At 74.5% G+C, this 57,671-nt stretch carries 30 protein-coding genes (2 of these 30 running past the window's edge); 27 read left to right on the forward strand and 3 right to left on the reverse strand.

Annotation, left to right across the window (positions count from 1 at the left end; translation table 11 throughout):
- Positions 1–237, reverse strand: the 5' end (the start) of a protein-coding gene (locus ACIQUQ_RS17455) for a tryptophan halogenase family protein (RefSeq protein WP_403976532.1). It extends 1,371 nt beyond the left edge of the window; the window shows 237 of its 1,608 coding nt (coding positions 1–237); its start codon is at positions 235–237; the stop codon falls past the left edge of the window.
- Positions 238–418: 181 nt separating this feature from the next.
- Between ACIQUQ_RS17455 and ACIQUQ_RS17460 the strand changes: the two genes are divergently transcribed.
- The 13 genes from ACIQUQ_RS17460 to ACIQUQ_RS17520 all read left to right on the forward strand — a co-directional run bounded on the left by ACIQUQ_RS17460 (position 419) and on the right by ACIQUQ_RS17520 (position 16,025).
- Entirely contained in the window at positions 419–550 is a 132-nt protein-coding gene (locus ACIQUQ_RS17460) for a hypothetical protein (protein WP_403976534.1), read from the forward strand.
- Between the two features lie 91 nt (positions 551–641).
- Positions 642–1,721 (forward strand): 2,3-diaminopropionate biosynthesis protein SbnA, encoded by a 1,080-nt coding sequence (gene sbnA / locus ACIQUQ_RS17465; RefSeq protein ID WP_403976536.1) that lies wholly within the window; start codon positions 642–644, stop codon positions 1,719–1,721.
- On the forward strand, positions 1,715–2,743 hold the full coding sequence (gene sbnB / locus ACIQUQ_RS17470; protein ID WP_403976538.1) for a 2,3-diaminopropionate biosynthesis protein SbnB: 1,029 nt from the start codon (positions 1,715–1,717) through the stop codon (positions 2,741–2,743). Before sbnA ends, sbnB begins: the two co-directional genes overlap by 7 nt.
- A 36-nt stretch (positions 2,744–2,779) precedes the next feature.
- On the forward strand, positions 2,780–5,275 hold the full coding sequence (locus ACIQUQ_RS17475; RefSeq protein WP_403976540.1) for an FtsX-like permease family protein: 2,496 nt from the start codon (positions 2,780–2,782) through the stop codon (positions 5,273–5,275).
- Between the two features lie 181 nt (positions 5,276–5,456).
- Complete coding sequence (locus ACIQUQ_RS17480) at positions 5,457–5,720, forward strand: acyl carrier protein (RefSeq protein WP_403667582.1); 264 nt, start codon at positions 5,457–5,459, stop codon at positions 5,718–5,720.
- A complete protein-coding gene (locus ACIQUQ_RS17485) occupies positions 5,717–7,117 on the forward strand; it encodes a beta-ketoacyl-[acyl-carrier-protein] synthase family protein (RefSeq protein WP_403976542.1) in 1,401 nt (466 codons plus the stop codon). The genes ACIQUQ_RS17480 and ACIQUQ_RS17485 overlap by 4 nt, the downstream gene beginning before the upstream one ends.
- Positions 7,118–7,129: 12 nt before the next feature.
- A complete protein-coding gene (locus ACIQUQ_RS17490; protein WP_403976544.1) occupies positions 7,130–8,314 on the forward strand; it encodes a beta-ketoacyl synthase N-terminal-like domain-containing protein in 1,185 nt (394 codons plus the stop codon).
- A gap of 100 nt (positions 8,315–8,414) precedes the next feature.
- Positions 8,415–9,176 carry a 3-oxoacyl-[acyl-carrier-protein] reductase gene (fabG, locus tag ACIQUQ_RS17495; RefSeq protein ID WP_399950453.1) on the forward strand — a complete coding sequence of 254 codons (762 nt, stop codon included), beginning with the start codon at positions 8,415–8,417 and terminating at the stop codon, positions 9,174–9,176.
- A gap of 180 nt (positions 9,177–9,356) precedes the next feature.
- On the forward strand, positions 9,357–10,097 hold the full coding sequence (locus tag ACIQUQ_RS17500) for a 2-hydroxychromene-2-carboxylate isomerase (protein WP_403976546.1): 741 nt from the start codon (positions 9,357–9,359) through the stop codon (positions 10,095–10,097).
- Entirely contained in the window at positions 10,094–11,521 is a 1,428-nt protein-coding gene (locus tag ACIQUQ_RS17505; RefSeq protein WP_403976548.1) for a condensation domain-containing protein, read from the forward strand. The genes ACIQUQ_RS17500 and ACIQUQ_RS17505 overlap by 4 nt, the downstream gene beginning before the upstream one ends.
- Positions 11,518–11,817, forward strand: coding sequence for a Dabb family protein (locus ACIQUQ_RS17510; protein WP_399950462.1), 300 nt, complete (start codon positions 11,518–11,520; stop codon positions 11,815–11,817). Before ACIQUQ_RS17505 ends, ACIQUQ_RS17510 begins: the two co-directional genes overlap by 4 nt.
- Before the next feature lie 1,665 nt (positions 11,818–13,482).
- Positions 13,483–14,922 (forward strand): phenylacetate--CoA ligase family protein, encoded by a 1,440-nt coding sequence (locus tag ACIQUQ_RS17515; protein ID WP_403976550.1) that lies wholly within the window; start codon positions 13,483–13,485, stop codon positions 14,920–14,922.
- Positions 14,922–16,025: a branched-chain amino acid transaminase gene (locus tag ACIQUQ_RS17520; RefSeq protein ID WP_403976552.1), complete on the forward strand. Its 1,104-nt coding sequence runs from the start codon at positions 14,922–14,924 to the stop codon at positions 16,023–16,025. The genes ACIQUQ_RS17515 and ACIQUQ_RS17520 overlap by 1 nt, the downstream gene beginning before the upstream one ends.
- A 13-nt stretch (positions 16,026–16,038) precedes the next feature.
- On the opposite strand, the gene ACIQUQ_RS17525 is transcribed toward ACIQUQ_RS17520, so the two are convergent.
- Positions 16,039–17,283 carry an RNA-guided endonuclease InsQ/TnpB family protein gene (locus tag ACIQUQ_RS17525; RefSeq protein WP_403976554.1) on the reverse strand — a complete coding sequence of 415 codons (1,245 nt, stop codon included), beginning with the start codon at positions 17,281–17,283 and terminating at the stop codon, positions 16,039–16,041.
- Between the two features lie 130 nt (positions 17,284–17,413).
- Here ACIQUQ_RS17525 and ACIQUQ_RS17530 point away from each other — a divergent pair, with 130 nt between their 5' ends.
- The 14 genes from ACIQUQ_RS17530 (at position 17,414) to ACIQUQ_RS17595 (ending at position 57,523) form a co-directional block, all read left to right on the forward strand.
- On the forward strand, positions 17,414–18,037 hold the full coding sequence (locus ACIQUQ_RS17530; RefSeq protein ID WP_403976556.1) for a hypothetical protein: 624 nt from the start codon (positions 17,414–17,416) through the stop codon (positions 18,035–18,037).
- Between the two features lies 1 nt (position 18,038).
- A complete protein-coding gene (locus ACIQUQ_RS17535) occupies positions 18,039–19,025 on the forward strand; it encodes an ornithine cyclodeaminase family protein (RefSeq protein WP_403976558.1) in 987 nt (328 codons plus the stop codon).
- Between the two features lie 37 nt (positions 19,026–19,062).
- Positions 19,063–20,160, forward strand: coding sequence for a hypothetical protein (locus tag ACIQUQ_RS17540; protein ID WP_403976560.1), 1,098 nt, complete (start codon positions 19,063–19,065; stop codon positions 20,158–20,160).
- Between the two features lie 37 nt (positions 20,161–20,197).
- Positions 20,198–21,304, forward strand: a complete 1,107-nt coding sequence (locus ACIQUQ_RS17545) for a hypothetical protein (RefSeq protein ID WP_403976562.1) — start codon at positions 20,198–20,200, stop codon at positions 21,302–21,304.
- Between the two features lie 237 nt (positions 21,305–21,541).
- A complete protein-coding gene (locus ACIQUQ_RS17550; RefSeq protein ID WP_403976564.1) occupies positions 21,542–22,609 on the forward strand; it encodes a MupA/Atu3671 family FMN-dependent luciferase-like monooxygenase in 1,068 nt (355 codons plus the stop codon).
- Between the two features lie 55 nt (positions 22,610–22,664).
- Entirely contained in the window at positions 22,665–22,907 is a 243-nt protein-coding gene (locus ACIQUQ_RS17555) for an MbtH family protein (RefSeq protein ID WP_399950486.1), read from the forward strand.
- A 221-nt stretch (positions 22,908–23,128) separates the two neighbouring features.
- Positions 23,129–28,159: an amino acid adenylation domain-containing protein gene (locus ACIQUQ_RS17560; RefSeq protein ID WP_403976566.1), complete on the forward strand. Its 5,031-nt coding sequence runs from the start codon at positions 23,129–23,131 to the stop codon at positions 28,157–28,159.
- The gene (locus tag ACIQUQ_RS17565) at positions 28,156–51,765 is read left to right on the forward strand and encodes a non-ribosomal peptide synthase/polyketide synthase (protein WP_403976568.1); all 23,610 of its coding nucleotides are present in this window, start codon (positions 28,156–28,158) and stop codon (positions 51,763–51,765) included. The genes ACIQUQ_RS17560 and ACIQUQ_RS17565 overlap by 4 nt, the downstream gene beginning before the upstream one ends.
- 76 nt (positions 51,766–51,841) lie before the next feature.
- On the forward strand, positions 51,842–52,816 hold the full coding sequence (locus tag ACIQUQ_RS17570) for an ornithine carbamoyltransferase (RefSeq protein ID WP_403976569.1): 975 nt from the start codon (positions 51,842–51,844) through the stop codon (positions 52,814–52,816).
- Positions 52,813–54,225 carry an MFS transporter gene (locus tag ACIQUQ_RS17575; protein ID WP_403976571.1) on the forward strand — a complete coding sequence of 471 codons (1,413 nt, stop codon included), beginning with the start codon at positions 52,813–52,815 and terminating at the stop codon, positions 54,223–54,225. Before ACIQUQ_RS17570 ends, ACIQUQ_RS17575 begins: the two co-directional genes overlap by 4 nt.
- Entirely contained in the window at positions 54,222–55,166 is a 945-nt protein-coding gene (locus ACIQUQ_RS17580) for a TauD/TfdA family dioxygenase (RefSeq protein ID WP_403976573.1), read from the forward strand. Before ACIQUQ_RS17575 ends, ACIQUQ_RS17580 begins: the two co-directional genes overlap by 4 nt.
- A gap of 43 nt (positions 55,167–55,209) precedes the next feature.
- Positions 55,210–56,007, forward strand: a complete 798-nt coding sequence (locus tag ACIQUQ_RS17585; protein WP_403976575.1) for a thioesterase II family protein — start codon at positions 55,210–55,212, stop codon at positions 56,005–56,007.
- Between the two features lie 79 nt (positions 56,008–56,086).
- Positions 56,087–56,884 (forward strand): 4'-phosphopantetheinyl transferase family protein, encoded by a 798-nt coding sequence (locus ACIQUQ_RS17590; protein ID WP_403976576.1) that lies wholly within the window; start codon positions 56,087–56,089, stop codon positions 56,882–56,884.
- Between the two features lie 144 nt (positions 56,885–57,028).
- The gene (locus ACIQUQ_RS17595) at positions 57,029–57,523 is read left to right on the forward strand and encodes a hypothetical protein (RefSeq protein WP_403976578.1); all 495 of its coding nucleotides are present in this window, start codon (positions 57,029–57,031) and stop codon (positions 57,521–57,523) included.
- A gap of 68 nt (positions 57,524–57,591) precedes the next feature.
- On the opposite strand, the gene ACIQUQ_RS17600 is transcribed toward ACIQUQ_RS17595, so the two are convergent.
- On the reverse strand, positions 57,592–57,671 hold the 3' portion of the coding sequence (locus ACIQUQ_RS17600) for a DUF4097 family beta strand repeat-containing protein (protein ID WP_403976580.1). It continues 631 nt past the right edge of the window; 80 of the gene's 711 nt are visible here — the last part of the coding sequence; its start codon lies off the right edge, out of view — the gene reads right to left on this strand; its stop codon occupies positions 57,592–57,594.

Here is a 57,671-nt window from a genome sequence, read left to right on the forward strand (position 1 = left end):
GCACTCCCGCATCCACTCGTCCTCGTTGATGCCGAGGAAATCGAAGAAGGCGCGGTGCAGGTTGGGGACCGTGGCCTCGCCGACGCCGATGCGCGGGATCGCGGGCGCCTCCAGCACCGTGATGTCCACGGTGCCCTGGAGGGCCTTGCCGAGGTAGGACGCGGTCATCCAGCCGGCCGTACCTCCTCCGAGGATCACGACTTTCTGGATGCGGTGGTCGGTGCCGGTGCCGGTCATGTCAGCTCTCAGCTCTCTTCCGGGGCGAGGGTGGTGAGTCGATGCGGCCCAGAGTGAGCGGCGGGGCTATAGCGCAGCTACGCGGCGCCTGGCGGGGACGTATGGGGCGGATATAGCCGCCGGCCGGAGTCTGGGACCGCTGAACAGGACGCTCAGCACCCGTCCCCCGGAAGGAACCCGCGTGAACAACAACCTCAACAACAACCTGAACAACAACAACAACGCCAACAACGGCAACAACAACAACCTGAACAACAACAACATCAACAACAACGTGAACAACAACCTGAACAACAACGGCAACAACGCCTGACCCGTGCCGGACACCGTCTTCGTGCCCCTGCCGCTCCGGCGGCAGGGGCCGGGGGCCGTCCCGCCACACGAGCAGAGGATGGCTGCATCACATGCCGTATGACGAAGGGAAAACCACCACGTCCGGCCGCCCGGCCTACGCCCCGGGGCTCAAGGGGATCCTCTCGGCGGTGGGAGGAACCCCGCTCGTCGAACTGGACCGGGTCGTCCCCGGGTTCACCTCCCGGGTGTTCGCCAAGATCGAGCGGTTCAACCCCGGCGGCAGCATCAAGGACCGTGCCGCGCTGAGCATGGTCCTCGGCCGGATCAGAACCGGTGAGCTCATCCCCGGCCGCTCCACGGTCGTCGAGTCCAGCTCGGGGAACCTGGCCATCGGGCTCGCCCAGCTCTGCGCCTACTTCGACCTGCGCCTGATCGTCGTGGTCGACGCCAGGACGACCGACCAGAACATCGGGATCCTGCACGCCTACGGGGCCGAGGTCGAGGTCGTCACCGAACCCGACCCCGTCACCGGAGAGCTGCTGCCCATGCGCCTGCGCCGCGTGGCCGAACTCCTCTCCACCATCCCCCACGCCTTCTGGCCCGACCAGTACGCCAACCCGCGCAACCGGCTCGCCCACGAGACCACCATGCGGGAGATCGCCGAGTCGCTCGACGGCCGCGTCGACCAGCTCATCCTCGCCGCCGGCACCAGCGGCACCCTGGGCGGCTGCGCCGAGTACATCCGCAGGACCGGGATGACCACCACCGTCAACGCCGTCGACGCGGTGGGCAGCGTGCTCTTCGACTCGCCCGTCGCCTGCACCCGCCTCATCCCCGGGCACGGCGCCTCCGTCCGCCCGCCCCTGCTCCGCCGCGGCGACGCGGACCGCGTCGTGCACGTCACCGACCTCGACTGCGTGGTCGGCTGCCGTCGTCTCGTACGCCGCGAGGCGATCCTCGCCGGAGGCTCCTCCGGCGGTGTCGTCGCGGCCCTGGAACGGCTCGCACCGGCCATCGAGCCCGGCTCGAACGTCGTCCTCGTGCTGCCCGACGGCGGCGACCGCTACCTCGACACCATCTACAACGACAGCTGGGTGCGCGGGCACTTCGGCGAGGTCTCCCACCTGTGGAAGGACCCCGCCCGCGGTGCGTACGCCGGCGAGACCCTGAAGGAGACCGTGCTGTGCTGATCATCGGCCACCGCGAGGTGCGCGACATACTCAAGGGGAAGGAGCCGGAGATCCTCGACCTCGTCGCGGACGCCTACCGGCTGCACGACGAGGGCCGCACCTCGCTGCCCCACTCCGTCTTCCTGCGCTTCCCCCAGGACGACCGCAACCGCATCATCGGCCTGCCGGCGCACATCGGCGGCGCCGCGCCGGCCGCCGGGATGAAGTGGATCGCCAGCTTCCCCGGCAACGTCGCCCTCGGCAAGGAGCGCGCCACCGCCAGCATCGTCCTCAACTCGATGGCCGACGGCAGCCCCGAGGCCTTCATCGAGGCCTCCCTGATCTCCGCGAAGCGCACCGGCGCCTCCGCCGCCCTCGCCGCGGGACTCCTCACCACCGAGGCCGAGCCGCGCGGCATCTCCCTCATCGGCCTGGGTCCGATCAACCTGGAAGTGCTGCGGTTCGCCAAGGCCCGCCTCCCCGAGCTGATCGAGATCGCCCTGTACGACCTCGACGCCGAGCGCGCCGTCCACTTCGCCCGCGAGGCCCGGAAGATCGTCCCGGGCGCGTCCGTCACCTACTGCGAGACCCCGCAGGAGGCGCTGGCCGCCCACAAGCTGGTCTCCCTCGCCACCACCGCCGGCACCCCCCACCTCGACCTGGCGGCGGCCCGCCCCGGCACCACCGTGCTCCACGTCTCGCTGCGCGACCTGACCGTCGACGCGATCCTGGGCGCCCGGAACGTCGTCGACGACGCCGACCACGTCTGCCGCGAGCGCACCTCCCTGCACCTCGCCGAACAGGCCACCGGCGGCCGGGACTTCATCGAGGCCCCGATCGGCGCCCTGCTGCGCGACCCCGCCCGGTACGCGCCCGACCCCGAACGCGTCACCGTCTACTCGCCGTTCGGCCTCGGCGTCCTCGACCTCGCCCTCGCGCGCTGGGTCAAGGACCAGGCGGAACAGTGGGTTCTCGGCGTGCAGATCGACGACTTCCTGCCAGCCGCCCTGCACCGGCCGGAACCTGTGACAGCGTCGGTCTGAGGACCGGCGGCCCAACCCCCCACGGGAGAAACACACATGCTGAACATCGCCTGGCTCACCCTGCGCAGCAGGTGGGCCGCATTCGGCGGGACCTTCCTGGCGCTGGCCCTGGGAGTCGCGCTGATGTCCTCCCTGGGGCTGGTGCTGGTCGCCACGACCAGCGGCCCCGACCGGGGCCCCGGCAGATTCGCCGAGGCCCCGGTCGTGGTGCGCGCCCACCAAGACCTGACCGTGCCGGCCGACTGGGGCACCACGTACAGCCTGCCCCTGGAAGAGCCGCGCGGACTCGATCCCGCCCTGGTGCCCAAGGCCGCCGGCGCCGGCAAGGCGGTCGTCGACCGCAGCTTCTACGCCCAGGTCGCCGACGGCCCCGGCAGCCAGGTCGGCCACCCCTGGACCTCCGCCGCCTTCGGCGGCTACCGGCTGACCGCCGGCACCGCGCCCGCCGCCGACGACCAGGTCGTCACCCCGGCGGGCACGGCGAAGCCGGGCGACCAGGTCACCGTCCAGACCGCCCAGGGCCAGAAGCGCTACACCGTCTCCGGCACCGTCGGGGAACTCCCCTTCGAGCAGCCGGTGTTCTTCACCCCCGCCGAGGCCGAGCGGATCTCCCCGCGCGTCGACGCCGTCGTCGTCACCGGCGACGCCGAGGCCGTCCGCCAGGCCGTCGGCAGCGCCGCCGAGGTGCTCACCGGCGAGGAGCGCGGCGAGGCCGACCCCCAGTACCGGGACGACTCCGCCGCCCTGGTCGGCGTCAGCACCATGCTCGGCATGGCCGCCGGTGTGGGCGGCTTCGTCTCCGTCTTCGTCGTCGGCTCCACCTTCGCCTTCTCCGTGACCCAGCGCCGCCGCGAACTGGCCCTCTTCCGGGTCTCCGGCGCCACACCGCAGCAGGTGCGCCGCCTCGTCCTCGCGGAGGCCGCCGGGGTCGGGGCCGTCGCCGGTGCCGCCGGAGCCCTCGCCGGACTCGCCGCCGGGCCCTGGTTCGCCCGAAAGCTCGCCGAGGAGGGCCTCGCACCCGAGTGGTTCCGGGTCGAGATCGGCGCCGCCTCGGTGGTCGTCCTGCTCCTCGTCGCCCTCCTCGGGGTGCTCCTCGCCCTGGTCGGCGCCGGCGCGGCCGTCCTGCGGGCCGGGCGCATCCGGCCCATCGAGGCGCTGCGCGAGGCCACCGTCGAGACCCGGGCCATGACCTGGTTCCGCTGGCTCGGCGGACTGGCCGCCCTCGCCGTCGGCATCGGGCTGATCGCCGTCGCCCCGCTGCTGCCGCCGCTGTACTGGGCCAGCCTCGCCACCTCCGTCGGCCCCGCCCTCATCCTGGCCTTCGCCCTGCTGTCTCCCGTCGTGATCCCGCTGCTCGCGCGCCTCGCCACCCTGCCGGTCGCCTGGACCCGGGGAGCGGGCGCCCTGCTCGTACGCGCCAACACCGTCACCTCCGTACGCCGCACCGCTGCCACCGCCGCACCCGTCCTGATCACCGTCGGACTGGTCTGCTCGCTGTGGAGCACGTCGGACTCCCTGGAGGGCGCCAAGGCCACCGAGGCCGGACAGCGCGTGAACAGCGCCGACTACGTGGTCGCCCCCGACCACGCCCCCGGCCTCACCCGCGAGCTGCTCGGCAAGGTCTCCGCCATCCCCGGCGTACAGGTGGCCGCCACCACCTCGACCACCGTCTACACCGCCCCCGGCGCCGACATGTTCTCCGGCCCCGGCGGCGAGGGCGCCGTCGTCCCGTACTCCGCCGAGACCGTCGACCCCGCCGCCCTCGGCACCGTCCTCGGCCTGCCCGGCGTCAAGGGCGACGTGCGCAAGCTGTCCGACACCACCATCGCCGTCGACGAGTCCTGGAACCGCTCGGTCGGCGAGGAGGTCGAGGTCTGGCTCGGCGACGGCACCAAGACCGAGCTGACCGTCGTCGCCGTGTTCAAGACCAGCACCAGCGGCAACGGCGCCGTCCTCACCCCGAAGCACGCCGGCAGCAACCTGCCCTCCGCCGCCTACGTGAAGCTCCGCGACGGCGCCGACCCCGCCGCGGTGCGCACCGCCCTGGCCGCGGCCGTCAAGGGCGAGGCGGCCCACGCCGTACCGGTCTCCCAGTGGACGGCCGTCGGCGACACCAAGCGCCAGGAGGACGCCCGGCTCGCGCTGTACGTGATCGGCGGCATCGCCGTGGTCTACACGGGCGTCGCCGTCGCCAACACCCTGGTCATGTCCACCCGCCGGCGCAGCAGGGAGTTCGCCCTCCTCCGGCTCACCGGCACCACCCCGCGCCAGCTGGTGGCCATCGTCGCCGGCGAGGCGCTGCTCGTCGTCGCGGTGGGCGCGCTGCTCGCCGCCGGGGTGGTGGCGGTCAGCCTGAGCGGCCTCTGGGGCGCCCTCCAGCAACTCGTCGCGGGCGCGGTGGTCGAGGTGCCCACGGCACCCTTCCTCATCACCACCGGAGCCTGTGCCGTCGTGGCGCTGGGGGCCGTCCTGGTGCCCGCCTGGCTGGCCCTGCGCACCCCCGCCGTGCGCCTCATCGGGGCGGCCGACTGACGCCGTAGAGCCGCCGCCGAAGCACGCCGCGCCCGCCGCCGCGCCCCTGGTCAACAGGGGTGCCGCGGCGGGCCTTTCGCGTCCCGGGGGCCGCGCGGGCGCCGTATAGGGCACGGATAGCGGCCTCTCGAACAATCAATGTCATCCACCTTTTCCGCGCACCCCGCCCACGGAGGCAGCGATGACCGTCCAGACCACCGAGCTCGGCACCGACCGCAAGGCCCAGATCAAGGAGATCGTCTGCGACATCCTGGAGCTGGAGCTCGACGAGGTCACCGAGACCAGCCTGTTCAAGGAGGAGCACGACGCCGACTCGCTCCGCGCCATCGAGATCCTGGCCTCCCTGGAGCGCGTCTTCGGCATCACGCTGGAGCAGTCCGAGCTCGCCCGCATGACCAACCTCGAGGGCGTCTACCTCGTCGTGGCGGAGGCCGAGGGCAAGTGAGCGCCCAGCCGACCGAGACCGCCAGGACCGGGGACCCCGGGACCGTGGCCCCGCACCGCGTGGTGATCACCGGCCTCGGCGTGGTCACCAGCATCGGCACCGGGGTGGACGCCTTCGCGGCGGGCCTGCGGGCCGGCCGCAGCGGTGCCAAGCCCATCGAGGCCTTCGACACCGCCGGCTTCGCCCACTCCAACGCCTGCGAGATCACCGACTTCGACGCCGAGGAGTGGCTGCGCCGCCTCCCGGCCGACGACCTGGGCCGCGCCTCGCAGTTCGCGGTCGCCGCCAGCCGGATGGCCGTCGCCGACGCGGGGCTCACCGAGGCCGACGTACGGGCCAGGCGCTCCCTGGTCTCGGTCGGCACCACCGACGGCGAGTCCCGCGACCTCGACCACCTCGTCGGGGTCCAGGTGGCCGAGGGCCAGGACCGGCTGGACCCGGTGGTCGCCCGCCGGGTCTGGCCGGGCCGGCTCTCCGCCGGGATCGTCAGGGAACTGGAGCTGGAGGACGTGGAGACGGTCACCGTCGCCACCGCCTGCGCGGCCGGCAACTACGCCGTGGGCTACGGCTACGACGCCATCAGCACCGGCGACGTGGAGATGGCCCTGTGCGGCGGCGCCGACGCGCTCTGCTTCAAGACCTTCACCGGCTTCTACCGCCTCGGCACCATCGCCCCCGACGTCTGCCGGCCCTTCGACAGCGACCGCCAGGGCATCCTCACCGGCGAGGGCTCCGGGATCCTCCTCATGGAGTCCCTGGAGTCCGCCCTCGCCCGCGGCGCCCGGATCTACGCCGAGGTGCTCGGGTACGGGCTGTCCTGCGACGCCAGCCACCCCGTGGCCCCCGACGGCGACAGCATCGCCCGGTGCATCCGGGCCGCCCACCGCAACGCCGGCATCACCCCCGCCGACGTGGACTTCATCTCCGCGCACGGCACCGGCACCAAGGCCAACGACGTGACCGAGGTCGGTGCGATCCGCCAGGTCTTCGGCGAGGACCTGCCCCGCACCGTCTCCATCAAGTCCATGATCGGCCACACCATGGGCGCCGCCAGCGCCCTGGCCGCCGCGGCCTGCGCCCTGGCCCTGCGCGAGGGCTTCATCCCGCCCACCGTCAACCACCGCGAGACCGACCCGGACTGCGCCGTCGACTGCGTGCCCAACGAGGCCGTCGAGGCCGAGCTGAAGGTCGTGCAGAACAACGGGCTCGCCTTCGGCGGCAACAACGCCGTGCTGGTGATGGGGCGCTGGGACGGGTCCGGGGCCGCCGGTGCCGGGCGTGAGGCCGCCGAGGGCTCCGAGGGCCGCGTGCCCGCAGCCGTCCAGACCGCTTCCGCAGCCGTCCAGGCCGCTTCCGCGGCCGACCGGACCGCCGCTCCCGCGGCCGTCGCCTCCTGAGAGGAGAGTCCCATGACCGCCACAGAACCGGCCGCGCCGTCCCCGGTGCCGGCCGCCGGCCACGCGCCCGTGCCCGCCGGAGCACCCGCGGGCACCCCCGCCGGCCCGCCCCCGGCCGACCCGGCCGCGCTCGTCGTCTCCGGCTGGGCGGTCGCCTCGCCGTACGGCCTCGGGCGCTCCGAGTTCAGCACCGGCCTGCGCGCCGCGCAGGGCGCCCTGACCGAGCTCGACCCGGCCGAGTGGCCCGTCCCGTACGACCGGGCCGGGCTGATCCCCGGCTTCGACATCCGGGAGGTGCTGGGCCGCAAGGGCACCCGGGCGATGGACCGCGTCACCGCCATCGCCGCCGCCACCGTCGGCATGCTCCTGGCCGACTACGGGCAGGGCCTGGACGACCCGGAGGGCACCGGGCTCGTGCTCGGCACCTCCGGCAGCGTGCAGTCGATCATGGACTTCACGGAGTCCGCCCTCACCGGCGAGAAGCCCTTCCACGTCGACCCCGCCCGCTTCCCCAACACGGTGATGAACTGCCCGGCCGGGGCCAGCGCCATCCGGCACACGCTCAAGGGCCCCAACGTCACCCTGTCCGGCGGCGCCACCACTGGACTCCTCACCCTCAACTACGCCTCCCGGCTGCTGCGTGCCGGGCACGCCAGTGCCCTCCTCGCCGGAGCCGTGGAGGAGTTCTCGCCGCAGCGCGCCCGCCTGGAGCGGGTCGCCGACCATGGCGGGGACGCCCCGCAGCCGCTGGGGGAGGGCGCCGCCCTGTTCATGCTGGAGCGGGCGGGCCACGCCCACGCGGGCGGGCGCGTCCCGCTGGCCACGGTGCTGGGCCTGCGGTTCCGCTCCTTCGCCGACCCGGCGCGGGCCGGCGCCGCCCTGGAGCGCTGCGTGGCCGACGTGCTGGCCGCGGCCGGGGCCCACCCCGAGGAACTGGCCCTGGTGGCACCGGGGCAGCCCGCCGGACCGCTGGCCAAGCAGGAGGCCGCCGTACTGGACGCCCTGCCTGGCCCGGTGCTCCGGCTCGGCCCCCGTCTGCTGATCGGCGACACCACCGCGGCCGCGGGCGCGTTCCAGACCGCCGCCGTGCTCGCCGAGTCCGACGCCAACCCGGCGCTGGCCGGCCGCCTCGCCCTCGTCACTGCCGTCGACCGCGACGGCACCGCGGGCGCGGGCCTGCTGCGGCTGGGCGTGTAGGACGCGGGGTGCCCCCGCGGCGCCCCCGGACGAGCGCGGCACCGTACGACCCCACCGGCAACACCACCGCAACACCACCCCAAGGAAGGCGGACCCGAGCATGTCCGAGACAGGCGGCACCGCCGCAGCGGCACGGCCGGTGGCGCTGGTCACCGGAGGATCCCGGGGCATCGGCCGGGCGGTCGTGGAGACCCTCGCCCGCGACGGGTACGACGTCGCCCTCTGCTACCAGTCCAACGAGGCGGCGGCCGAACTCGCCGCCAAGGCGGCCCGGGAGCACGGCGGCCGCGTCCTCACCCGCCGCGCCGACGTCACCGACCGGGACGCCGTCCGGGCCCTGACCGCCGAGGTCGAGGACGGCTTCGGCCCCGTCGACGTCCTCGTCACGGCGGCCGGCATCGTCCGCGACAGCCACCTCGCGATGATGGCCGACGAGCAGTGGGACGACGTGCTGCGCACCAACCTCGACGGCACCTTCAACTTCTGCAAGGCCGTGGTCTTCCCGATGATGAAGCGCCGCCGCGGCACCATCGTCACCCTCTCGTCGGTGGCCGCCGGCGGCCACGCCACCCAGACCAACTACTCGGCCTCCAAGGCCGGGATCATCGGCTTCACCAAGGCCCTGGCCAAGGAGTCCGGCCGGTCCGGGCTGCGCGCCAACGCCGTGGCACCCGGCTTCATCGACACCGACATGACGTCCGGGCTCTCCGAGAAGCACGTCAAGGACATGCTCGGCCGCATCCCGCTGGGCCGCTTCGGCACCGCCACGGAGGTCGCCGAGCTGGTCTCCTTCCTGGCCTCGGACCGCGCCGCGTACATCACCGGCCAGGTCTTCCAGGTCGACGGCGGCCTCGTCGTCTGACCGGCCGGGAGCCCGTACGCCCCACCCGCCGGGGCGTCCCGCCGCTCCACCCGCAGGAGCGTCCCTCGGTCCACCCGCAGGGTGCACCTCCGCCTCGCCGTGTCCGGGCGTTCCCCCCGCCTCTCCGTCCCGCCGTCCCGGCACCCGCCGTGCGGCGCCCACCGCAAAAGGAGTTCACCCATGGCGCGCGCACCCAAGCCGCCGAGGTTCTATTTCAGTCTGCGCAGCCCCTACTCCTGGTTCGCGCTGCTCGAACTCCGGCAGAACCACCCGGAACTGCTGGACCGGCTGGAGTGGCGGCCCTTCTGGGAGCCCGACCCGACCAGCGCCGCCATGCTGGCCGACGCGGGCGGGGAGTTCCCGTACACCCCGATGTCCCGGGCCAAGCAGTTCTACATCCTGCGCGACGTCCGCCGGCTCGCCGCCGCCCGGGGGCTGGCCCTGACCTGGCCGGTCGACCGCGACCCGTGGTGGGAGCCCGCGCACCTGGGCTGGTTCGCCGCCGAGCGGCACGGCCTGGGCCGTGCCTGGGTCGAACGGGTCTCGCGGGCCCGCTGGCTGGAGGGCGCGGACATCTGCGACCCCGGCGTCGTCCGGGGCCTGGCCGCCGAACTGGGCCTGGACGCCGACGAGGTGGCCGGTGCCGTGGACGACCCGGGCATCCGCGAGCAGGGCGTGAAGGCGCTGCTGGACGTCCAGCGCGACGGGGTCTTCGGGGTGCCGTACTTCGTCAACGGCACCGAGCCGTACTGGGGCATCGACCGGCTCGCCGCGTTCGCCGCCTCCTTCCCGGAGCCGGAGCCGGAGCCGGAGCCCGTCGCGCCGGAGCCCGTCGCGCCGGAGCCCGTCCCGGCACCGGAGCCGGCCCTCGCCGGAGCCGGCCGGACCACGGACATGAGCCACGCGGGAGGCTGCGGATGACCGCCCCGACCCTCGAAGGACCCGGCACGGACACCGCGTCCGGTGCCCCCGGCGCCCCGCTCGGCGCGACGCAGCAGTCCATCTGGGCCGCGTACCGCTTCGCCCCCGACAGCGCCGTCTACAACATCACCATGCCGCTGCGCGTCCGCGGCCCGCTGGACGTGCCCGCGCTCGCCCGCGCCGTCACCGAGACCGGCCGCCGCCAGGCACAGCTGCGGTCGTACTTCACCGAGCGCGACGGGGTGCCCGTACGCGTCGAGAAGGACGCCCCGTACGTCGCGCTGGACGTGCGGCAGGTGCCCGGGGTGCCGGAGGAGGAGCTGCGGCGGCTGGCCCGCGAGGCCGGCGAGCAGCCCTTCGACCTGACCGAGGCGGTCTTCCGCGTCGTGCTCCTCCAGCGCGCCGAGGACGACTTCGCGCTGGTCATGGCCCTGCACCACATCGTCGGCGACTTCACCTCCCGCACGCTGCTGGCGCGCGACCTGCTCGACGCGTACCGCGGCATCACGGCCGGCGGCGAACCCGCCTGGCGCCCCCTCAAGGGCTCGTTCGCCGACGCGGTCGCCGAGGAGGAGGAGTACCTCGCCTCGGGACCCGGCGAGCGGGCCGCCGCGTACTGGCGGGAGACCACCGAGGGCGTCCCCGCCGCCGAACTCCCCCTGGACCGGCCCCGCCCGCCGCGCCCCGGCTACCGCGGCGCCACCGTCGCCGTCGAGCTGCCGGCCGAACTGACCGAGCGGCTCGCCGAAGTGGCCAAGGCCGCCGGCACCACCCCCTTCGCCGTCCACCTGGGTGCCTTCCAGGCCCTGGTGGCCCGGTGGACGGGCCAGGAGGACTTCCTGGTCGGGGTGCCCGCCAGCAGCCGGCTGGGCCGGGGCGCCCGCGACCTCGTCGGCTGCTACCTCAACACCCTCGCGGTCCGCGCCCGCCTCGCCCCCGGGACCACCTTCGAGGAGGCGGCGCAGGAGGCCGGCCGGCAGGTGCAGGGCGCCATGTTCCACGCCCGCCACCCCTGCACCCTGATCGCCCGCCCGCCGGGCGCGCCGCTGTTCCGCATCGGCGCCTTCCTGGTCCAGATGCACCGCATGGACCCGCCCGTCCCGACCGTTCCGCGCGGCTCGGCCGAGGGCCCGGCCCTGGAGTACGGGGACCTGTCGCTCGCCCTGATCGACGTCCCCCAGCAGGAGGGCCAGCTCGACCTGATGCTCCGCCTGGAACAGGAGCCGCAGGGCACCACGGCCGTCTTCAGCTACGACACCGACCTGTTCGAGCCGGAGACCGCCGACCGCTTCGCCCGCACCTACGAGCGCTTCCTGCGCACCGCCGTCGACCGCCCGGCCGCCGGCGTGACCGACGTACCGCTGACCGACGAGGACGAGCTGGCCGCCCTGCTCGCCCTCGGCGACTGGGAGGGGTCCTGGTGATCCGGCACATCGCGCTGTTCAAGTTCCGGCCCGGCTACGACTGGGCGCACCCCGAGGTGGCCGAGGCCGAGGAGCTGGCCGTACGGGTCGGCGAGGAGGTGCCGGAGCTGCTGCACTGGCAGGCCGGCCGCAACATCACCGACCGGCCGGTCGCCTACGACTACGCCGTCGTCGGCCTCGTGCGCGACGAGGACGCGCTCCGGGCCTACCTCGACCACCCCTTCCACCAGCGGTCCGTCGAGCGCTGGCGCGAGATCAGCACCTGGGTGGTCGCGGACCTGGCGGAGACGGGCTAGCCGGGCCGCCTGCGGCGGGCTCCCGGGTGAGGTGCCGGTCGCCTGCGGCGGGCTCCTGCGTGAGCTGCCGGGTCGCCTGCAGCGGGCCCCGTGTGGGGTGCCGGTCGCCGGCTGCGGGCTCCCGTGGGGGGTCTGCGCCGTCGGCCACGGGCCCTGCTCCGGGTCTCCGGCGGGGGCGCCGGGCCCGAGAGTGTGCCGGGCCGCTGGCCGTACGGCCCGCTCCGGGCGTCCGGGATCCGGCGCCGGGCTCGGCGCGGGAGCGAGGTCGCACCCTCGGGCCCCGCGAGGGTTCCCGGCCGCCAACCGCGGGCCTTGCGTCGGGTGTCCGGTGGTGGGCCACCGGCCCCGAGGGGTGTGGGTCGCCGACTGTGGTGCTCCGCGTCGGGTGCTGGATTGCCTGCGGCGGGCTCTGCGCGGGTTCTGGGCCCTGCGGCTCCTCCGCCGGGGGTCCCGCGGTGGGTGACCGGCCGTGAGGGGTGGTGGTCGCCGACAGTGGCGTTCCATGTGGAGTGCTGGGTTGCCGGCGGTGGGCTCCGCTCCGGGCCCGGGGGCGGGGGGTTGGGCCCTGAGGGGTTCCGGGCCCTTGCCGCACGGCCCGTTCCGGGAGCCGGCGCCGGGATCCGCGCGGACGCGGGGTCGCCGGCCTCGGACTCCGCGAGGTTCCGGGCCGCTGGCCGTGGGTCCTGCGTCGGATGTCCGGCGGTGGGCCACCGGCCCGAGGGGTGCTGGATCGCTGGCCGTGGGGCCCTGTGTGGGGTGCCGGATCGCGGGCAGCGCGCTCCGCTCCTGGTCCGGTGGCGGGGTCTGGGCCCTGAGAGGTGCCGGGTCCCCGGCCGCACGGCCCGCTCCGGGTGTCCGGGAGCCGGCGTCGGGAACGGCGTGGGACGCGAGGTCGCCGGCCTCGCGCCCTGCGCCGGGTGTCCGGCGGTGGGCGACCGGCCGCGAGGCGTGCGGGTCGCCGGTCGTCCGGCCCCGCGGGGCTGGGCCGCCAACCGCGGGCCCCGCGTCGGGTGTCCGGCCGTGGCCGGCCCGGCCCCTGAAGGTGCCGGGTCGGCGCCGCAGGGTCCGTGAGGGGCGCCGGGTCGCCGGCCCCGGGTCACCCTCTGGTGGTCGGCGACCTGCCCCGGGATGCCGGCCGCCGGCACCGCACGGCACTGCACCGCAGGTGCTGGAGCCCGCGCCGCCGGCGCGTTCCGCCCGGCGGGCAGCCGTCCCGGAGCCGCAAGTGATCGTCCCCGTGGCGTGGGCCGGCGTCGCGCGGCCGGCGTCTCCGTTGCCAACGGCGGCCCCGCACCACGGGCAGCCGTCCTCGCACCGCCGGTCGGTCCCGTACCGGCTGGACGTTCCGCGCCGTCGGCGGGGCGCGTCGCCCGCGGTGCGGCAGGCGCGGCCGGTCCCGGTGCTGCCGGGCCCGGCGGTCAAGGTTTCCGGTCCGGTGCTGTCGGTCCGGCGGCCGGGGCTTCGGCCTCGGGCCTGTCGGGCTCGGCGGGCAAGGCTTTCGGTCCGGTGCTGCCGGTCCGGCGGGCAGCGCTTCGGCCTCGGGCCTGTCAGGCCCGGGGGGCAACGCTCCGGTCCTGGTTCTGCCGGCTCCGCCGGCCCACGCTCCGGTCCTGGTTCTGCCGGCTCCGCCGGTCCCCGTACCACCCGTTCGAGAAGAGGTACGTCATGTTCACCGTCTACCGGCCCGAGCTGGCCGAGATCACCGCCGTCCTGCGGGACCAGCACCGTTCCTTCCTCGCGGGGGAGTGGGACGAGGAGCGGCTCGCCGCGCACCAGTCCGCCCTCGTCCGCCAGACGCTGCGCTACGTCAGGCAGAACTCGCCCTTCTACGCTCGCCACCTGGCCGGCGTCGACCCCGGGTCCGTGGAGCGGCTGGACGAGGCAACCCTCTCCGCCATCCCCTTCACCACCAAGGACGACCTGCGAGCCGCCCAGCACGAGATGCTGTCGCGCCCGCTGTCGGACGCGTGGATCTTCTACGAGACCACCGGGACCACCGGCCGCTCCACGCCCTGCCCGCGCGACGACGTCGACTCGATCCACAACAACACCGTCCTCACGCACTACTACGGCACGGTCTTCCAGGAGTTCGGCGAGGGCCAGGTCATCGGCTCCAGCGGCCCCACCGAACTGCACGCCTTCTCCGACACCTTCGGGGACGTCTGCCGCAACCTCGGCCTCACGGTGGCCAAGATGTGGCCGCACTCGCCGATGGTCGGCTTCGAGCGGGCCCTCCAGGTGATGCAGGACTTCCCGATCACCGGCCTGTTCTGCACCCCGGGCATGGCCATGACCCTGGCCAAGCACGCGATCCGGGCCGGCCTCGATCCGCGCCGCGACTTCCGCCTCCAGGTGCTGATGACCACCGGCGAGCTGGCCTCCCCCAACCTGCTGGCCAACCTCGGCGAGCTGTGGGGCGCGAAGGCGCACAACGCCCTGTACGCCTCCCAGGAGGCCTCCGTGAAGGGCGCGGTCGCCGCCGACGGCCGCCTCTACACCGCCCCGCTCATCGCGTACAGCGAGGTGATCGACCCGGAGACCGGGGCCTGGGCCGTCCCCGACGCCGACGGCGTCCGCGAGGGCGAGCTGGTCGTCACCCACCTCTACCAGGGCGCCAAGCCGCTGGTCCGCTACCGCACGGGCGACCTCGTCCGGCTGCGCGACCCGCGGCCCGGGCAGACCGTGCCGGCCGCCTCGCTGGAGCCCCTGGGCCGGGTACGGGACCGGATCCCGCTCGGCGGGCACTCCGTCACCGGCTACGACCTGGAGAACCTGCTGCTGCGCCACGTACGCGGCTGGCTCGACTACCAGGTGGTCATCGACCGGGAGGCCGGCGCCGACCGGCTCTCGCTCCGGCTGGAGCACCCCGCAGGCCGCACCGCCGACGCGGCCGCCGTCGCCGCGACCGTGGCCGACGTACGGGCGGAGCTGGGCCTGGAACTGGACGTCGGCGAGGACGCGTTCGGCAGCGTCACCAGCACCGGCGCGATGGTCAGCTGGAAGGCCGCCCGCGTGATCGACCTGCGCACCGCCACGCACGCCATGGACGACGCCCAGGCCATGGAGAGCCTGGCCGCCGCCGGTATCGCCGCCAGGAGGTCCTGATGCCCGCACAGCGCACCCGCACCCGTACCCGCTCCCTCGCCGAGGACGACGCCCGCCCGGGCCGCATCTCGGCGGTGGCCGCCACGGCACCGGCACCGGCAGCGGCACCCGCACCGGCCACGGCCGACGCCCCCGGGCCCGCCCCGGCCCCCTCCGCCCGGCCCGGCGTCGCCCCCTGGGCGTACCACGACGGCGCCGTCGTCCCCTTCGCGGAGGTCGGCCTGCCGCTCACCACCCAGGCGCTCCAGTACGGCACGGCCGTCTTCGAGGGCATCCGCGCCTTCGCCGTCCCCGGCCGCGACGAGCTGGTCATCTTCCGCGCCCACGACCACTACGAACGCTTCCTGCGCTCCTGCCGCCTGCTCCGCATCGAGGTGGCCGCCACCGCCGAGGAACTCGTCGAGCGCACCTTCGACCTGCTCCGCCGCAACGCCATCGCCCAGGACAGCTACCTGCGCCCCCTCGGCTACAAGCTCGGGCTGCTGCCCGGCACCCCGGCCGGCGTCCGGCTGACCGGTCTCACCGACGCGTTCTCCGTCACCCAGTTCACGCTGGGCGCGTACACCCCGTCCACCGGCATCACCTGCGGCGTCAGCTCCTGGAGCAGGCCCCGCAGTTCGGCGATCCCCGTCCAGGCCAAGGTCACCGGCGGCTACGTGAACAGCGCCCTGGCCGCCGAGGAGGCCCGCGCCGCCGGGTACGACGACGCGATCCTGCTGAACGACCGCGGCCAGGTCGCCGAGGCCAGCACCGCCAACGTCTTCGCGGTGCGGGACGGGCGCCTGCTCACCCCGCCGCCGAGCGCGGACCTGCTGCCCGGCATCACCCGCGACACCGTCCGGGTGCTGGCCGAGGGCATGGGCGTGGACACCCTCGAACGCGACCTGGGCGTCCCCGACCTGCTCCAGGCCGACGAGGTCTTCCTCACCGGCACGGGCGTCGGCATCACACCGGTCACCGGAATCTCCGGCCGCCCGGTCGCCGACGGCACCCCCGGCCCCCTCACCCGCCGCCTGGTCCGCGCGTACGCCGAAACCGTGCGCGGCGCCGGCGACCCCCGCCACGACCACTGGCTGACCATCGTTCCGATCGAGCGAGGTTGACGTCCTCCCCGCCCTAACGGGCGGGGATTCCCGCCTGTCGGCCGGTGGGTACCGGCTGGGGCTTCGGGTGGGTTCCCCGTTCGACGGGCCGTGCCTGGCGTGGGATTTCCACTCCGGGACTTACCGGCCCTCCAGGGGCGTTTAGCCTCTCCGCCCGTCCGGCGGCGAGGATCACACGCGACGCATTGAGGTCACGATCATGCTCGGTACCGCAGCCTTCGCACCTCCAGGTGCGCACGTGCAGCGGCTTCCGCCCGTCCACGACCCAGCACACGTGACAGGTCTGAGAGGAGGGCAGCCACCGCGACACGACACCCACGTGCCGGCCGTAGCGGGCGGCTTTCTCCTCCAGGACCCGGCGGAACATGCCCCAGGCTGCATCGTGGACGGATTTGGCGAGGCGGGTGCGCGCCAGGGCGGAGACCGCCAGGTCTTCGAGGTAGACCGCTTGGTTGTCGCGGATCAGCCTCCAAGCCTGCTGGTGGCACCAGTCCTTACGCGCATCAGCCACCCTCCCGTGAGCGCGGGCGACCTTGATCCGGGCCTTGGCCCGGTTCTTGGACCCCTTCGCCTTCCGGCCCAGGGTCTGCTGGGCCTTGCGCAGGCGCCGTTCGGCCCGGCGCAGGAAGCGGGGGTTGTCGATCACAGTGCCGTCGGAGAGGACGGCGTAGTGGGTCAGGCCCAGGTCGATACCCACCTCGGCCTTCACGGACGGAAGTGTCTCGGGCTCGACGTCGACCACGAACGAGGCGAAGTACCGGCCCGAGGGGTCCTTGACCACGGTCACGCTGGACGGGGCAGCGGGCAGGGGCCGGGACCAGCGCACGCGCACGTCACCGATCTTCGCGAGGTTCAGGCGTCCGTTGTCCCGCAGCCGGAACCCGTTCTTCGAGAACCGGACCGACTGCCGGCTGTCCTTCTTCGACTTGAACACCGGCAGACCCATACGACGACCGGGCCGCTTCCCCGACACGGACGCGAAGAAGTTCGCGTAGGCGCTGTCGAGGTCCCGGAGAGAGGACTGGAGCGCGTCCACGGACACCTCCGCGAGCCATGCCCGCTCGGGCGTGCGCTTCGCGTCGGTGATCACCCGCTTCGCCAGAGTTCCCGTTGGAATCTTCGACCGGTCCGCCTTCCAGGCGGCCTTACGGGCGGCCAGCGCATCGTTGAAGACCACCCGGGCGCAGCCGAACGTACGGGCCAGCGCAAGACGCTGACCCGCAGTGGGATCGATCCGGAAGGTGTACCGCAGATGCACGCACGCAACCTGCCGGCCGCCACTGACAACGCCGCTCCGCCCAGCGGGCGAACCGGCTTCCCTGCCCCGCTCCGCGGGTGCTTCGTTTCCTCCCCGGCCTGAAGGCCGGGGTATCCACGAAGGAGTCCCGTTGACCATCACCGCACCCGCCCCCCTCGCGCCGCCCGCGGCCGGGGACTGGGTGATCCGCGACCACCTGCACCGCCAGCCCCTGACCGCCGTCGGCACCCTCGGCCCCGAGGGCACCAGCAGCCAGGACGCCGCCGGCTTCCTGTGGAACTCCCTCCCGGACGGGGGCCCGCACCGCCCCCAGGACGTGCGGCTGTTCGAGACCTACGAGAAGGCCGGCGAGGCCCTGCGCCGGGGCGACGTGAGCCACCTCGTGGTGGCCAACGCCTACTCCGGGGTGGACCGGTTCTACATGGACCCGGAGCTCAGCCTGGCCGCCGCCTTCCACTGGGAGACCCCGCCGTACGGCATCGCCTCCCTGCCCAGCGGCACCCAGGACGTCTCCCCGCGGGTGGCCAGCCACCCGGCGCCCGTACCGATCGTCGGGCAGCTCCTCGACGCCTCCTTCGGCACCCCGAAGATCTCCCTGGTGACCTCCACCAGCGCGGCCGCGCGTGCGGTCCGCGAGGGCGAGGCCGACCTCGCGCTCACCACCCTGCCGGCCGCCCGGCTCTACGGCCTGGTCTTCATCTCCTCCACCCGCACCATCCAGATGGTGTGGTCCGTCTTCGTCCGGGAGCAGTGAGATGCTCCTGCTGGACCGGGAGACCGTACAGCGGGTCTACCCGGTGAGCGCGGCGATCCCCGTGATGGCCGAGGCCATGCGCCGCTACAGCGGCGGACGCGCGGCACAGCCGCTGCGCACCATCGTGCGGCCGCCGCACGAGACGGGCCTGCTCGGCAGCATGCCGGGCCACGTCGCGGGCGAGGAGCACGCGGGCTTCGGGGTCAAGGTGATGGCCCTGAAGCCCGAGAACCCGGCCCGGGGCCTCGACCTGCACATCGGCATGGTCATCGTCTTCGACCCCGACACCGCCCGGCCGGTGGGCCTGCTCGACGCCGGTGCCGTGACGGCCGTCCGTACGGCCGCCGTCTCCGCGGTGGCCACCGACGCCCTGGCCCGGCCGGACGCGGGGGACCTGGCGGTCCTCGGCTCCGGGACGCAGGCCCGCAGCCACCTGCGGGCGATGCGGGAGGTGCGGGAGCTGCGCCGGGTGCGCGTGTGGTCGCGCACCGACGCGCACGCGTACGCCTACCGGGACTGGGCCGCCGCCGAACTCGGCATCGAGGTGGAGGTCACCGCGGGCCCCCGCGAGGCCGTCACCGGGGCCGACCTGGTGTGCACCACCACCGGCTCGACGGTGCCGCTGCTGGACGCGGTGGACCTCGCGCCGGGTACGCACGTCAACGCGGTCGGCAGCTCCTTCCCCGACCAGCGCGAGCTGACCGCCGAGGCGGTGGCGCGCGCCGAACTCTTCGTGGACAGCCGGGAATCCGCGCTCGCCGAGTCCGGCGACATCCGGGCCGCGCTGGACCACGGGCTGGCCCCGCCGGAACACCTGCGGGCCGAACTCGGCGAGGTACTGCTCGGCCGCCACCCCGGCCGCAGCGGACCGGACGCCGTGACCGTCTACAAATCCCTCGGCCTCGGCGTGCAGGACATCATGTCCGGCTTCGCCGCGGTCGAGGCGGCGCGGTCCCAGGGCCTGGGCACGACCTTCCACCTGGACTGACACACCCGCGCCCCAACCCATCGACGAAGGGAACGTCTTGAAGCTCCGCACACGGGGGATCCGCAAGGCCGCGCTCGGCATCTCCGCGGGCGTACTCGCGCTGGCGAGCGCACTCTTCCAGACCACCGCCGCGCAGGCGGCCGGCGGCTGGGAGAACATGACGCAGCCGCTGCCGTACGGCTGGAAGGCGGACGACGCCCAGGTACTGGCGCTCGGTCCGGATTCCGTGGTCCTCATGGAGACCGAGGAGACCTGTCCGATCGGCTGCGAGGTCTCCAGCCATCTGTGGGACCGGACGGGCGGCTCGTGGGTTCCCAAGCCCCCGACCCCGTCCGACATCTACAAGTTCGAAGCCATCGCCGGGACCGCGACCGACGACGTCTGGACGTTCGGCGGACCGGACTTCGGCTATCCGTCCGCCTACCACTGGAACGGGACGGCCTGGACCCGCCGCGGCTTCACCGGCCCGTTCTTCCCGCACGCGGGGGTGGCCACCGCTCGCGGGCAGCTCATGGCTGCGGGCACGCAGACCGTCTCCGGCTACAGCCGTCCCGCCGTGCAGCGCTGGACCGGCACCGCGTGGTCGCCCGTCACGGTGCTGCCGGCCCCAGCCGGCAAGAACGTGTCCGTGGACGCCATACACCAGGCCGCGCCGAACGACATCTGGGTGGTGGGCGAGACCACGGTCTCCTCAGGAACCACCGAGATGTACGTCGCCCGCTTCAACGGCACGACCTGGACCCAGGTCGCCGCTCCCAAGCTCACTGCGGGCTTCGACTACCTGCGGAACCAGGTCGCCGGCACCTCCACCGACCTGTGGATCACCGGCAAGAAGTCCGCCGACGGCTGCCACACCTCACTGCGCTTCAACGGCACGGTCTGGTCCACGCTCCCGACCTGCGGCGGCCTGGCCGTGACCACGGTGGTCAAGTACCGGGGCGAGTGGATCGGCGGCGGCGACGCGAGCTTCGGGCTGCGGAAGTGGACGGGTGCGGCCTGGACCCCGCTCACCGCCCCGGCAGCCGGCGCCACGGTGCGGCGTCTGACCGCCGAACCCGGCGACGGCGCCCTCTGGGCCACCGGCAGCGACGCCAACGGCATCTTCGCGTCCCGCCTCCCCGGCGCCGTCTCCTAGCCCCGCTGCACACCACCCGCCCGACGAAGGGAACGTCTTGAACATCCGCACACGGGGGATCCGAAAGGCAGCTTTCGCGCTCTCCGCGGGCTTACTCGCCCTCACCAGCGCACTCTTCCAAGCCACCACCGCCCAGGCGGCCGGCGGCTGGGAGACCGTCACCCAGCCGCTGCCGATCCCGCAGACCGTCGCCAAGGCCCAGGTGCTGCCGGTGAGCGCCACCTCGACGGTCCTGATCGAGCGGTGGGCGGGCTGCCCGATCGCCGGCTGCGACTCGGACGCGTACATGTTCCACCGCGACGGCACCGGCTGGCAGGCCAAGCCGGCCGGACCCGCGGACCAGTACCCGAGCTCCTTCGTGGCCGGGACCGCCGCCGACGACGTCTGGACCTTCGGCAGCGGGGACTGGGGCGGGCAGTGGGCCAACCACTGGGACGGCACGGCGTGGACCAGCCGAGCGGTCGACACCGGCTACGCCTTCACCGCCAAGGACGGCGTCGCCCCGGCCCGCGGCGAGCTGCTGCTCGCCGGATCCGTCTACTCCGGCGGGGTCGACCGGCCGGCCGTCCGCCGCCTGAGCGGCACGACGTGGACCAACACGGTCCTGCCGGCACCGGCGGGCAAGAACACCCGGCTGGAGTCGATGCTGCGCCTGGCGGCGAACGACATCTGGGTGGTCGGCGAGACCACGGTCTCCACGGGGACGACCGAGATGTACGTGGCCCGCTTCAACGGCACCGCCTGGAGCCAGCTCCCGGCCCCGAAGCTCACGGCGCCCTTCGACTACGTGTCCAACACGATCGCCGGGACCGCGAACGACATCTGGATCAACGGGAAGCAGACCACCGACGGGTGCTTCACGACCCTTCGGTGGGACGGGACCGTCTGGAAGACGGTGCCGGTCTGCGGCGCGGGCACGGTGAACACCCTGGCCAAGTACGGCAGCGACTGGGTCGCGGGTGGCAGCGCCACGTTCGGCCTGCGGAAGTGGAACGGCACCGCGTGGACGCCGCTGACGGCCCCCCGCACCACCGGCACCACCGTCACCGAGCTGACCGCGGACCCGGCCGCCGGCGCCCTCTGGGCCACCGGCACCGATGCCTCGGGCTTCTTCGTGTCCCGGCTGGCGGGCCCCCTCACGTAACCCGGCACACCCCGGAAGGCCCGCGGCACACCCTGTGCCGCGGGCCTTCCGCGTGCCCGGCGCGGGTGGCCCGGCAACCGGCGCCGCAAGCCCGTACCCGTCGCGTCCCGAAGCGCTCGCACCCACTCCGACCTGCGGGTTTTCGGGGGGTGGAAATAGTTTCGATAACGCGTGAAAACCCCCGCTGCCTAGCGTCCTCGGTATCCGACCGCCGAGAGCCGATCCGAAGGAGCCGGGGTGGACTTCAGTCTCTTCTACTTCGCCAACGACAGCACCGCGTCCGGCGCCGCCGGGCGTTACGAACTCCTCACCGAGGGGGCCCGGTTCGCGGACCGGAACGGGTTCACGGCGGTGTGGACCCCGGAGCGGCACTTCCACCCCTTCGGCGGGCTCTACCCGAACCCGGCCGTCACCGGTGCCGCGCTCGCCACCGTCACCGAGCGGATCGCGATCCGGGCGGGCAGCGTCGTGGCGCCGCTGGGGCACCCGCTGCGGATCGCCGAGGACTGGTCGGTGGTCGACAACCTGTCCCACGGGCGGGCCGGGGTGTCGTTCGCCTCCGGGTGGCACCCCACCGACTTCGTGCTGCGGCCCGAGGCCCACGCCCGGCGCAAGGAGCTGCTGACGGAGACCGTCGAGACCGTACGGGCCCTGTGGCGCGGCGAGTCCGTGACGCTGCCCGACGGGCGGGGCGCCGACGCCGAGGTACGGGTCTACCCGCCCGCCGTACAGGCCGAACTGCCCTGCTGGATCACGAGCGCCGGCAGCGCCGACACCTTCCGCACCGCCGGGGAGCTGAACGCGGGCGTGCTGACGCACCTGCTCGGCCAGGACCTCGACGAGCTCGCCGGGAAGCTGGCCGTCTACCGGGCCGCGCTGCGCGAGCACCACGGCGAGCAGGCCAGGGGGCACGTGGTGCTGATGCTGCACACCTTCCTCGGGACGGACACCGAGGAGGTGCGCGAGCTGGTCCGGCCCTCGCTCTCCGCGTACCTCAAGACGTCCTTCGGGCTGCTGTCCGGGACGGTCAACGCCGACAAGGCGGTGTTCGACCGCTCGGCGGTCCGCGAGGCCGACGTCGACTACCTGGTCGAGCGGGCCTTCCAGCGGTTCTTCGACCGCCAGGGGATCTTCGGCACCGTCGAGCGGGCGCTCGGCGTGGTGGAGCGGCTGGAGGCCCTCGGCATCGACGAGGTCGGCTGCCTGGTCGATTTCGGGGTCGACACCGAGCGCACCCTCAAGAGCCTCGAACACCTCAATGACCTGCGGATTCGTGCCGCCGGACAGCGTATGGGCGCCGTATAGCGAGCCCTCGCAGAGTCGTACGCAACCATCACCGACACCCTTCTGGAGACCCACAATGAGCGACACCCAGACCGACGAGCGCCTGTACCGCGTGGTCCGCAACGACGAGGAGCAGTACTCCGTCTGGTGGGCCGACCGGGACCTGCCGGCCGGCTGGCACGCGGAGGGCTTCGAGGGCCCCAAGGACGCGTGCCTGGAGCGCATCACCGAGGTGTGGACCGACATGCGCCCGCTGAGCCTGCGCCGTCGCATGGAGCAGGCCGCCCTCCAGGACGCGGAGCTCTCCGCCGCCTCCTGAACCGGACCCCCGCTTCCCCCCACCGCACCTCCCCCCACTCCCACCCCCCACCCCCCAGACCGCGCCGGCCCGGCACCCCCCGCCCGGGCCGGCGCGTCTCTTCCGCCCCTCAGGGCCCCGTAGTCACCCCGTAGTCACCCCGTAGTCACCCCCACACCCGTCCCGCATCCGGCCACCTCCGCTCCGCGCCGGCTCATCAACTCATCAAGAGGACCCGAGAGATGACTCAGCAGATCCGTCAGAGCGAGGCCGGCCCGTCCCTCGCCGAGCTCGTCGCCCGGCAGGCCGCCGTGACCCCGGGGGCCACGGCCGTGATCGCCGCCGACGGGAGCACCCTCGACTACGCCGCGCTCGACGCGCGCGCCAACCGCCTGGCCCACCGCCTCGGCCGCCTGGGCGTGCGCCCCGACACGGTGGTCGGCATCCACCTGGAGCGCTCGCCCGAGCTGGTCGTGGCCGTGCTGGCGGTGTGGAAGGCGGGCGCCGCCTACCTGCCGCTCGACCCCGCCCACCCGGCCGCCCGCCTCGCCTCGCTGGTCGAGGAGGTCCGCCCGGTGCTGGTGCTGACCGCCGGCCGCTCCGCCGGTACGGAGCCGGGCGCCCCGCAGCTGGACCTGGACGCCGAGCGCGAGCTGGTCGACGCCCTGCCCGCCACCGCTCCCGAGGTCGCCGCACACCCCGGCCACCTCGCGTACGTCATCCACACCTCGGGCTCCACCGGCCGCCCCAAGGGCGTCCAGATCACCCAGGCCGGCATCGCCAACCGCGTGATGTGGACGGTGCGCACGCACGGTCTCGGTGCCGACGACCGGGTGCTGCACAAGACCGCGATCGGCTTCGACGCGCACAACTGGGAGATCTTCGCGCCGCTGGTCAGCGGCGGCTCGGTGGCGCTGGCCCCGGTGGGCGCCGAGCGCGACCCGGCCGCCCTGGTCGCCGCCGCGCGCGACCTCGGCGCCACCGTCCTCCAGGTCGTCCCGTCCGTGCTGCGGCTGCTGGTCGCCGAGCCGGCCTGGCGCGAACTGTCCTCGCTGCGGCTGCTGTTCTCGGCCGGTGAGCCCCTGCACGCCGAGCTGTGCCGCCGCGCCCTGGACGCGGCCGGCCGCGAGGACCTGGCCATCTGGAACACGTACGGCCCGACCGAGTGCTCCATCGACGTCACCGCCCAGCCCTACGACCCCGCGCAGACCGCCGGCCCGGTCCCGATCGGCCGCCCGCTGCCGCGCACCCGGCTGCTGGTCCTCGACGACCGGGGCAAGCCGGTGCCGGTGGGAGTGCCGGGCGAGCTGTTCATCGGCGGCGCGGGGCTGGCCCGCGGCTACCTGGGCCGCCCGGACCTGACCGCCGAGCGCTTCGTGCCCGACCCGTACGGCCCCGAGGGCGGCCGCCTCTACCGTACGGGCGACCTCGTCCGGTGGCGCGCGGACCGCACCCTGGAGTACCGCGGCCGCGCCGACCACCAGGTGAAGGTCAACGGCGTCCGCATCGAGCCCGGCGAGGTGGAGGCGGCGCTGCTGGCCCACCCCGGGGTCACCGGCGCGGTGGTCACCGCCCCCGAGACCCGGGACGGCACGAAGCGGCTCACCGCCCACCTCACCACCGCCGACGCCCGGATCCCCGCCGACCTGCGCTCCTTCCTGCGGGGCCGGCTGCCCGAGGCGCTGGTGCCGACGGTCCTGGTGCCGCTCGCCGAGTTCCCGCTGACACCCAACGGCAAGCTGGACCGGGCCGCCCTGCCGGCCGCCGCGCCCGAGGACGCCGACCGCCCGTACGTCGCTCCCCGCACCGCGGCCGAGGAGATCGTCGCCCAGGTCTGGCGGCGGCTGCTGAACATCGAACGCGCGGGCGTCCAGGACGACTTCTTCCGCCTCGGCGGCGACTCGCTGATGATCACCCGGCTCGCGGCCGGGCTCCGCGAGGCCACCGACAAGGACGTCTCCCCGGCCTCCCTGTTCACCTCCGCCACCGTCGAGCAGCAGGCCGCCCTCCTCACCCGGGCCGGCGTCCGGCCGCCGCTGGTGCCGGTGGACCGCGAGGGCCCGCTGCCGCTCGCCTTCGGCCAGCGCCGCCTGCACTTCCTGGACCGGATGAACCCCGGCGGCGCCGAGTGGGTCTCCCCGCTGATCCTCCCGCTCCCCGAGGGTGCGGAGACCGTGCTGGTGCAGCGCGCGCTGGACGCCCTGGAGGAGCGCCACGAGGCGCTGCGCACCCGCTACCCGGCGGATGCCGACACGGCGGGCCAGCGGATCGCCGCCCCCGGCCCGGTGGAGCTGGCCGAGGCCGCCACCGCCCGCGAGGGCCTGGGCGCCCTGGCCGCCGCGCACTTCGCCCGCGGCTTCGACCTGGCCGAGGGCCCGCTCTGGCGGGCGCTGCTGGTCCGCGTCGAGGACGGGCACCCGGTCCTGGTGATCGCCATGCACCACCTGAGCTGCGACGGCTGGTCCTCGGCCATCCTGGAGCGCGAGTTCGGCGAACTGTACGCCGCGTACGCGGAGGGCCGCGAGCCCGAACTCCTGCCGCTGGAGCTGGGGTACGCCGACTTCGCCGCCTGGCAGCGCACCGCGCTCACCGAGGACGCCCTCGCCGCCGACCTCGACCACTGGCGCGAGGCCCTCGACGGCCACAAGCCGCTGGCCCTGCCCACCGACCACCCGCGCCCCGCCGAGCGCGACCACAAGGGCGCGGTCGTGCCGGTGGTCGTCCCGGCCGCCACCGCGGACGCCCTGGCCGAACTGGGCCGGGAGCACGGCGCCACGCCGTTCATGACCCTGCTCACCGGATACGTGACCCTCCTCGCCCGGCACAGCGGTGAGTGGGACGTCACCGTCGGCACCCCGGTCGCGGGCCGCACCCGCCCCGAGACCGGGAACCTGGTCGGTTTCTTCCTCAACTCCCTCGCCGTGCGCTGCGGGCTGACCGGCGACCTCACCTTCGCCGAGGCGCTGGACCGGGTCAGGGCCGTCACCCTGGAGGCCTTCGCCCACCAGGAGGTGCCCTTCGAGCGCGTCGTCGAGGACGTGCAGGGCGACCGCGACCTGTCCCGTACGCCGGTCTACCAGGCGGCGTTCGACCTGCACGACGAGACGCTCACCACCGGCGGCGCCGACCTGGACGACCTGGAGACCTTCCGGGAGGCCTGGCGGATCGCCAAGACCGACCTGACGCTCTTCCTGCGCCGCCGCCCCGACGGCACCCTCGCGGGCGTCCTGGAGTACGCCACCTCGCTGTTCGAGGACGCCACGGTGCGCCGCCTCGTCGACCACCTCGTGCGGCTGCTCGGCGACGCCGCGGCCCGCCCGGACACCCGTCTCGCGGAGCTCGACCTGTCCGGCGCGGAGGAGCGCCGGCGCCAGCTGGCCGAGTGGAACGCGGGGGCCGGCACCACCGTCGCCGAGCCCGCGGACGTCACCGTGCTGGAGCTGTTCGAGGCGCGGGCCGCCGAGCGTCCCGCGGCCACCGCCCTGCGCCACGCGGGGGCATCGGTGACTTTCCGGGAGCTGGACGCCCGGGCGAACCGTTTCGCCCACCGGCTGCGCCAGTCCGGCACCACCACCGAGCACCTGGTCGGCGTCCTCCTCGACCGGGGCCCCGACCTGGTCGCCGCCTTCCTCGGCAGCTGGAAGACGGGCGCCGGCTACGTGCCGCTCGACCCGGCCGGCCCGGCCGAGCGCAGCGCCGCGATGCTCACCGACTCCGGCGTCCGGGTGCTGGTCACCACGGCCGAACACGCCGCGGCCATGGCCCCGTTCTTCCCCGGCGAGCTGGTGGTCGTCGACCGCGACCGCGCGCTGATCGACGCCCTGCCCGACACCGCCCCCGCGCGTCGGCTCGACCCGGAGGCCATCGCGTACACGATCTTCACCTCGGGCTCCACGGGCCGGCCCAAGGGCGTGGCCGTACCGCACCGGGGCCTGGCCAACCACGTGGCCTGGGCCGCCCGCGACCTGATCGGCGGCCACGGCGGCGGCGCCGCCCTGTTCTCCTCCACCGCCTTCGACCTGGTGGTCCCGAACGTCTACGCGCCGCTGGTCGCCGGCGTCCCGCTGCACCTGCTGCCCGCCGGCCTGGACCTGGCCGACCTCGGCCGCACCCTGGCCGCCGGGGCGCCGTACAGCTTCGTGAAGCTCACCCCCGGCCACCTCGACATCCTGTCCCAGCAGCTCGGCGACGAGCAGGCCGCCACCCTGGCCCGCACGGTGCTGGTCGCGGGCGAGGCCTTCCCCGGCGAGGCCGCCTCCCGCTGGCTGGAGCTGCTCGGCCCGGGCCGCCTGATCAACGAGTACGGGCCCACCGAGTGCTCCGTCGGCACCTGCATCCAGCCCGTCGACGCGCCCGTCACCGGGGTCGTGCCCATCGGCCGCCCGCTGCCCGGCATGGCGATGTACGTGCTGGACGACGCGCTGCGCCCGGTGCCGCTCGGCGCCGTCGGCGAGCTGTACGTGGGCGGCACCGGCGTCGCCCGCGGCTACACCGGCCGCCCGGGCCTGACCGCCGAGCGGTTCCTGCCCGACCCGTACGGTCCCGCCGGGGCCCGCCTGTACCGCACCGGCGACCTGGCCCGGCAGCAGCCCGACGGCGCCGTCTCCTTCCTCGGCCGCATCGACCACCAGATCAAGGTGCGCGGCTACCGCGTCGAGGCCGGCGAGATCCAGGCCGTGCTCACCGCCCACCCGGCCGTCCGCGACGCCGCGATCACCGCCGACAAGGGCCTCACCGCCTACCTGGTGCCCGCCGGCGACACCCTCCCGGACCACGAGGAACTCACCCGCCACTGCGCCCGGCTGCTGCCCGACTACATGCTGCCCAGCGCGTACGTCGCCCTGGAAGCCATCCCGCTGACCGCCAACGGGAAGCTGGACCGGGCCGCTCTGCCGGACCCGGCGGCCGCCCGCGCCGAGGACACCGGCACGGGGCCCGCCGGCCCCCGCGACATCGTCGAGGAGCACATCGCCGGGATCTGGCAGGAGCTGCTGGGCACCGACCCGGACATCCACGACGACTTCTTCCAGAGCGGCGGCAACTCCATCCTCGGCATCCGCCTGATCTCCCAGATCCAGGCCGAGTTCGCGGTGTCGCTGCCCCTGCGCGCCATCTTCGAGAGCCCCACCGTGGCGGGCCTCGCCCGCGCCGTCGAGGCGCTGGTCCAGGCCGAGATCCAGAACGCGTCGCAGGCCGGCCCGGCCACCACAGAAGACCTCTCCGACTCTTCGCAGTCCTCGCACACGTCGCAGCCGAAGGAGCACCAGGCATGACCACCAGCGCCGAGCAGACCCAGACCCCCGACCAGCTCCGCGCCGAACTGCTCCGCAGGCTGGCCGGCCGCACGGCCCGGCGGAACGAGGAGATTCCGCGGGCCGACCGCGACCTCCCGCTGCCGCTCTCGGCCGGCCAGCAGCAGATGTGGTTCCTCAGCCGCCTGGAGCCCGACAGCCACGAGTACCTCGTCCCGCTCACCCTGCGCCTCACCGGCCCGCTGGACACCGACGCGCTGCGCCGGTCCGTGGACCGGGTGGTCGCCCGCCACGAGGTGCTGCGCACCCGGTACGACTTCTTCGCCGACGAGCCCGTCCAGCTGATCGACGAGCCCGGCCCGGTGCCGTTCTCCCTGGAGGACCTCACCGGCCTGCCCGAGGCGGAGCGCGAGCCGGTGGCCCAGCAGCTGGCCGCCGAGTACGCCCGCGAGTCCTTCGACCTGGCCGCCGAGTGGCCGCTGCGGGTGCGCCTGGTCCGGCTGGCCGCCGACGACCACGTACTTGCCCTGGTCTTCCACCACATCGCCTGCGACGCCTGGTCCACCCAGGTCTTCGCGCAGGACCTGAGCGCCTACTACCGGGGCACCGCCCCGGCCGGCGACCTCACCGTCCAGTACGCCGACTACGCCGCCTGGCAGCAGGGCCGCGCCGAGTCCCTCCTGGAGCGGCACCTGCCGTACTGGCGCGAGCACCTCGACGGCATCGCCCCGCTCGACCTCCCCGCCGACCGCCCCCGCCCGGCCACCCGCAGCGCCGAGGGCGCCGAGGTCGCGTTCGCCCTGCCCGGGGCGCTGGGCGCCGGGCTGCGGACGCTGGCCGCCGGACACCGCACCACCCTGTTCACGGTGCTGCTCACCGCGTACCAGGCCCTGCTGGGCAAGTACACGGGCGGCACCGACATCGCGGTGGGCACGGTCGTCTCCGGCCGCACCCGCCCCGAGCTGCAGAACCTGATCGGCTACGGCATCAACAGCCTGGTGCTGCGCGCGAGCTGGGCCGGCGACCCGGTCTTCGCCCGCCTGCTGGACCGCAACCGGGTCGAGGTGCTGGACGCCTTCGACCACCAGGAGATGCCGTTCGCCCGGCTGGTCGACTCCGTCCAGCCGGAGCGCGACCTGTCCCGCACCCCGCTGTTCCAGGCCGCGTTCACCCTCCACGAGTCGCGCACCGCCGCCTACGACCTGCCCGGCATCACCGTCGAGCCCTTCGAGGTCCCCTCCGGCATCGCCCGCTTCGACCTCCAGCTGCTGGTGGAGGAGGCCCCCGACGGCTCCCTCCGCGGCCGCTTCGAGTACGCCACCGCCCTCTTCGACGAGGCCACCGTGCGCCGTTTCGCCGGGCACTTCGAGCGGCTGCTCACCGCCGTGGCCGCCGACCCGGAGGCCCGGCTGTCCGCCCTGGACGTGCTGGACCCGGCCGAGCGTGCCCTGGTGGTGCAGCCGGCGCCCGAGGAGGCCCCCGACCCCCGTTTCGTCCACGAGGTGTTCGAGGCCCAGGTGGCCGCCACCCCCGACGCGGTGGCCGTCGTCGCCGACGGAACCGAACTGACGTACGCAGAGCTCAACGCGCGCGCCAACCGCATCGCCCACCGGCTGCGCGAACTGGGCGCAGGACCCGACCGGCTCGTCGGCATCTGCCTGGAGCGCGGCCCCGAGCTGATGCCCGCCCTCCTCGGCGTCCTGAAGTCCGGCGCCGGCTACCTGCCGCTGGACCCCGCCAACCCGGCGGACCGGCTGGCGTACGTCATCGGCGACGCGGGCGCGGCGGTCGTGCTCACCGAATCCCGCCACGCACCGATGATCGAGGAGTGCCATGAAGGACCGCTCGTCGTACTCGACCGAGAGGCCGCCACTGAGGCCTGGCAGGGCCTTCCGGTGGAGAATCCGCCGCTGGCTGGCCACCCGGATCAGCTGATCTACGTCATCTACACCTCCGGCTCCACCGGCCGGCCCAAGGGCGTCTGCCTCAGCCACCGCAACGTGCTCCGCCTGCTCACCACCGCCTACCGGCACTACGGGTTCTCCACCGCGGACGTCTGGCCGCTCTTCCACTCGTACGCCTTCGACGTGTCCGTGTGGGAGATGTGGGGCGCCCTGCTGCACGGCGGGAAGCTGGTCGTCGTCCCCGCGGCCGTCACCCGCTCGCCCGAGGAATTCCTCGACCTGCTCGTCGAGCAGCAGGTCACCGTCCTCAACCAGACGCCGTCCGCCTTCCGTTCCCTGGTCGCCGCGGCCGCCGAGGGCGACCCGCGGATCGGCCGGCTGGCGCTGCGGGCCGTGGTCTTCGCCGGCGAGAAGCTGATCGTCCCGGACCTCAAGCCGTGGACTGACCGGCTGGGCCTGGACGCGCCCGCCCTGCTCAACATGTACGGCATCACCGAGACCACCGTGCACACCACCTTCTACAAGGTGGGCGAGGCCGACCTCGCGCCCGAGGCCGGCAACCCCATCGGCGTCCCCCTGGACGACCTGCGCGTCCACCTCCTCGACGCCCACGGACAGCCCGTGCCCGTCGGGGTCTTCGGCGAGATCCACGTCGCCGGACCCGGCGTCGCCCGCGGCTACCTCGGCCGCCCGGAACTGACCGCCGACCGCTTCGTCCCCGACCCGTGGGGCCCGGCCGGCAGCCGCCTCTACAAGAGCGGCGACATCGCCCGCCGGCTGGCCGACGGCAGCCTGGAGTTCCTCGGCCGCGCCGACGGCCAGATCAAGATCCGCGGCTACCGCGTCGAACTCGGCGAGATCCAGACCGCCCTGGCCGCCCTGCCGCAGGTCCACGACGCCGTCGTCGTCCTCCGCGAGGACACCCCCGGCGCCAAGGAGCTCGTCGCCTACCTGGTCACCGCCTCCGGCACCGCCCTCGACCCCGCCGAGCTGCGCGAACTCCTCGGCCGCGACCTGCCGCCGTACATGGTCCCCGCCGCCTTCGTCACCCTCGACCGGCTGCCCCTGACCACCAACGGCAAGCTCGACAAGCGCGCCCTGCCCGCACCCGGCGGCGACGCCCGCCGCGCGGCCGGCGCCCACACCGCCCCCCGCACCCCCACCGAGCAGCGCATCGCCGACGTCTGGTGCCAGGTGCTCGGCCTGGACCGGGCCGGCGTCGACGAGGGCTTCTTCGACCTCGGCGGCGACTCCATCCGCGCCGTCGCGCTCGTCGGCGAGCTGCGTGCCGCCGGCTTCGACCTCGCCGTCCGCGACGTCTTCGCCTGCCGTACGGTCGCCCGGCTCGCCGAGCTGGTCACCGGGCGCACCGCCCCGGCCGAACTCCCGGCCCCGGTCGCACCCTTCGAGCTGATCTCCGAGGCCGACCGCGCCCTGCTGCCGGCCGGCGTCACCGACGCGTACCCGCTCTCCCAGGTGCAGACCGGCATGGTGCTGGAGATGGTCGTGCCCGGCGGCGCGAACAACTACCACAACGTCACCAGCTTCCGGATCCGCGACGACCGCCCCTTCCGGCACGAGGCACTCGCCGGCGCCGCCCGCATCGTCACCGCCCGCCACGAGGTGCTGCGCACCTCCCTCGACATCGAGCGGTACTCCGTGCCGATGCAGGTCGTGCACGCCGGGGCCGAACTGCCGGTCGGCAGCCGGTCGCTGGCCGGGCTCACCGAGGAGCAGGTGCGCGACGAGGTCCGCGCGTACACCGCCGCCGAGCGCGCCCGGGTCTTCGACCTGGCCGTCCCCGCCCTGATGCGCCTGTACGCGCACGACACCGGCGACGGCAGCTGGTGGCTGTCGGTCACCGAGTGCCACCCGGTCCTGGAGGGCTGGAGCCACCACTCCCTCCTCATGGAGATCCTCGACCTGTACCGCGACCTGTACGAGGGCCGCACCGTCGAGGAGCCGGCGGTGCCCGCCATCCGGTTCGCCGACTTCATCGCCGAGGAGGCCCGCGCGCTCGCCGACGGGGCGCACCCGGCCTACTGGACCCCGCTCCTGGAGTCCCACCCCACCCTCACCGTGCCCACCGGCTGGGGCGGCGACCCGGACGCGCCCCGCGCCGTCCACCAGATCGAGGTGCCGGTCGAGGACCTGTACGACCGGCTGCGCGCCCTCGCCACCGGCGCCAGGGCCTCCCTGAAGAGCGTCATGCTCGCCGCGCACCTGAAGGTGATGAGCCAGCTCACCCCCGAGCCGCGCTTCACCGCCGGCCTGGTCTGCGACGCCCGGCCCGAACTGCTCGACGCGGACCGCGTCTACGGCATGTACCTCAACACGCTGCCCTTCGCGCACGACGCGGGCCTGGCCACCACCTGGGCGGAGCTGGTGGAGCAGGTCTTCGCCGCCGAGGTCGAGCTCTGGCCGCACCGCCGCTACCCGCTGCCCGCCGTGCAGCGGCTGGCCGGGGGCCGGCAGCTGATCGACGTCTACTTCAACTACCAGGACTTCCGCCAGGTCGACCTCGACCGCGTGGACTACACGGCCAGCATCGACGACAGCCCCACCGAGTTCCCGCTGACCGTCTCCAGCCGCGCCGGCCACATCATCGTCACCGCCAACGACCGCTCGGTGTCGCGGGAGAACGCCGAGCGCCTCGCGGGCATGTACCGCTCGGTGCTGGAGGCCATGGCGGCCGACCCGGCCGGCGACGCCCGTGCCGTCCTGCTGCCGGCCGACGAGCGCACCCGCGTGCTGGAGGAGTGGAACGCCACGGCGACCGCGCTGCCGGCCCGTACGCTGCCGGAGCTGTTCGCGGCCTCCGTCGCGGCCACGCCGGACGCTGTCGCCGTGACGGGTGCCGGCCGGTCCCTGTCGTACGGGGAACTGGACGCGGCCTCCAACAGGCTGGCCGCGCACCTGCGGGAGCTGGGCGTGCTGCCGGGCGACGTGGTCGGCGTCCTGCTGGAGCGCGGCACCGACCTGCTGGTGGCGCTGCTCGCCGTACAGAAGGCGGGCGCGGCCTACCTGCCGCTGGACGCGCACCACCCGGCCGCCCGCCTGGCCGGGATCACCGCCGACGCGCTGCCGGTCGCGCTGATCAGCCAGGAGTCCCTGGCCGGCCTCGCCGCCGAGGTGCACGACGGTGCGGTGATCTCCCTCGACGGCCGGGACGCCGGGGCGGTCGCGGCATGGCCAGGCACGGGCGCGTGGGCGGCACCGGAGGCGGACGCGGTGGCGTACGTCCTCTACACCTCGGGTTCGACCGGCCGCCCCAAGGGCGTGCAGGTCACGCACGGGGCACTGGGCAACCTGCTGACCGGCATCCGCCGGGTGCTGGGGGAGTCGGCGGCCGGTGCGGAGCACTGGCTGGCGTCCACGTCGGTGTCCTTCGACATCTCCGGTCTGGAGCTGTACCTGCCGCTGGTGGGCGGGCACCGGGTCGTGGTCGCGGAGAGCGGTGCGGACCTGGTGGAGCTGGTGCGGGCGGAGGGCGTGACGCACGTCCAGGCCACGCCGTCGGGCTGGAAGCTGCTGCTGGCGGGCGGGTTCACGGTTGCCGGCGTGACCGCGCTCGTCGGCGGCGAGGCACTGCCGGTGGAGCTGGCGCGCGAACTGCGCGCACAGGTGGGCCGGCTGGTCAACGTCTATGGCCCGACCGAGACCACCATCTGGTCCTCCGCCTGGGAGGTGCCGGCCGACCCGGCTGCCGTCTCCATCGGCGCACCGATCGACAACACGCAGTTCTACGTGGTGGACGCGCTGATGCAGCCCGTCCCGCTGGGGGTCGTCGGCGAGCTGTGCATCGCCGGTGACGGCGTCGCCCAGGGCTACCTGGGCCGCCCCGACCTCACCGCCGAGCGGTTCGTGCCCGACCCCTTCGGGGACGAGGGCGCCCGGCTCTACCGCACGGGCGACCTCGCCCGCCGGATGCCGGACGGTTCGCTGGAGTTCCTCGGCCGGACCGACCACCAGGTGAAGATCCGGGGCCACCGGATCGAGCTGGGCGAGATCGAGTCCCGGCTGCTGACCCACCCGGGCGTCCGGGACGCCGCGGTGGTGGCCCGTACCGAGGACAACGGCGACACCTGGCTCGTGGGGTACGTGATCCCGGCCGGCGGTCCGGTCGAGCAGGCCGGACTCCGCGCCCACCTGCGCGAGGAGCTGCCGGACTACATGGTCCCGGGTGCCTTCGTGGAGCTGGCGGCCTGGCCGCTGAACACGGCCGGGAAGCTGGACCGCAAGGCCCTGCCCGCCCCGGCCGAGTCCGGCGGCGCGGCGGCCGAGCACGTCGCCCCGCGCAACGAGACCGAGGCCCGCCTCGCCGCCGCCTGGGCCACCGCGCTCGGCCGGGACGAGATCAGCGTCGAGGACAGCTTCTTCGACCTCGGCGGCGACTCCATCCGCGCCATCTCCCTGGCCGCTGAGGTCCGCGCCGCGGGCTTCCAGGTCACCGTCCCCGACGTCTTCGCCCACAGCAGCGTGGCCGCCCTGGCCCGCCACGTGGGCGGGGGCGCCACCGGTCCGGTCGCCGAGGCCGCGTACGCCGCCCCGTTCGAGATGCTCTCGGAGGCCGACCGCGCGGCCCTGCCCGAGGGCGTCACCGACGCCTACCCGGTCTCCCAGGTGCAGCTCGGCATGCTCGTCGAGATGGACCTGGACCAGGACCGGGCCGCGTACCACAACGTCGACGGCTTCGAGGTCCGCGACGACCAGCCGCTGGTGCCCTCCGCGCTGCGCGCCGCCGCCGAGGAGCTGGTGGCCCGACACGAGGTCCTGCGCACCGGCTTCGTCCTCACCGGCTACAGCACCCCCCTCCAGCTGGTCCACGCCACGGCTCCCGTCCAGGTGGCCGTCGCCGACCTGACCGCCCTCGGCGCGGAGGCCCGCCGGGCCGCCGTGACCGCCCACGAGCAGGCCGAGCGCACGGCGGGCTTCGACACCGCGCGCCCCTCGCTGGTCCGCTTCTCCGCGCACCTGCTGCCCGGCACCGACTGGCACCTGACGATCACCTACGCCCACCCCGTCCTGGAGGGCTTCGGCTACCACGCGCTGCTCACCGAACTCCTCGCCGTCTACCGGGAGATCCGCGACACCGGCCGCCCCGCTCCGCTCCCGGCCGGCCCGGCCCGCAGCGGGCGCTACGCGGACTTCGTCGCCGGCGAGCTGGCGGCCCTGGCCGACGGCTCCGACGAGGCGTACTGGCAGGACGTGACCGACCGCTACGCCGCCTTCGCCCTGCCCACCGGCTGGGGAGGCGAGCCCGGCACCTTCCGGGTGCCCGTCCCGTACGGGGACCTGGAGGACCGGCTGCGCGAACTGGCGGCCACGGCACGGGCGTCGATGAAGAGCGTGCTGCTCGCCGCGCACCTGAAGGTGCTGAGCCAGCTCACCCCCGAGCCCCGCTTCCACAGCGGCCTGGTCGGCGACGCGCGGCCCGAACTCCCCGGCTCCGAGCGGGTCCTGGGCATGCACCTCAACACCCTGCCCTTCGTCCACGACCGCACCGCCGGCACCTGGACGGAACTCGTGGCGCAGGTCTTCGCCGCCGAACTGGCGGTCTGGCCGCACCGCCGCTACCCGCTGCCGGCCATCCAGCGCCTCGCGGGCGGCCGCCAGCTGCTCGACGTGTACTTCAACTACCAGGACTACGGACGCGTGACCTCCGGCGACCTGCACCACGCCGGCGCCAACGCCGACATCGCGGACGCGCAGGAGGGCCCGACCGAGTTCCCGCTCACCGTCGCCACCCGTGCCGGCCACCTGGTCCTCACGGCGAACGGCGCGGTCCTCTCCCGCACCCACGCCGAACGCCTCGCGGCCATGTACCGGTCGGTGCTGGAGGCCATGGCGGCCGACCCGGCCGGCGACGCCCGGACGGTCCTGCTGCCGGCGGGCGAGCGGAACCTGGCCCTGGAGGAGTGGAACCCCGCCCCGACCGCCGACCCGGCGGGCACGGTGCCGGAGCTGTTCGCGGCCCAGGTCGCGGCCACCCCCGACGCCGTCGCGGTGACCGCCGCGGGCACGTCGCTCACGTACTGGCAGCTGGACGCCGCCTCGAACCGGCTGGCCCGCCGTCTCGTCGCCGAGGGCGTGCGCCCGGGCGACGTGGTCGGCGTCCTGCTGGAGCGGGGTGTGGAACTGCCGGTGGCGCTGCTCGCCGTGCAGAAGACGGGTGCCGCCTACCTGCCGATGGACGCGGCCCACCCGGCCGCCCGCCTCGCGGGCATCACGGCCGACGCGCGGCCCTCGCTGCTGGTCACGCAGCAGTCCCTGGCGGCCGTGGCCGCCGAGGTGCACACCGGGGCACGGGTGCTGGTGGACGGTCCGGACTCGGCGCTCACCGACCGCCAGGCCTCCGACGACCTGCCGGACGGGTACGCGGCCGCGCCGGACGCGGTGGCGTACGTGCTGTACACCTCGGGTTCGACGGGCCGCCCCAAGGGCGTGCAGGTCACACACGGGGCGCTGGGCAACCTGCTCACCGGCATCCGCCGCGTGCTCGGCGCCGGGCGGGAGGAGTCCTGGCTGGCGTCCACGTCGGTGTCCTTCGACATCTCCGGTCTGGAGCTGTACCTGCCGCTGGTGGGCGGGCACCGGGTGGTGCTGGCCGAGACCGGTGCGGACCTGGTGGAGCTGGTGCGGGCGGAGGGCGTGACGCACGTCCAGGCCACGCCGTCGGGCTGGAAGCTGCTGCTGGCGGGCGGGTTCGCCGAGCCGGGCGTGACGGCCCTGGTGGGCGGCGAGGCACTGCCGGTGGAGCTGGCGCGCGAACTGCGCGCACAGGTGGGCCGGCTGGTGAACGTCTACGGCCCGACGGAGACCACCATCTGGTCCTCCGCCTGGGAGGTGCCCGAGCAGGCCGCGGCGGTCTCGATCGGCGACCCGGTCGACAACACCCGGTTCTACGTGGTGGACGCGCTGATGCAGCCGGTGCCGCTGGGTGTGGTGGGCGAGCTGTGCATCGCGGGTGACGGTGTGGCGCAGGGCTACCTGGGCCGGCCGGACCTGACGGCGGAGCGCTTCGCGCCGGACCCGTTCGGGCCGGCGGGCACCCGCCTGTACCGCACGGGTGACCTGGCCCGCCGTCTGGACGACGGTTCGCTGGAGTTCCTGGGGCGGACCGACCACCAGGTGAAGATCCGGGGTTACCGGATCGAGCTGGGCGAGATCGAGTCCCGGCTGCTGACCCACCCGGGCGTCCGGGACGCCGCGGTGGTGGCCCGTACCGAGGACAACGGCGACACGTGGCTGGTCGGCTACGTGATCCCGGCCGCCGGTCCGGTCGAGCAGGCCGAACTGCGGGCGCACCTCCGCGAGGAGCTGCCGGACTACATGGTCCCGGGCGCCTTCGTGGAGCTGGCGGCCTGGCCGCTGAACACCGCCGGGAAGCTGGACCGCAAGGCCCTGCCCGCCCCGAGCCGGAGCGCCGGAACGGCACATATAGCTCCCCGCACAGACGCCGAGGCGAGGATCGCTCGTGCCTGGGAATCCGCTCTCGGGCTCGAACGCGTGAGCGTCGAGGACAGCTTCTTCGACCTCGGCGGCGACTCCATCCGCGCGGTCTCGGTCGTCGGCTCGCTCAAGGCCCTCGGCTACCGCCTCTCCGTTCGAACGATCTTCACGTACCAGACCGTCGCCGAGCTGGCGGACCACCTCGCGGCGCAGGCACCTCAGGAGGACAACGTGTCACCGACGGACATCTCCAGCCGGACGGCCGGAGCCGACGCGGCGGAGGCGCTTGCCGGTGCCCTCCAGGCGGCCGGCCTCGACCTCTCGGGCACCGGCATCACCGAGCAGACCTCGGTGGCCGACCTGCTGGCGCTGCTCCGCGCCCAGTCCGAGGCCGCCGCGCCGCAGCAGGAGCAGGCCCGGGAGGAAGGGGGCACCGCCCCTTTCGCCCTGATCTCCGATGAGGACAGGGAACGGATACCCGACGGGATCGCGGACGCCTATCCGCTGTCCCAGGTGCAGACCGGCATGGCCGTCGAGGCCCTGGTCGAGGACTCCGGGGACGACTACCACCGGGTCACCTGCTTCCGCGTCCGCGACGGACACCCCTTCTCCCTGACCGCCCTGGAGACCGCGGCCCGCACCGTGCTGGCCCGCCACGAGGTGCTGCGCACCTCCGTCGACCTGACCGGCTACTCCGTGCCGATGCAGCTGGTGCACGCGGACGCGGTCCCGCCCGTCGCCGTGGAGAACCTGTCGGGCCTGGACGAGGCCGGACTCAAGCGGGCCGTCGCGGAGTTCGCCGCCTGCGAGGAGGCCCGCCCCTTCGCCCCCGGACAGGCCCCGCTGCTGCGCGTGGCCGGCCTGGTCGAGAGCGACGAGGCCTGGTGGCTGGGGCTCACCCACAGCCACCTGATCCTGGAGGGCTGGAGCCACCACTCCCTCCTGATGGAGCTGCTCGACGTCTACCGCACGGTGCGGGACGGCGGCGACCCGGCCGACGGCTACGAGCCCGTCCCGGCCCGGTACGCGGACTTCGTCGCCGGCGAGCTGGAGTCCCTGGCGGACGAGGCCGACCGCGGCTACTGGCAGCACACCGTGGGCGCCTACCCCGCGCTGTCCCTGCCGGCCGGCTGGGGCGAGCCCGCAGCCGCCGAGGGCGCGGCCTACCGGCTGCCCGTCGCCTACGCCGACCTGGAGCCCGGGCTGAAGACCCTGGCGGAGCGGGCCCGCACCTCCCTGAAGAGCGTGCTGATCGCCGCCCACCTGAAGGTGCTGAGCCAGCTCACCGAGGAGGCCCGGTTCTCCGTCGGCCTGGTCACCGACGCCCGCCCCGAGACGCTGGGCGCCGAGCGGGTGCTGGGCATGCACCTCAACACCGTGCCCCTGGCGTACGACCGGGGCGCCCGCACCTGGCAGGACCTGGTCCGGTCCGTCTTCGACCGGGAGATGGAGCTGTGGGACCACCGCCGCTACCCGCTCCCGGCGATCCAGCGGCTGGCCGAGCCCGGCCGGCCCGTGGTCGAGGTGCTCTTCACCTACCAGAACTACCACCAGGTCGACACCGACCTGATCGACGTCGAGGACAGCCTCGGCGACGCGACCTCGCAGTTCCCCCTCGCCGTCACCACGCTCGCCGGGCACTTGGTGCTCACCGCGAACGAGCGGGACCTCTCCCGCGCCAACGCCGGGCGGGTGGCCGCCATGTACCGGTCCGTGCTGGAGGCCATGGCGGCCGACCCGGCGGGCGACGCGCGTGCCGTGCGGCTGCCGGGCGAGGAGGAGGTGCTGGTCGTCTCCGGCTGGAACGACACCGCCACCGCCGTCCCGGCCCGCACGGTGCCGGAGCTGTTCGCGGCCTCCGTCGCCGCCGCGCCCGGAGCCGTGGCCGTGACGAGCGGGGGCGGGTCCCTCTCCTACGGGGAGCTGGACGCGGCCTCGAACCGGCTGGCCCACCGCCTCGTGGCGGCGGGCGTGCGCCCCGGCGACGTGGTCGGTGTCCTGCTGGAGCGCGGCACCGACCTGCTGGTCGCCCTGCTCGCCGTACAGAAGGCCGGCGGCTCGTACCTGCCGATGGACGCAGCCCACCCGGCGGCCCGGCTGGCGGGCATCACCACCGACGCCCGGCCGGCGGTCCTGGTCACCCAGGACTCCCTGGCCGCCGTCGCGGCCGAGGTGCACACCGGTGCCCGGATCTCCCTGGACGGCGACGCCGCCCGCATCGCCGGCGAGCCGGCCACGGGGGAGTGGCGGGTGCCCGAGCACGACGCGGTGGCGTACGTGCTGTACACCTCGGGTTCGACCGGCCGCCCCAAGGGCGTGCAGGTCACGCACGGGGCGCTGGGCAACCTCCTGACCGGCCTCCGCCGCGTCCTGGGCGACTCCCCGGCCGGGACCGAGCACTGGCTGGCCTCCACCTCCGTGTCCTTCGACATCTCCGGCCTGGAGCTGTACCTGCCGCTGGTCGGCGGGCACCGGGTCGTGGTGGCCCGCTCCGGCGAGGACCTGGGGGCGCTGGTGGCGGCCGAGGGCCTCACCCACGTCCAGGCCACGCCGTCCGGCTGGAAGCTGCTGCTGGAGGGCGGGTTCGCCGGCCCGGCCGTGACCGCCCTCGTCGGCGGCGAGGCGCTGCCCGTCGAGCTGGCCCGCGAACTGCGCGCCGGCGTCGGCCGCCTGGTGAACGTCTACGGTCCGACGGAGACCACCATCTGGTCCTCCACCTGGGAGGTCCCGGCGCTCCCGGCGGCGGTCTCGATCGGCGCCCCCATCGACAACACGCAGTTCCACCTCGTCGACTCCTTCATGGAGCCGGTGCCGCTGGGTGTGGTGGGCGAGCTGTGCATCGCGGGTGACGGTGTGGCGCAGGGCTACCTGGGCCGGCCGGACCTGACGGCGGACCGTTTCGCGCCGGACCCGTTCGGGCCGGCGGGCACCCGCCTGTACCGCACGGGTGACCTGGCCCGCCGTCTGGACGACGGTTCGCTGGAGTTCCTGGGGCGGACCGACCACCAGGTGAAGATCCGGGGTTACCGGATCGAGCTGGGCGAGATCGAGTCCCGGCTGCTGACCCACCCGGGCGTGCGCGATGCCGCGGTGGTGGCCCGTACCGAGGACAACGGCGACACGTGGCTGGTCGGCTACGTGATCCCGGCCGCCGGTCCGGTCGAGCAGGCCGGACTCCGGGCGCACCTCCGCGAGGAGCTGCCGGACTACATGGTCCCGGGCGCCTTCGTGGAGCTGGCGGCCTGGCCGCTCAACACCGCAGGGAAGCTGGACCGCAAGGCCCTGCCCGCCCCCGCGGAGTTCGCCCCCGCCGCCGAGCACGTCGCCCCGCGCAACGAGACCGAGGCCCGCCTCGCCGCCGCCTGGGCCACCGCGCTCGGCCGGGACGAGGTCAGCGTCGAGGACAGCTTCTTCGACCTCGGCGGCGACTCCATCCGCGCCATCGTGCTCGTCGGAGCCATCCGCGCCGCCGGGTTCGCCGTATCCGTCCAGGACGTCTTCGAGCACCGGACCATCGCCGCCCTCGCCCTGGCCGTCGGCGGCCCGGCGGAGCCCGAGGCCGTCACCGAGCGGTACGCGGCCCCGTTCGAGCTGATCACCGGAGCCGACCGCGCGGCCCTGCCCGAGGGCGTCACCGACGCCTACCCGGTCTCCCAGGTGCAGCTCGGCATGCTCGTCGAGATGGACCTGGACGACCACCGGGCCGCGTACCACAACGTCGACGCCTTCGCGGTGCGCGACGAGCGCCCCTTCGAACTCGCCGCCCTCCAGGCGGCCACGGAGGAACTCGTCGCCCGCCACGAGATCCTGCGCACCGGCTTCGACCTCACCGGCTACGGCACCCCGCTCCAGCTGGTCCACGCCACCGGCACCGTCCCGGTCGCCGTCACCCTCACGGACCTCAGCGCGGTCGCGGCCGGCGAGTTCCCCACCGCCCTGCGCGCGGTCAACGCCGAGGAGAGCGGCCGGCCCTTCGATCCGGCCCGGCCTCCGCTCCTGCGGGTCCGTGCCGTCCTGGAGAACGACAGCTCCTGGTGGCTCGTCCTCACCCACGCCCACCCCATCCTGGAGGGCTGGAGCTACCACTCGCTGATGGACGAACTCCTGGCCCTCTACCGGGAGTTCCTCGCGACCGGCGGCTTCGCGGACACCGTCCGCCCGGCCGGGCGGTACGCGGACTTCATCGCCGCCGAACTCGCCTCCCTGGAGGACGAGTCCGACCGCGCCCACTGGCAGGGCGTCGTCGACGGCCACGCCGTCCTCGACCTGCCGGCCGCCTGGGGCGACCCGCTGGGCGACGCGGCCCCCGCGTACGAGCCCGTGCGCGCCAACGTGCCGGTGGCCGACCTGACGCCCGCCCTGCGCGAGCTGGCCACCGCCACCGGCGTCTCCCTCAAGAGCGTGATCCTGGCCGCCCACCTGAAGGTGATGAGCCAGCTCACCGAGGAGTCCGCCTTCCACACCGGCCTCGCCGTCGACGCCCGCCCCGAGACCGCGGGCGCCGACAAGGTCGCCGGCATGCACCTCAACACGGTGCCCTTCCCGCACACCCGCACCGCCGCCACCTGGCGGGAGCTGATCCGCGAGGTCTTCGAGCGCGAGCTCGCCCTGTGGCCGCACCGCCGCCACCCGCTCCCCGCGATCCAGCGCGCCGCGGGCGGCCGCAGGCTGCTGGGCACCGTCTTCAACTACCTGGACTTCCACCAGGTCGACACGGAGGCCGTGGACGAGGAGGCCAGCACCGGCATCGGCTCCACCGAGTTCCCGCTCGCGGTGATCTCCCGCGGCGGCTGGATCGGGCTGCGCTCCGACACCCGCCACCTCACCCCCGGACAGGCCGAGGGCCTGGCCCAGATGTACCGCCAGGTGCTCAAGGCCATGCTGGCCGACCCCGACGGCGACGCCCGGGCCACCTTCCTCCCGGCCGCCGACCGCGCGGTGGTGCTGCGCGCACCCGCCCCGGCCCCCCGGAGCAGCACCACGCTGCACGCCCTCTTCGAGGAGCAGGTCGCCGACCGGCCCACCGCCGGGGCCGTCACCGCCGCCGGCACCACCCTCACGTACGCGGAGCTCAACGCCCGCGCCAACCGGATCGCGCACCACCTGCGGTCCCTCGGCGTCGGTCCCGAGGACGTCGTCGGCCTCTGCCTGTCCCGCGGCCCCGAGCTGGTCCCCGCGATCCTCGGCGTCCTCAAGGCCGGTGCCGCTTACCTGCCGATGGACCCCGCCCAGCCGGCCGCCCGCCTCGCCTTCATGGCCGGGGACCTGGCGCCGAAGGCAGTGCTCACCGAGACCGCCCACGAGGAGGCCGCGGCCGCCGTCTTCACCGGCCCGCTGCTCGTCACCGACGGCACCGGCGCGGCGCAGCTCGCCGCCGCCCCCGCCACCGACCCCGAGCCGCTGGCCGGCCCGGACAACCTCGCGTACGTCATCTACACCTCCGGATCCACCGGCGTCCCCAAGGGCGTCGGCGTCACCCACGCCAACGTGGTCCGGCTGATGCTCGCCACCGAGGAGCGGTTCCCGCTCGACGCCGGACACGTCTGGCCGCTGATCCACAGCTACGCCTTCGACGTCTCCGTCTTCGAGCTCTGGTCCGCGCTGCTCTACGGCAGCCGCCTGGTCGTCGTCGACGCCGACACCGCCCGCAACCCCGACGAGCTGCTCGACCTCGCGCTCGCCGAGGAGTTCACCGTCCTGCTCAACAGCCCCTCCGCCTTCCGCGGCCTCGCCGCGGCCGTCGAGCAGGGCGACCCGCGGATCGACCGGCTGCGGCTGCGCGCCATGTTCTTCGGCGGCGAGAAGCACGACGGCCCCGCCCTGGCCCCCTGGACCGGCCGGTTCGGCCTGGACGCCCCCCAGCTCGTCGAGCTGTACGGGCCCACCGAGGCCACCGTCCAGGTCACCCACCACCGGATCACCGAGGCCGACCTGGCCGACCCGCACGGCATCCCCCTCGGCCGCCCCCTGGCCGACACCCGCGTCCTCGTCCTGGACGAGGAGGGCCGGCCGGTGCCGGTCGGGGTCCCCGGCGAACTCTGCGTGGGCGGCCCCGCGCTGAGCCGGGGCTACCTCGGCCGCCCGGCGCTCACCGCCGAGCGCTTCGTCCCCGACCCGTACGGCGAGCCCGGCGCCCGCCTCTACCGCACCGGCGACCTGGCCCGGCTGCGGCCCGACGGCGGCCTGGAGTTCCTCGGCCGCACCGACAACCAGATCAAGATCCGCGGCTACCGCGTCGAACTGGGCGAGATCGAGGCCCTGCTCGCCGAGCACCCGGCCGTCCGGGAGACCGCCGTCGTCACCGACGACTCGGCCCCCGGCGACCCCCGCATCGCCGCCTACCTGGTGCCCGCCGACCCGGCGGCCGGGCTGCCCGCCCCCGCCGAGCTCGCCGAGTTCTGCCGCGGACGGCTGCCCGAGTACATGGTCCCGGCCGCCTTCACCGGGCTGGCCGCCATCCCGCTGATCTCCAACACCAAGCTCGACCGCAAGGCGCTGCCGGCCCCCGACTGGTCGGCCCTCGGCGCCGACCGTGCGTACGTCGCCCCGCGCACCCCGGACGAGGAGCGGATCGCCGCGGTCTGGGCCGAGGTGCTGGGCCTGGAGCGGGTCGGTGCCGAGGACGGCTTCTTCGACGTCGGCGGCGATTCCATCCGCGCGGTCTCCCTGGTCGGCGCCCTGCGCGCGGCCGGGTACGGGCTCTCCGTACGCGACGTCTTCGACGCCCGCACGGTCGCCGGCCTCGCCGCGCTCGCCGCCGCCGGCGGCACCGGGGAGGCGTACCGGGCCGTCAAGCCCTTCGCCCTCGTGTCCGACGCCGACCGGGCCCTGCTGCCCGCCGGGCTGACCGACGCCTACCCCGTCTCCCAGGGCCAGCTCGGCATCCTCGTCGAGATGCTCGCCGAGCCGGCCGGCCACAAGTACCTCAACGTCAACGCCTTCCGGATCCGTGACGACCGCGCCTTCGACGCGACCGCCCTGCGCCGTGCCGTGGCCGTCCTCGCGGAGCGCCACGAGGTCCTGCGCACCGGCTTCGCCCTCGACGGGTACGGCACCCCGCTCCAGCTCGTGCACGAGGCCGTCACCATCCCGGTCGACGTGCGCGAACTCGGCGCCCTGGACCGGTCCTTCGTGGACCTGGCCGTCTCCGCCTACCTGGAGGAGGAGCGGGCCACCCCCTTCGACCTGACCGTGCCCTCCCTGCTGCGGGTCTCCGCGCTGGTCCAGGACCCGGCGGACGGCACCCACGTGTGGTGGCTCGGCATGGCCGAGTGCCACGCGATCACCGAGGGCTGGAGCCACCACTCCATGCTCATGGAACTCCTCGGCCTCTACCGGGACTTCCGCGACCACGGCACGACCGCTGACTGGACCGCGCCCGAGGTGCGGTACGCCGACTTCGTCGCCGGCGAGCTGGAGTCCCTGGCCTCCGACGCGGACCGCGCGTACTGGCAGGACGTCACCGCCCGCCACGAGCCCTTCGCCCTCCCCGAGGGCTGGGGCGCGGCCCCCGGCGGCACCCCCGAGCCCTACCTGGTCCGGGTGCCCTTCGCCGACCTGGAGCCAGGCCTCCGCGAGCTGGCCCGGCGCGCCCAGGCCTCGATGAAGGCCGTCCTGCACTCCGTGCACCTCGCGGTGCTGGCCCGCCTCACCGACCAGCGGCAGTTCGCCACCGGCCTGGCCACCGACGCACGCCCCGAGGCGCTGGGCGCCGAGCGGGTGCTGGGCATGCACCTCAACACCGTGCCCTTCGCGTACGACGGCACCGCCCGCACCTGGCGCGAGCTGGTGGCCTCGGTGTACGCCCGGGAAGCGGAGATCTGGCCGCACCGCCGGTACCCGCTGCCCGCCATCCAGCGCCTCGCCGACGGCCGCAGGCTGGTCGACGTCGCCTTCAACTACCAGGACTACAAGCAGCTCGACACCGACCTGGTCGACGTCGGCTCCAGCGCCGGAGCGGCCGCCACCGAGTTCTCGCTGATCGTCACCACGCTCAACGGGCACCTCAGCCTGGCCACCCACACCGGCGTGCTGCGCCGCGAGGAGGCCGAGCGGATCGCCGCCATGTACCGCGCGGTCGTCGAGGCCATGGCCGCCGACCCGGAGGGCCCGGCCCTCGCCCCGCTCCCGGCGGGCGAGACCGAGCTGCTCACCGCCTGGGGCACCGCCGGCCCGGCCGTCCGGGAGGACGGGGAGGCGCCCGTCGCGGGCACCCTCACCCAGCTGTTCGCCGCCCGCGTCGCGCAGACCCCCGACGCCGTCGCCGTCTCCCACGCCGGGCTGACCCTCACGTACGCCGAACTCGACGCCCGCGCCGGGCGGCTGGCCGCCCGCCTCGCCGCGGCCGGGGCGGGCCGCGGCGCCGTGGTCGCCGTCGGCCTCGACCGCAGCGCCGAACTCCCGGTCGCCCTCCTGGGCGTCCTCAAGGCCGGCGCCGCCTACCTGCCGCTCGACCCGGCCTACCCGGCGGACCGGCTGGCCTTCATGCTGGCCGACTCCGGGGCCACGGCCCTGGTCAGCACCGGGCGGCTGGCCGACGGCCTGCCCGCCTGGGAGGGCCCGCTGCTGCTGGTCGACGCGGGCGCGCCCGACGAGGGACCGGCCGCCGAGGCGCCCGTACAGGACCCGGACGAGCTCGCGTACGTGATGTACACCTCCGGCTCCACCGGCACCCCCAAGGCCACCGCCGTCACCCACCGGGGCGTGGTGCGCACCGCGCTGCACGACGCGCTCACCCGGGTCGGCCCCGACGACGTGGTCTCGCACGTCGCGAGCGTCTCCTTCGACGGCGCCACCTGGGAGATCTGGAGCGCCCTGCTGGGCGGCGCCCGCCTGGAGGTCCTGGACCGCGACACGGTCCTGGACGCCCAGCTGCTGGCCGCCGTGGCCGCCGAGCGCGGGATCACCGCGATGATCCTCACGACCTCCCTCTTCAACCACCTGGCCAGGACCGTCCCCGAGATGTTCCGCGGCCTGCGCACGGTGATCTTCGGTGGTGAGACGGCCGACGCCGGCACCGTCCGCGAGCTGCTCCGCTCCGGCGGCCCGGCCCACCTCGTGCACGGCTACGGACCGACGGAGAACACCACCTTCTCCACCGTCCACGACGTGACCGCGGTGCCGGACGGCGCGACCTCGGTGCCCATCGGCGGACCCGTCGGCGACTCCCGCCTGTACGTGGTCGACGGCGAGCTGCGGCTCGTGCCGCGCGGGGTGCCGGGCGAGCTGTGCGTCGCCGGCGAGGGCCTGGCCCGCGGCTACCACGGACAGCCCGCGCTGACCGCCTCCCGGTTCGTGCCCGACCCGCACGGCGAGCCCGGCACCCTGATGTACCGGACCGGCGACGTCGTGCGCTGGCTGCCCGACGGCACGATCGACTTCATCGGCCGGGCCGACCACCAGGTCAAGCTGCGCGGCTACCGGATCGAGCTCGGCGAGATCGAGGCCGCCCTCGGCTCCCACCCCGCCGTCAGCCACGCCGCGGTCGTCCTGCGCGAGGACGCCCCGGGGGAGAAGCGGCTCGCCGCGTACGTCGTCACCGCCCCCGGGACCGAGACCGCACCGGCCCCGGCCGAGCTGCGCGACCACCTGCTGGAGACGCTTCCCGACTACATGGTCCCGGCCGCGTACGTCGTGCTCGACCGGATGCCGCTGACCGCCAACGGCAAGCTCGACACCCGGGCGCTGCCGGTGCCCGGCGAGGACGCCCTGGCGGCCTCCCGCGGCGGCGCGGCCCCGGCGACCCCCGACGAGATCGCCATCGCGGCGGTCTGGTGCGAGGTGCTGGGCGTGGCCTCCCTCTCGGTCACCGACAGCTTCTTCGACCTGGGCGGCGACTCGATCCGCGCCGTCACCCTGGTCGGCGCGCTCAAGGCGGCCGGCTACAGCGTGGCCGTCAGCGAGGTCTTCGAGCACCGGACGGTCGGCCGGCTGGCCGCCGCCGTCGCCGGCCGCGAGCTGCGCGAACAGCGGTACGTGGAGCCCTTCGAGCTGATCTCCGCCCAGGACCGCGCGCTGGTCCCCGACGGGGTCACCGACGCCTACCCGCTCTCCCAGCTCCAGACCGGCATGCTGGTCGAGCTGCTCTCCGGCGACGCTGCCGGCGGCGGCGACGGGACCGGCGGGAACAACTACCACAACACCACCTCGTTCGACATCCGCGACGGGATCCCCTTCGACCCCGCCGCGATGCGCGAGGCGGCCCGCCGGGTCACCGCCCGCCACGAGGCGCTGCGCACCTCCATCGACCTCGACACGTACTCCGTGCCGATGCAGCTGGTGCACGCCCGCGCGGAGATGCCGGTCAGCGTGCACGACCTGACCGGGCTCGACGAGGAGGGCTGGCACCGGCGGGTCCTGGAGATCAGCCGCGGCGAGCAGGAGAACCTCTTCGACACCACCAGGCCGCCGTTCGTCCGCCTCGCCTTCGCGGTCGGCGACCGGGGCTGGCGGATGTTCCTCAGCCTCAACCACACCATCCTGGAGGGCTGGGGCCACTACAGCCTGTGGATGGAGCTGCTCACCACGTACGCCGCGATCCGCGACGGGCAGGAGCCGGCCCCGGCCGAGCTGCCGCGCCTGCGGTTCGCCGACTTCATCGCGGGCGAGCACGAGTCGCTGGCCTCGGCGGAGGAGCGCGCCCACTGGCGCCGGACCGTCTCCGAGTACGCCCGCTTCACCCTGCCGGCCGCCTGGCGGCAGCCGCAGGAGCCGGCGAAGCCGTACTCGGTCACCGTCTCCCTGCACGACCTCCAGGACGCGATCAGGGCGACGGCCAGCCGGGCCGACGTGCCGGTCAAGAGCGTCCTGCTGGCCGCCCACCTCAAGGTGATGAGCCAGCTCACCGAGGAGCGGGACTTCCACACCGGGCTGGTCTGCGACAGCCGGCCCGAGGCGCCCGGCGCCGACCTGGTCTACGGCATGTACCTCAACACGCTGCCGATCCACCACCGCGGCGGCGCCCGCACCTGGCGGGAGCTGCTCACGCAGGTGTTCGCCCAGGAGACCGAGCTGTGGCCGAACCGGCGCTTCCCGCTGCCGGAGGTACAGCGCGAGGCGGGCGGCGGCCGGATCATCGACGTCTTCTTCAACTACCTGGACTTCCGCCAGATCGACACCGACCTGATGGACCTGGGCACCAGCCTCCGCGAGGGCGGCACCGAGTTCGACCTGGCCGTCACCACCATGGCCGGCGAGCTCGGACTCCTCACCAGCACGCAGGTGATGAGCCGCGAGCAGGCCCGCAGGCTGGGCCGGATGTACCGGCTGGTGCTGGAGGCGATCGTCGCCGACCTCGACGGGGACGCCGGCGAGGTGTTCCTGGCCGAGGAGGACCGCGAGCTGCTGCTGGGCGACTGGGCGGGCGCGGACGGCACCCCGTACGACACCACCCCGGTCCACCGGCGGTTCGCCGCCCGGGCCGCGGCGGCGCCCGGCGCCCCCGCCGTCGTCACCGGCGACGAGGTGCTCACGTACGGCGAACTGGAGGAGCGGGCCAACCGGTTCGCCCACCACCTGGCCGGACTCGGCGTGCGGCGCGGCCAGTTCGTGGCCGTGCTGCTCGACCGCGGCCCGGACATGCTGGTGGCCGTCCTGGGCGCGCTCAAGGCGGGCGCCGCGTACCTGCCGCTCGACCCGGAGACCCCGGCCGAGCGCCTGGCGTACCAGCTGGCCGACAGCGCGGCGCCGGTCCTGGTCACCCAGGAGTCGCTGCTGGACTCCGTACCGGAGCACCGGGCCCGGCTGCTGGTCCTGGAGCGGGAGGCGGCGGAGATCGCCGGACGGCCCGCCACCGACCCGGACGTTGCCGTCGACGGGGACGACCTCGTCTACACCATCTACACCTCCGGCTCGACCGGCCGCCCCAAGGGCGTGCTGATCACCCACGGCGGACTGGCCAACTACCTGGACTGGGCGCTGGCCTACTACGGGATGGACGGGGCGAACGGCGCGCCGATGTTCGGCTCCATCGCCTTCGACCTCGCCGTCCCCAGCTTCCTGCTCCCGCTGATCTCCGGCCGCGACGTCACGATGGTGCCAGGCGACCGCGGCCAGGAGGCCCTGCCGGCCCTGCTCCGCGAGGGCGGCGACTACAGCATCGTCAAGATCACCCCGGCCCACCTGGACCTGGTCGCCACCGAACTCGGCGACACCGCCGTCGACTCGGTGCGCACGTTCGTGGTCGGCGGCGAGGAGATGAAGCCCGAGATGGTGGCCGCCTGGCGGCGCACCGCCCCCGGCGCCCGGATCATCAACGAGTACGGGCCCACCGAGACGGTCGTCGGCTGCGTCGTCCACGACGCCACCGGCACCGCCGACGAGGCCGTCCCGGTCCCGATCGGCCGGCCCATCACCAACACGGAGGTGTACGTACTCGACCGGGAGATGCGCCCGGTCCCGGCCGGCGCCATCGGCGAGCTGTACCTCGGCGGCGCCGGAGTGGCCCGCGGCTACGGCGGCCGGCCCGCGCTCACCGCCGAGAAATTCGTCCCGCACCCCTTCGCCGCGCGCCCCGGTGCCCGGCTCTACCGGACCGGCGACCTCGCCCGGTTCCGCGCCGACGGCACGCTCGACTTCCTCGGGCGCGGCGACGACCAGGTCAAGATCCGCGGCTACCGCGTCGAACTCGGCGAGATCGAGGCCACCCTGCTGCTCGCCCCCGGCGTCAAGGACGCCGTGGTGCTGGCCCGCCAGGACCGCCCCGGCGAGCGCAGGCTCACCGGCTACGTCGTACCGGAGCCGGGCCACGCGCCCACCCCGGCCGACCTCGCCGCCCACCTGCGCCGGACCCTGCCGGCGTACATGGTGCCGCCGGTCTTCGTCACCCTGGACGAACTGCCCCTGGCCGTCTCCGGAAAGGTCGACCGCAAGGCCCTGCCCGCCCCCGGACAGGACGGCCTCCCCGAGGCCGGGCGGCCGCCCTACGTGGCACCGCGCGAGGGCACCGAGGAGCTGCTGGCCGCCATCTGGTCGGACGCCCTCGGCATCGAGAAGATCGGCGCCGACGACAGCTTCTTCGCCCTCGGCGGCGACTCGATCATGGTGCTCCCGGTGATCGCCGCGGCCCGCAGGGCCGGCCTGACGGTCTCCCTGCGCACCCTGTACGAGAGCGAGACCCTGGCCGAACTGGCCCGGGCCGTCGCCCCCGCACCCGCCCGCACCACCGGGGCGCCCGCCGCGCTGCCCGCCCCGGCCGAGGCGATGATCGAGCACCAGGTGCCCGGCGTCAGCGTGGCCGTCATCCGCGACGGGGCCGTCAGCGAGGTCCGCGGCTTCGGCGTCACCGCCTTCGGGGGCGGCGCCAGGGTCACCCCCGACACGCTGTTCCCGGCCGGGTCCATCAGCAAGTACGTCTCCGCACTGGGCGTCCTGCGCCTGGTCAAGGACGGGCTGATCGACCTCGCCGAGGACGCCAACCGGTACCTCACGAGCTGGCAGGTGCCCGGCGACGCCCCGGTGACGGTGGAACAGCTGCTCCGCTTCACCTCCGGCGTCACCCACCCGCCGACCGACCTGGAGCACCACTTCTACCGGCGCTCCGAGCCCCGGCCGAGCGCGGCCGAGATCCTGCACGGCCGCGCCCCGGCCAAGACCCCGCCGGTCGTCGTGGACGGCGTACCCGGCGAGGTCTTCCAGAAGAACAACGTGAGCTACACCGTGCTCCAGCAGCTCATGGAGGACGTCACCGGCACCCCGTTCCCGCGCCTCATGCGCGAACTCGTCCTGGACCCGCTGGGCATGACCGCCGGCGGCTACGAGGCGGACCACGCGGAGACCGCGGCCGGCGCGGGCCGCACGGTGGCCGTCGGCCACGACGAGAACGGCGTGCCCGTGGAGGGCGGCAGCTACGCCCACCCGGACGTCGCCGCCGCCGGCCTGTGGACCACCGCGCAGGACCTGGCCCAGGTCTCCCTGGAGATCCGCCGGGCCCACCGGGGCGAACCCTCCGAGGTCCTCACCCCGGAGCTCGCCCGGCGGATGCTCACCATCGTCGAACCCGGCCGCTTCTACGGCATGGGCTCCATCGTCGACACCACCGGCGGAGACCTCGAGTACGGGCACACCGGCCGCACCGCCGGCTTCCACGCCCTCACCCTGAGCCGCCTCGGCTCCGGCACCGGCGTGGTCGTCCTGACCAACGCCGACTCCGGGCGGGCCGTGCTCAAGCAGGTACTGGCCTCCGTACGCGAACACGACGCGGCCTGGACGGGCGAGGGCGAGATGACCCGGCTGTGGGAGCAGGGCCGGATCAACCCGCAGGCACAGGACTGACCGGCAGCAGCCGCGACGGCGGCGCGCCCCCGCGGGGCGCGCCGCCCCCACCCCGACCACCCGGAAGGAGCCCCCGATGGCACCCCCGTCACCGCACACCCGGCAGCTGCTCTCGATCGACGGACTGAGCGACGAGGACCTGCACTCGATCGTCGCCCGCGGCGCCCACTTCGCCTCGGGCGCCGGCGCCGACGAGCGCCCCCTGGCCGGCTGGGTCGCCGGCATCTACTTCAAGAAGACCTCCACCCGCACCAGGACCGCCTTCTCCGCCGGCGCCCTCCGGCTCGGCGCCCAGACCGTCACCTACGGACCCGGCGACCTCCAGGTCAACACCGGCGAGACGGTCGAGGACACCGGGCAGGTCATGGCCCGCATGCTCGACGTCCTGGTGGCCCGCACCGCCGGCCCCGACGAGGAGCTGCGCGGACTGTCCGGCGGCGGCCGGCTCCCCGTGGTCAACGCGATGAGCGCCGCCGAGCACCCCACCCAGGGCCTCACCGACCTCACCACCCTCCAGCTGCGGTTCGGCCGCATCGAGGGCCTGAGCGTGCTGTACGTGGGGGAGGGCAACAACACCGCCTCCGCCCTGGCCCTGGCGCTCAGCCGCTACCCCGGCACCCGGCTGGAGCTGCGCACCCCGCCCGGCTACGGCGTGGACCCGGCCATCCTGGCGCGGGCCACCGCGCAGGCCGCGCGCAACGGCTCGTACGTCGGCGAGGCCCACCACATGGAGGGCCTGCCCGAGGACGCCGACGCGATCTACACCACCCGCTGGCAGACCACCGGGACCAGCAAGCCGGACCCGGACTGGCGGCAGGTCTTCGCCCCGTTCCAGGTGACCGCCGGGCTGTGGCGGGCCAACCCCAAGGCCGCGTTCCTGCACGACCTGCCCGCGCACCGCGGCGAGGAGGTCACGGCCGAGGTGCTGGACGGCCCGGCGAGCATCGCCTTCGACCAGGCCGAGAACAAGATGCACAGCGCCATGGCCGTCCTGGAGTGGATCCGGCACGGCGCGCTGACCGGACCCACCCCGGAAGGACGGCCGGCATGACCGCCATCGAGACCACCCCCGAGACGACGCCCGGGACCGCCCCGGGCACCACCCCCGGGACACCCGCCGGGACACCCCCGGGGACACCCGCCGGGACACCCGCCGGGACACCCGCCGGGTCCGGACCGGCCGGGCAGGCCGCGCCGCAGGGCCCGTCCCTGCGCCGCAACCGGGACTTCGTCCTCCTCTGGGTCGGCGCCGGTGCCACCGCGCTCGGCGCCCGGGTCAGCTCCATCGCCTACCCGCTGCTGGTCATCTGGGCCACCGGCTCCGCGAGCGCGGCCGGCCTGGTCGGCTTCGCCGCCGCCCTGCCCAACCTGGTGGTGCAGCTGCACGCCGGCGCCCTCGTCGACCGCTGGGACCGGCGCCGCACGATGATCCTCTGCGACCTCGGCTGCCTCCTCGCGGCGGCCGCGGTCGGCGCGTCCGTCCTCGCCGGCCACGTCTGGATCCCGCTGCTCATGGCCGCCGCCTTCGTCCAGGGCAGCCTGGCCATCTTCTACCGGCTGGCCGAGCGGGCCGCCGTACGCCACGTGGTGCCCGAGCACCAGCTGCCGGCCGCCATGGCGGGCAACGAGGCGCGCGGCCAGGCCGCCGGCCTGCTGGGCCTGCCCGCGGGCAGCGTGCTCTACACCGTCGCCCGCTTCTCGCCCTTCCTCTTCTCGGCGGTCGCCCACGCCGTCTCGCTGGTCTCCCTGCTGCTCATCCGCAAGGACTTCCAGGACGAGCGCACCGCGGCCCCCGCCAGCGTCACCGCAGAACTGCGCGAAGGCCTCGCCTGGACCTGGAAGCAGCGCTTCCTGCGCTTCGGGATGCTGCTCATCAGCGGCAGCAACCTGCTCTTCCAGGCCCTCTCCCTGGCCCTCATCGTCATCGTCAAGGAGGCCGGCGGCTCGGCCGCGAGCATCGGCGTCATCACCGCGGTCAGCGGCGTGGGCGGCATGTTCGGCGCCCTCACCGGCACCTTCTGGATGCGCCGGATCAGCCTGCGCGGCCTGCTCGTCGGCGGCGCCTTCGGCTGGGCCCTGCTGATGCCCTTGGTCGCCCTCACCGGCCACCCGGTGCTGCTGGGCGCGATCTTCCTGGTCGCCGCCATGATCGGCAGCGTCACCAACGTCGCCGGCGGCGTCTACCAGGTCGGCATCACCCCCGACCGGCTCCAGGGCCGCGTCGGCGGGGCGATGGGCCTGATCGGCTCCGGCGCCGCGTCCCTGGGCATGCTCGGCGGCGGCTTCGCCCTGGAGGCCTTCGGCGCCACCCCGACCGTGTACGGGATCGCCGCCGCGATGGCCGCACTCGCCCTGCTCTCCCTCCTGCTGCCGCACGCCGACTACCCCGAGTCCCTGCGCCGGCCCCGCCCCGGAGACGCCCCCGAACCCACCACACAGGAAGCGAACCAGCCCGCATGAACACCACCGTGACCACCTGGACCCCGTACGAGATCCGCCCCGCCGACACCGGCACCCCGGCCACCCCCGAGGGCCTGGCCGCCCACCTGGCGGACACCGCGCTCGCCGACCGGCTGCTCACCGAGCAGAAGGCCCTGGTCTTCCGCGGCTTCCACCTCACCCCGGACACCCTCGGCCCGGTGCTCGACCTGCTGCTGCGCAACCGGCTGGCGTACGTCCACGGCAACTCCCCGCGCACCAAGGTCGGGGACAACGTCTACACCTCGACCGAGTACCCGGCCGAGTTCACCATCTCCATGCACAACGAGCTGTCGTACGCCGAGAGCTGGCCCTCCCGGCTCGCCTTCTTCTGCCAGCAGGCCCCCGAGACCGGCGGCGCCACCCCCATCGTCGACGGCACCCGCTGGCTCGCCTCGCTCGACCCCGAGGTCCGGGAGGCCTTCGCCGCCGGCGTCCGCTACACCCAGAACCTCCACGACGGCATGGGCCTGGGCAAGAGCTGGCAGGACACCTTCGAGACGCGCGACCGCGCCGAGGTCGAGGAGTACCTGCGCGGCACCGGCGCCGACTGGGAGTGGCGGCCCGACGGCGGGCTGCGCGTCAGCCTGCTGCGCCCGGCCACCGTCCGCCACCCGGTGACCGGCGAGGAGGTCTGGTTCAACCAGGCCGACCAGTGGCACCCGGCCTCCCTCGGCGACGAGACCGCCGCCGCCCTGGCCCGGCTGCTGCCCACCGACGAGCTGCCGCAGTACGTGACCTTCGCGGACGGCTCGCCGATCCCCGACGCGTACGTCGTCCAGGTCCGCGACCGGGGCCTCGACAACGCCGTGGACGTGGACTGGCACACCGGCGACCTGATGGTCATCGACAACGTGGCCGTGGGCCACGGCCGCCGCCCCTTCACCGGCCCGCGCCGCGTCCTCGTCGCCATGACCGACTAGCCGGCCCGACCGGGCCGACCGAACAGATCGGAGCAACGACACGATGTCCCCCGCCACCCAGGCCGCGCTCCTCGCGCCCCCGGCACCGGCGGACGACGCCGGCCGCTGGTTCCGCAGACAGCCCCGCACCGCAGTGCCCCGCGTCCGCCTGGTCTGCTTCCCGCACGCGGGCGGCGCCGCCAGCCTCTACCGGGACTGGCCGGACGGGCTGCCCGCCGGGATCGAGGTGCTGGCCGCCCGCTACCCGGGCCGCCAGGACCGCTTCCACGAACCCCCGGTCGAGCACATGGCGGAACTCGCCGACCGGCTCACCGCCGCCCTCCGGCCCTACCTGGGCGCGCCGCTCGCCTTCTTCGGCCACAGCCTCGGCTCCGACGTGGCCTACGAGGTGACCCGGCGCCTGGAGGAACGGTTCGGCGTCAGCCCGGAGCGGATCTTCGTCTCCGGCGCGGCCGCCGCGTACGCCTCGGACCCCGTCGACCTGACGGGCTGGACCGACGCCGAACTGGCCGCGGAGGTACGCCGGCTGGAGGCGCCGCACGCCGAGATCCTCGACGATCCCGAACTGGCCGCGCTGCTGCTGCCCGCCCTGCGCGCCGACTACCGGCTCAACGCCCGGTACCGGCCGACCCTGGACGAACTGGGCACCGTACGCGCCCCGATCACCGCACTCACCGGCGACGCGGACCCGCTGCTGCCGCCCGAGGACGTGCTCGGCTGGGGCGCACTGACCACCGGCGGATTCACGCACCGGGTGTTCTCCGGCGGCCACTTCTACCTGGAACAGCACAGGGCGGCGGTGCTCCGGATGGTCACCGCCGCCCTGCTCCCGGCCGGATAGGCCCGCGGCCCACTGCCGTATAGCTCCCTGCATGCCCGACATGCGCTCAATGAAGAGACGCAGCAAGAAAGGAGATGCCATGCCCGTACCGCACGGTTCGCCGGGCAGCCTGACCCTGGACCCCGCCCTCCGCGCCGATGCCGAGCAGGCCGTACGCGCCCTGCGGGCCTCGGGCGAGGTCCACGTGTGGTGGTGGGCCCTGCCCGCCCGCACGGACCCCGACGACCTGGCGCTGCTGAACACCGCCGAGTACGAGAGGGCGCTGAGGTTCCACGCTGAACGCGACGCCGCCGGCTTCGTCCGGGCCCACGCCTCCGCCCGCCGGGCCCTCGCCGGACTGCTGGGCGTTCCGGCCGCCGAGGTCGACCTGGGCCGCCGGGTCTGCCCCGGCTGCGGGGACGGCTCGCACGGCCCGCCGAGCGTGCTGCGTCCGGCGGTGCCGCTGGCGGTCAGCCTCTCGCGCACCGACGGCCTGGGCGTCCTGGCCGTCCGGGCCGGGACCCGGGTCGGGGTCGACGTGGAGGCGCGGCGCGACGTCCGCGCCGACACCCTCGCCGAGCTGGTCCTGTCGGAGTCCGAGCGCCGGGTGCTGGCCGGGCTGGCGCCGGGACCGGACCGCGACGCCGCCTTCCACCGCTGCTGGACCCGGAAGGAGGCGGTGGTCAAGGCCGTGGGCGTGGGCCTGATCGGCACCGAACTGACCGCGCTGGAGGTCCACATGGAGGACGACGGCCCGGTCGCCGTCAGCCACAGCCACCAGGGCGTGAACACCCTCTGGTCGGTGTCCGACCTGGACGTCGGCGCCGGGTACACCGCGGCCCTGGCCCGCCCGGACCGCTCCGCGACCGGCCCGGTGGTCCTCCACCCGCCGGTCTAGCCACCCCTCGGCTCCCGCCCGTACCGCTCCGCCCGGCCCCGCCGCCGGCGGACACCCCGTACCGCACGCAGCACCCCGACGCTCCGCACAGCGCACCCGCTCCGACTTCCGCAGCACCATCCCCGCCACGAGAGAGGCACGACCATGACACTGGAAGCCACCGAGAACACCGCACTGCCGGCGCTGGACGACGAACTCTGGCTCGACTACCACCGGCTCCTGGAGACCGTGGTCGAGCAGGCCGACCCCGGCCCGGCGGCCGACGGCTGGGAGTACCGCGAGCGCGAGCGCGTCTCCGCCTGGGTGCGGCACGTGTACGAACACCCGCTGTCCCCGGCCGTGTTCGCCGCACCGGTGAGCCTGGTCCGGGCGGCGGCCGAGCGGGTCGAGGCCGCTGAGCTGGGCCACCGGATGGACGTCGGCCGCGGCGCGGCCCGCCCCTCGAAGCCCACCGCCGCCACCCGGGCGGTCGCCGCCGTCGCCGCGATGCGGGCGATGACGGCCGACGCGCTGGCCCAGTCCCCGCGCCCGGGCCGCGAGCGCGTGGTCTCGGACGTCTGGACGGTGGTGCGGGAGACCATCGCGCCGCCCTCCGAGCGTCATGCCCTCCCCTTCCACCGGACCCGAAGCACTTGGTGATCCCGCGGCCCGGGGCCGCGGAGGCGGGGGGACCAGGTCCGTACGGACCCGGTCCCCCCGCCGCGTTCTCAGGTGGTGACCGAGACGCTGCCGCCGGTCGTGGACACCTTGATGCGGTTGCCCGAGGCCGGGTCGGTGCGGACGTCCA

It is taken from the genome of Streptomyces sp. NPDC101118, from assembly GCF_044759445.1.
Lineage (GTDB): Bacteria > Actinomycetota > Actinomycetes > Streptomycetales > Streptomycetaceae > Streptomyces.

What these genes read in the sequence shown, in the direction of transcription:
- sbnA (WP_403976536.1), top strand. Translation starts at nt 642, where the DNA reads ATGCCGTATGACGAAGGGAAAACCACCACGTCCGGCCGCCCGGCCTAC.
- ACIQUQ_RS17475 (WP_403976540.1), top strand. Translation starts at nt 2,780, where the DNA reads ATGCTGAACATCGCCTGGCTCACCCTGCGCAGCAGGTGGGCCGCATTC.
- ACIQUQ_RS17480 (WP_403667582.1), top strand. Translation starts at nt 5,457, where the DNA reads ATGACCGTCCAGACCACCGAGCTCGGCACCGACCGCAAGGCCCAGATC.
- ACIQUQ_RS17490 (WP_403976544.1), top strand. Translation starts at nt 7,130, where the DNA reads ATGACCGCCACAGAACCGGCCGCGCCGTCCCCGGTGCCGGCCGCCGGC.
- fabG (WP_399950453.1), top strand. Translation starts at nt 8,415, where the DNA reads ATGTCCGAGACAGGCGGCACCGCCGCAGCGGCACGGCCGGTGGCGCTG.
- ACIQUQ_RS17500 (WP_403976546.1), top strand. Translation starts at nt 9,357, where the DNA reads ATGGCGCGCGCACCCAAGCCGCCGAGGTTCTATTTCAGTCTGCGCAGC.
- ACIQUQ_RS17505 (WP_403976548.1), top strand. Translation starts at nt 10,094, where the DNA reads ATGACCGCCCCGACCCTCGAAGGACCCGGCACGGACACCGCGTCCGGT.
- ACIQUQ_RS17515 (WP_403976550.1), top strand. Translation starts at nt 13,483, where the DNA reads ATGTTCACCGTCTACCGGCCCGAGCTGGCCGAGATCACCGCCGTCCTG.
- ACIQUQ_RS17520 (WP_403976552.1), top strand. Translation starts at nt 14,922, where the DNA reads ATGCCCGCACAGCGCACCCGCACCCGTACCCGCTCCCTCGCCGAGGAC.
- ACIQUQ_RS17535 (WP_403976558.1), top strand. Translation starts at nt 18,039, where the DNA reads ATGCTCCTGCTGGACCGGGAGACCGTACAGCGGGTCTACCCGGTGAGC.
- ACIQUQ_RS17555 (WP_399950486.1), top strand. Translation starts at nt 22,665, where the DNA reads ATGAGCGACACCCAGACCGACGAGCGCCTGTACCGCGTGGTCCGCAAC.
- ACIQUQ_RS17560 (WP_403976566.1), top strand. Translation starts at nt 23,129, where the DNA reads ATGACTCAGCAGATCCGTCAGAGCGAGGCCGGCCCGTCCCTCGCCGAG.
- ACIQUQ_RS17565 (WP_403976568.1), top strand. Translation starts at nt 28,156, where the DNA reads ATGACCACCAGCGCCGAGCAGACCCAGACCCCCGACCAGCTCCGCGCC.
- ACIQUQ_RS17570 (WP_403976569.1), top strand. Translation starts at nt 51,842, where the DNA reads ATGGCACCCCCGTCACCGCACACCCGGCAGCTGCTCTCGATCGACGGA.
- ACIQUQ_RS17575 (WP_403976571.1), top strand. Translation starts at nt 52,813, where the DNA reads ATGACCGCCATCGAGACCACCCCCGAGACGACGCCCGGGACCGCCCCG.
- ACIQUQ_RS17580 (WP_403976573.1), top strand. Translation starts at nt 54,222, where the DNA reads ATGAACACCACCGTGACCACCTGGACCCCGTACGAGATCCGCCCCGCC.
- ACIQUQ_RS17585 (WP_403976575.1), top strand. Translation starts at nt 55,210, where the DNA reads ATGTCCCCCGCCACCCAGGCCGCGCTCCTCGCGCCCCCGGCACCGGCG.
- ACIQUQ_RS17590 (WP_403976576.1), top strand. Translation starts at nt 56,087, where the DNA reads ATGCCCGTACCGCACGGTTCGCCGGGCAGCCTGACCCTGGACCCCGCC.
- ACIQUQ_RS17595 (WP_403976578.1), top strand. Translation starts at nt 57,029, where the DNA reads ATGACACTGGAAGCCACCGAGAACACCGCACTGCCGGCGCTGGACGAC.